A 42,384-nucleotide genomic window follows, 5' to 3' on the forward strand; every position below is an offset into this window, starting at 1 on the left:
AATATATTGACTATTATAACAATAAAAGAATAAAAATCAAGTTAAATGGTATGAGTCCAGTACAATACAGAATGACTCAATTAAATACGTAAATGTTTAACCCGTCCAACTTCTTGGGGTCACTTCATTAGCATCTCTGGATGCAGAGATACACTAATTTTGCAAGAGATACAAGAAGATAGTCCAAAAAACATGTCATAGGCATCGTCCTCAGCTGGCATCAAAGTCTATCAGCTCCTTGCATGGAATGAGAAATGGATATGAATAGGTTTTGAATGGTATTTCTTTGGATATTCCCGAAAAAACAATTACCTTTGCAAGGATTTTTTAATTCTCATCCATTACATTTTTATATGGGACAAGACATCAGTAATCTCTATCAACTCGACGGACGTGTTCCCGTCGGCAAGGCCGTACCCTTCGGTCTGCAACATGTACTGGCCATGTTTGTCAGCAACATCACCCCTATCATGATTCTGGCAGGTGCTATCGGTATCGATAGTGTCACCAGCAGTATGCTCATTCAAAACTGTATGATTATTGCCGGTATCGGCACGTTGGTACAGCTCTATCCGATATGGCGCATCGGTTCACGGTTGCCTGTCGTCATGGGTATTTCATTCACCTTCTTGTCGCTGGCCATCAGCATCGCTGCCACACAAGGCATGGGTACACTGATGGGGGCCGTAATTATCGGTGGATTGGTAGAAGGCACACTCGGCCTGTTTGCACGCTACTGGATTAAACTGATTCCACCTGTGGTGGCAGCAACGGTAGTAACTGCTATTGGATTCTCGTTGCTTCCCATTGGTGCCAACTCGTTTGCCGGAGGACAAGGAGCTGCCGACTTTGGCAGTATCAACAACTGGATTGTGGGCAGCATCACCCTACTCACATGTCTGCTCTGTCAGGTGTTTGCAAAAGGTTTTCTTCGCTCACTATCTGTTTTGGTAGGTCTTGTGGCAGGTTACATCCTTGCCTTGTGCATGGGCATGGTCGATTTCAGTGGCATCGGTAGTCGTCCTATCCTGTCATTGCCCCATCTGTTGCCTTTCACCCCAACCTTCAATATCGGAGCCATTCTGTCTATCGTTGCCGTCTATCTGGTATCTGCCACCGAGACTATTGGTGACACGAGTGCGCTCTGCAATAGTGCTTTGAAACGCGACCCCAACGAGCGTGAGATGGGAGCCGCTGTCAGTTGCGACGGTTTCGTCAGTTCGGTATCGGGACTGTTTGGCTGTAGCCCTATCACCTCTTTCTCACAGAATGTAGGATTGGTTGCCATGTCGGGCATTGTCAACCGTTTTACCATCGCCACGGGTGCCCTCATCATGATTCTGGGTGGAATATTCCCCATGATAGGTTATGCACTAACCACGATTCCACAATGTGTTTTGGGCGGTTGCACGCTGATGATGTTTGGCAGCATCCTCTATGCTGGCTTCGGCATGATGGGCCGTTGCGGTTCATCTCATCGCAACATGGTCATTGTCAGTCTGTCGCTGAGCGTCGGACTTGGCTTCACCCAAGCCACAGAGATGTTCAACATCTTCCCTGAGATTGTCCGCACCGTATTCGCCAACAACTGTGTGGCAGTGGTGTTCCTATTGGCAGTCATCCTCAATCTCGTATTGCCTAAAGACAAAGCCGAGGCTTAAACACCCTATATTCTATGCGATTTTCCCCATCCACATGACCGCTTATTGATCATGATGGATGGGGATTTTTTCTCGAATCGGGTGTTAGGATTTAGGAGGAACCTGAGTGTTCTGTTCAGGAAGATGAGCTGTTTGATGTCAAGCGCGCACCACATCTACCACATGACTGCCTGCACCGATGAGATCTGCACGCTCGGAAATACTCTTCTGATAGGCTATGAAATGGGCAAAGGTCTCATCACTCATACGATTGAGTCGTGTACGCATATAATCAGAGGCACCATCAGGCGAGAATATCGTCACTCGTTCCAATCCTGCATTTTCGTCCAATCGATTAATATCCTCCAAACGCACATAGTCATACAGTTCGTCTGCCTGTGCTTGAATGTGGAAATTCTGATCCACTACTCCCCTATCCAATAAGCCTCCTATTCTGTCTTCGTCAAAACAATACGACAGAATGCTATATTCGTTCATCAGATAGGCAACAAAGATCAGACCTCCTGGCTTGGTCACGCGCTTGGCTTCTTTTAATGCTTTCAATTTCTCATCATCACCAATAAGATGATAGAGCGGACCAAGCAGAAGCGTGACATCTGCCGATGCTGTAGGCACAAACGGCATGTGGCGTGCATCGCCCTGCACAACATCAGCTGTTGGTTCCCGTTTCAAAAACACATCAATATTGCGACGCACCAATTCCACAGCTTTCACCTCATAGCCTTCTGCCATGAGTGCCGAGGTGTAGCGCCCTGTACCTGCACCAATATCAAGCAAACGATAACCGGGTTTCAGAAATCTGCGCAGATGGTACATGGTGGTTTCAAACTCAACAATACCGTGTCTGCGCAGTAAGCGCAAGTCTTCGGGATGTTTGTTATAATGTTTCTCTATATTGGATAATGCCATAATGCTGTTCTATTACGCTTGTCGAATGAAAGCGCAAAATTATGGGATTATTTTGAGACAGCCAACTATTTACGTGTATTTCTTTCCCTGTACTTGCAATTTCTATAACATGACGAGAAAGATCAAGCCAAGACGTCCCATCTGCAATATTCCATTTATAGAATCGACAGATGGGACTATCTTGAACCAGAATCGGTCAGAAAGCTATGGTAAGTAGCGCATGTCAGCTCACCCGTTTCTTGCGTTCGCAATAGCGTTCACACTGTGCACAGATGTCGTAGCCTAACATGGCTCCTAAGATAAAATCCTCTTCTGGAGAAAGATGACACAACGGTTTTGTGACCATCATACGGATAGCATCCAGACATTCACGTTTGCCAAAGAAGAGATTGAGGCGGTCGTTGCCGATGGGCTGGATGATATAATCAATATCCTCGCGCTTCAGCTTCGACACGGCAAAAGTTTCATACTTTTTGTTGAAGGTGAACAACACCATACGGCGCACACCTTTTTTATACTCATAAATATGGTTCATCAGAACCTTCAGATCTATTGGCATGGTGACTGACTGCATTGTGACTGGAGTTTTGGCCAAATCGCTTATAGGATTTGGAGATTGTTATTGACTATAAAAATGGTTTAATGGCTTCGAGCCATGTATCGATGCGAGTGTCTGTTTTGTCGCTTTCGTTAATATCGTCAAGGGCAAGTCCTAAGAACTTTCCATTCTCTACCGCTTCGCTATCGGAGAAAGAATAATCATCGGTTGGAACTCCTTCGAGCAACGTTGCACCTGCAGCTTTCACTACGTCGGCAATTTCTTTCATACCGCTACAGAACGTATCTGAATAAGAATCGCTGTCTCCACAACCAAACAGGGCAACGGTTTTTCCGGTTAAGTCGGCGCTCTTGAGCGTTTCTACACCAGAATACCAGTCATCCTGCATTTCGCCCACTCCCCATGTGGAAGTACCGAGAATGAGGTTATCGTTGGCTACTACGATATCTGAACTGATATTGGCAACATCTAATGCACCCACGCCGAGCTTGGCGGCTATGGTTTCGGCAATTCCCTGGCATGTACCTGTGGAAGAACCATAAATAACAATTGTCGGTTTCATCTTTTCTGATTTACTATTGCTTGTTGTTGAATCTTGATTGATGCTGCGGGGATCAATCTTCATGAGACAGACACACCCGCAAGAAACGTTTCTTGTTTGCGGTTGCAAAGTTAGAGGTTTTGCGCTTATAGTGCAATACCTAAAAATTGTGGTTCTATTTATTTGGCTTAACGAAAGCGTGAGATTTCTGCTATCAATCATCATAATACACGCCACAACGAACTTATACAACAGACAATATCACTTCATTTCCTGGATGAGGAAAAAATCTGCTTTTCTTCGTATTTCGCTCGCTTAATCGTACCTCTGCATCACGGATGCGAAGGTACTCACGATCGGAAAAACTCAAATATAATTTGGTTTTTCGCTCGCTTAATCGTACCTCTGCATCACGGATGCGAAGGTATTCACGCTCGGAAAAACTCAAATATAATTTGGTTTTTCGCTCGCTTAATCGTACCTTTGTATTTTGACAAAGACAAAAACGACAAAATGCCAGAAAATACCCGACATAAGATATGAACGTATTTACAAAAATCATAGCCAACGCCCTTGCTTTGCCTGAGCGAGGCGTGGACAATACTATACAACTGCTTGAAGAAAACTGTACCGTTCCTTTCATCAGCCGATACAGAAAGGAACGTACTGGCAACATGGATGAAGTGCAGGTGGCAGATATTGCACTCATGCGCGAAAAACTACAAGATGTGGCTAAACGCAAAGAAACGATCGTGACGACAATAGAGGAGCAAGGAAAAATGACTGATGCGCTACGAAAACGTATTGAGGATTGTTGGAACATGTCGGAACTGGAGGACATTTATCTGCCCTACAAGCCTAAACGTCGCACAAAAGCTGACATCGCACGTGCACAAGGATTAGAACCGCTCGCCAATACCATCATGCTACAACGGGATCCTAACCCGCAGATGACAGCACAGAAATACGTCAAGGGTGATGTGCAGTCTGCCGACGAGGCATTAGAAGGCGCCAAATTTATTATTGCCGAAACGATAAACGAAAACGAGAAGGTGCGCAAAGAGATACGCAACGTATTTCGCCATAACGCAGTCATCACATCGAAGGTTGTGAAGACCAAAGCAGAAGACGAAGGTGCACAGAAATACAGCGACTACTTCGATTTCTCTGAACCTCTGAAGCGTTGTTCCTCACACCGACTTCTCGCCATGCGTCGCGGAGAGAAGGAGGGATTTCTGCGTATCAGTATTTCCGCCGATGACGATGAATGTAAGAACAGAATCCGCAGAATATATGTACAAGGACGAGGCGATTGCAGTCATTTGGTCGGCGAAGCGGCTGACGATGCCTTCAAACGCCTGCTAAAACCATCAATAGAGACAGAATATGCCCTATCAAGCAAACAAGCTGCCGACAACGAAGCTATCAAAGTTTTTGCCGAAAATCTGCGTCAACTTCTCTTGGCTGCACCATTAGGACAAAAACGCGTGATGGGCGTAGATCCCGGATTCCGTACCGGATGCAAAGTTGTCTGCCTCGATGCCCAAGGCACATTACTCCACTTTGAAGCCATCTATCCCCATGCTCCTAAAAACGACCGTCAAGGGGCTGCTCGTCAAGTACTTGACATGGTGAAGAAATACAAGATAGAGGCTATTGCCGTGGGCAACGGTACTGCAAGTCGTGAGACTTCCACATTCTTGAAAGAGATTGGACTTGATACAGATACCAATATCTTTGTAGTGAGTGAAGATGGAGCATCGGTCTATTCGGCATCAGAAGCGGCACGCGAGGAATTCCCCAACGAGGACGTTACCGTGCGCGGAGCCGTATCGATAGGCCGACGACTGATGGATCCGCTTGCCGAACTTGTGAAGATTGACCCCAAAAGTATTGGCGTGGGACAATATCAGCACGATGTGGATCAAGGAGAACTGAAAAAGAGTCTTGATATGGTGGTGGAATCATGCGTTAATACCGTTGGAGTAAACCTCAACACGGCAAGTCGTCACCTCTTAATGTATGTCAGCGGTCTCAATGCCACAACCGCCAAAAATATCGTGGAATATCGTGAAAAGAACGGGGCCTTCAAATCGCGTGCAGAACTCAAGAAAGTTCCACGCCTCGGTCCTGTAGCCTTCGTGCAATGTGCTGGTTTCCTACGCATCCCTGGAGCCAAGAATCCACTCGACAATAGCGCCGTTCATCCCGAAAGCTACGATATTGTGAAAGCAATGGCAAAGGACAAGGGATGTACTGTGGAACAACTTATTGACAACAAAGAACTACAAAAATCAGTTGACCTCAAGAACTACGTTTCCGACACGACCGGTATGCCCACCCTTACCGACATCATGGCAGAACTTCAACGGCCTGGTCGCGACCCACGTGCAGCCGTAGAAGTATTCGAATTTGACTCACGCGTACATGAGATTAATGACCTGCAAGTGGGAATGCTCTTGCCAGGAATAGTGACCAATATCACCAATTTCGGAGCATTTGTAGATATTGGTGTTCATCATGACGGACTGGTACACATCTCACAACTGGCAGACAGATTTGTGAAAGACCCGAATGATGTGGTGAAATTACACCAACATGTAACAGTAAGAGTGACTGAGGTTGATATAAAACGCCAACGCATATCGTTGTCGATGAGAGGTTTATAAACATTTAAAACAACTATGAAAATTACAGTATTCTGCTCTGCCAACGAGCATATAGACCCCGATTTCTTCAGTATGACAGAAGAGTTGGGAAAATGGATGGTAGCCAACCATCACGACCTCATCTTTGGAGGCACCAACCAAGGACTGATGAACTGCATCGCTAAAGCCGTACACGATGGAGGTGGACGGGTCATCGGCGTTGTACCATCACTTGTAGAAAAAGGTGGACGAACATCCGACTATATCGATGTACATATCCCCACAGATAACCTTGCCGACCGCAAGAGTCTGATGATTGACCAATGTGACGTGGTGGTTGCTCTTCCTGGAGGTGTTGGCTCGCTTGACGAAATCTTCTGTGTAGCAGCTTCAAAATGTATCGGATACCATGCTAAGAAAGTCATCCTTTATAATATGAAAGGATTTTGGAACGCACTCATCGCACTCATGGATGACCTCGACCAAAAAGGAATGATTCGCGGAAACTGGCACAATATGATTGAAGTGGCAGACAATTTCGAACAACTCAAACAATTGCTGAACGCAATAAACGACTGATAACACATGAAATCAATAGGTAGCATCATCAAAGGAAAACCTACCATGACGGAAAGAACAGTCTATTCCATGCTGATGATATGTGGCATTTCCCACTTTCTCAACGATATGATCCAGTCAATCATCCCGTCCATCTATCCTATCATCAAAGACAAATTTGACTTCTCCTTCGCACAGATAGGCATCATCACCTTGGTATTCCAAATGACTTCGTCCATCCTACAACCTTTTACTGGCTATTATGCCGACAAGCACCCACGCCCCTACGCCCTGTCGATTGGCATGTGCTTCACATTAACAGGGTTGCTGTTGCTGGCATTTGCAGAAAACTATCTTTTAATCCTTCTGGCAGTAAGCGTGGTAGGCTTTGGCTCATCCATATTCCACCCTACTGCATCACGCGTGGCACAGATGGCTTCAGGCGGCAAGAAAAGTTTGGCACAAGCCATCTTTCAGGTAGGAGGAAACGGCGGTTCTGCCATGGGGCCACTCTTAGCCGCCATCATCATCCTGCCTTTTGGTCAACATGCGATTGCCTATTTTGCTATTGCAGCACTACTTGCCGCTATCATCATGATAAGGCTTGGAACATGGTTTAAAGCGCGACTAGTCTATGCTGTGAAGCATCCGCAAAAGGATACGGGACTGAATACCGACATCTCCAAACGGGCGAAATACGGAGCACTAACCATCTTGATTCTGCTCGTATTCTCAAAATATTTCTATACTTCCTGTATCACAAGTTACTTCACGTTTTTCCTGATCCACAAGTTCGGCGTCAGCGTACAAACATCACAAATCTGCCTATTCGTTTTCCTGACCGCTTTTGCCATTGGCACATTGGCAGGAGGAATGTTTGGAGACAGATTCGGAAGAAAATACGTGATATGGTTCTCCATCCTCGGTGCAGCACCATTCGCATTAGCCATGCCATTCGCCAATTTCACTTGGACGATAATCTGCGCTTTCCTTTCTGGATTAGTTATTGCATCGGCATTCTCCTCGATTGTGGTTTACGCCACAGATCTGATGCCCGACAAGGTGGGATTGATTGCCGGCATCTTCTTCGGACTGATGTTTGGATTGGGTGGTCTCGGATCTGCCTTCTTTGGATGGTTGGCAGACAAAACAAGCATCGAATTCATTTTCCAGGCAAGTGCCTTCCTACCATTATTGGGCATTATCGCAGGTTTTCTGCCAAACACCCAAAAGAAGGGAGGGCATTAGGCCGAAACACGAGAACCACGACTCACCACATGACGACTATCAACAAACTGTCGATTGGTAGTTTATCTGTTCCCGAAGCCATCCCGAACTCATCCCGAACCTTTTTCGATTGGATCCCAGTTGAAAAAGGTTCGTTCTCGTCAACTTCCCAATAACTTCTCGATAGAGGTTCATTCGGCCTTTACTAGTGATGCGATAAATTTCGCTTAACTATATTTATATACTTAATATTTAATCACTTACAAGTGTTCTTTTATTTTTTGATTTGAATTTGATAGAGTAATTTTGCAGCTAAAACTGCAGAATTATGAATATCGGCAAATATATCTTCGCTCAGGTCATTGACTTCATACCTCGCTATCAGTTCGACAAACTGGTAAAGAAGTACAAAGGTGACTGGCATGCAAAGGATCTGATATGCTATAATCAGTTGCTTCATCTCCTGTTTGGACAGATTACAGGATGTGATTCCATTCGTGATATTTGCTTGTGTCTTGAAGCTCACGGCAGCAGCATTTATCATCTAGGAATACGCAAGACTGTTAATCAATCCAATCTGTGCCGTGCTAACGAGAAAAGAGATTACCGCATCTACGAAGGACTTGGAATGTATCTCATCGGCATAGTCCGACCTATGTACTCCAATACAAAGGTGGCAGAGATAACGATAGATAATGTTCTCTATGCCCTTGACTCTACGACTATCTCAACAAGCATTGTCCTAGCAGCATGGGCTTTGGACAAGTACAGTAAAGGTGCAGTCAAGATGCATACTCAGTTAGATCTTCGTGGAAGCATTCCTGCCAACATCCATATTACAGATGGTAAATGGCATGACAGTAACGAGCTGGATGAGATTGTGCCTGAGCCACTTGCGTTCTACATGATGGATAAGGCATACGTCGATTTCCTTGCCTTGTATCGCTTTCATAAAGCTGGCGCTTATTGGATTAGCCGCCCCAAAGACAATATGAGGTACGAGGTCACAGACCATCGCCATGACTTTGAGGCAAGCACAGGAATCTGCGGTGACTTTACCATAAAGCTGACTACCCACAAGTCGAAAAGTCCATATTCAATCACTGAAGTAGCTACGTTGATAAGAATCTCAGCTCTCGAAAGAATTGATTTGAGAGACCTCATCACTAAGCCAAAGGACTCAATCATTCAAAACCAAAATGTCAAAGAACTCACTTTATTTGATGAATTTTAATAGCAGTGCGAATTAATCGCATCAGTACTAATTAAGAATTAAGAATGATAAAAGTGACTTTTCACGGCTGAAAAGTCACTTTTTTCCATTTTGAACGGTGTTTTTCCGTTTTGTCTTTTCTGTTTCCCCTTTTTTCATTAATTTTGCAGCAGATTTTTGTAAATAACTGAAAAAAAATAAATTAGGAATGAAGAAAATGGTTCTTTCTGTGATATGGCTTGCGATAGCGGGAGTATTCACAACCATGACAATGTCGGCTTGCTCCGACGACGACGAGAACAACAGCACTAATGGTGGTGGCATTACCATCGAAGGTGTTGACCAGGCGGAGTATTTCCGCAAGAACCTTGGAATCTTTGCCGAAAACGACAGCATCCTCCTTCCAACGCGAATGACTGTCTTGGACGCGCTCACTCCTACCGTCTATAGCTTCTTTGTAGAAGATATGGAGGAGGCAGAGAGGTTGTTCCTTGCTTGGATTCCCGACAAGGCTCTCGATGGCGTGAGCCGCAACGGCAGCACCATAGTCTATGCTCCCCGCGACGCACAGGGAGCGTCACAGGGTACCATCACTTTCCGCGCTGCCCTGCCAACGGAAACGGCTACGCTTGCCGTGGTTGAGTTCAACGGAGTGAACAAGATGAAAGGCATCGACAAGATAAAGTTCCAGCCTGAGTCGGCGATGCCAGACAATTATGACATTTATCCCAGGCCTCTGACTTTAACTGATATAGAAAATGGCAATTGGTTTTATCGAAAAGTGCCAAAAGAAGAGATTTTTACATGGCATGATGATAAGGAAAAATTGACTATTTACTATACTTACCCCTTAAAAGTACGCTTAAATAAAGTATATAATTATAAAGAAGTTTGGTATTCTCCGTTTTGTTATGTTTGTTTTAGAATTGCAATGGATAATGACCCAAAGTTTAAAGCAGAAGTAATAAAAAGGCTTAGTAAACCTCGAATTGAAGTATTCGTGGGAGGGGGGCCTATATCGTACCCCGGAGGCATACGTACCACTTTCTACTCTTATCTCTGCGGGAGAGATGAATTGGTTTGGGGCAGATTGATTAATAATTTACCTCCATCTGGTGACTATTGGCTTATTCGTTGCTATGCTGTTAAGGATGGTGAAACAGTTAGTATTCCACTGATGAATTAACGTGAACTTGATGAAATATATCTTACCAGGGTCATAGGGACAGTACGTAGGTTCGTTATTTGTCGCGAATCAGTGGTACCTGTCCCTATGACCCTAGGCACTATTTTATAGACAACTTGAAATAATGACATTTTAGTATAATCACAAATGAATGGTATCATAACGAGGAATGTTATCCGTGTAGTTTTTATAGTAGCCATCCTTTTTTCTATTGTAGGGTGTTCGGATAACGATGAAAACAACACTACACCCTCATTGACTTCCACTAATGTGGTGGAGGTCGTTTTCTCGCCATCCGGCTTCGGTGACTTGGGCTATAACGACATCATACTCACGGGACTTGAGGAGTCGCGCAAGCGGCTGGGCTTCGACGTCATGATGCATGTGCCCGCATCGGTGGAGGACGGTATCGCCATCTACAACAAATGGGCGCAGAAGACCGCCAAGGACGAGAGACGGCTGTTCATCTTCGCCAGCAACCAGTATGAGAGTGCCTTGCGTAACTCCTCGGTGCGCCCTTCGGACGCCAACAGCTCAGTGCTGCTCTACGAGACCCACGAACCCATCGACGGTGTATATACCTTCCGCATAGGCATGTATGGCGCGGCATATCTCATCGGTGCATACACAGCCCTAACCAATAAGGATGAATCTGACTACAAGGCAGCCGTGCTTGCCGCCAATCCCTTCGACCGTAATGTTGACGGAGCCGCACAGGGATTCCGCGACGGGTTCATTGAGGCAGGAGGTGCGGATGCCACCATATCTTATATCTCCGACAGGGACGGCGACGGCTACAACATGCCCAATGAAGCATACGCCCTCTGCAACCGCCTATACGAATCAGGCCACACCTTCTTCTTCCCCGTGGCAGGCGGCAGCAACAAGGCTGTATATCAGTTCTCGCGCAACCAAGGTGTCTATACTGCGGGTATCGACGGTGACATGTCTGCCTATTCGGGCCTGATGAACTGTTCGCTCGTCAAGAACATCGGCAGTGCCACCAACGACTTCATCGCCCTGTGGCTTGATAAGAAGGAAATACCCCAACACCAGGATTTCCTCTGGGATTCGGGTTATGTCAACGTCATCTATTGTCACGACTGGAAGGAAACTGACGCACAAGGCATAGAAACATTCAAGAACAATATCTTAGGAAAGGAGACAAAGTATGAAAAGAGCAAGTAACTTCTTTAACTCCCAATTAATAATAATCTTCCTCCTCCTCTCCTCCTGCTCCGACGACAACAACATCGCCACCGACAGTCCTGAGGTCATCTCTAACCGCGAGGTGAAAATAGCCGTGGTGCTCAAGAAGGGCGACCGCCAGGAGCGCGTGCAGCGCATACTCGACATGGCACGCGAGAACATCACAATGGCAAGGGGTGGGGTAGTGCCATCCTACGAATACTACGACGAGGACACCACTGCCCTCGCTTCCTTGGCCGTGGAACTCGCTTCGCGCCAGGATATAGCAGCCGTGGTGGGTTGCTATGACGACCAGCACACCAAGACGCTCGCCTACGAGTGCGCCAAGACCGACAAGACCATGTTCACCTTCAACACCTCGCAGGAGTTAGCGCGCATCTTCGGTCAACACGGCAACTACTGGGGACTCTCCGAGAGTGACATCACGCAGTGCGAGATACTGCTCTCGCTCATGGCTGATGGAGGGGTTCAATTTGATGTAGCCCTGCTTGCCTGCGACAACGACTACGGACAGACCTTCGTGGATTGGTTTGCCTTCCAGGCAGCCGAGATGGGACTTAATCCCGTGGGCCTTGCCACATATAAGGACAAGTCGGAAATCCCCGATGCCTATCTCAAGGCGTGCGCCAATAATCCTACCTTGACATTATGCGTGCCAAACAATGCCGAGGAGGCTTCCATCATGTACGAATGTACCAAGATGGACAACTTCTCCCATTTCTCTGTACCTTTCTTCACCGACCGTGCCTACGAACCCGCCATGCTGAAGAACGAGGGACTTGTGGGACTCAACCTTGTGGCTGACCCCGCTTCGGGCTTTGGCGTGGTGTATAAATCTCGCTTCGGCGAGGCTCCCATCCATGGCGATGCCGAGCTGTATGATGCCATCATGCTCACCTGTCTTGCAAGCCGTTATGACGAAGTGCATAATCTCGACAACCTCAACTATGCCGTCGGCACCCTGCTCTACTACCACTCCGACAGTCAGGGCGGATGGATGTCGGGCAACATGAAGCAGGCTTTCGAGACGATTGCCGAGGGCGGTGTACCCGAGGTGAGCGGTGCCGTGGGCAAGCTCGATTTCGATCCCAAGAACTACACGCTCATCACCCATTCCACCTACGACTTCTGGATGGTGTATGAGGGACAGTTCCTCTCGCTCAACTATATGAAGCGTTCCGAGGGCGAGCACTCCTCGTCTCCCATAGTCAGCTGGGAATGGAACAAGACCTACCAGCAGCAGTTCGACGAGCACATGTCCGACATTGGCTATCCTGCCCTCACGGGCAACAAGGCGGTCATCATTGCCGGTTCGGGCGGTTGGGAGAACTACCGTTTCCAGGCCGATGCGCTCGAATACTACCAGATGCTCCGCAATTCGGGCTATAGCGACGACGACATCATACTCATCATGGCTGACGACCTCGCGCAGAACGCCAACAATCCCGAGAAGGGAGTGGTGCGCCGCTCGGTGGATGGAGACAACCTGTATAAGAACGTTGTCGTTGACTACCGCCTTGAGGACATCACCTACAACGACCTTGCCGTCATCTTCTCGGGCAAGCCCGACGTTGCCCATCCCGAAGTGCTCGACAGTGGCGCAGGCGACAACGTGCTCTTCTTCTGGAGTAGTCACGGCATGCCGGCAGGACTTGCCCTTGGCGACATCGACCTAGTGTCGGGTAAGCAGATGGCGCGCATACTACAGAAGATGAGCGACGAGCAGCGGTTCCGCAAGATGATGTGGATAGTTGAGGCATGCTTTTCAGGCGGAGTGGCAAAGGAGTGCGAGGGCATTCCCGGACTGCTCGTGATGACGGCAGCCAATGCCAACGAGTCGTCGAAGGCCGACCTGTGGTATGCCCCCTATAATGTCTATCTTACCAACCGCTTCACATCGTCCATCATCTCCCGTCTGTATTCCGACCCTGCGACATCTCTCCGCGACCTCTACAACGTGGCGTTCACAGGAACTCTCGGTTCGCACGTCACGATATACAATGCCGACAACTACGGAAACCTCTATCAGAACACAATGAGGGAATTCTTGGGGAAGTAGGAATTAGGGATTAGGTCACTTTTAACTTTATTGACCAACGACTTTCAATGGTATTTCGGCGGCAAAGTTACGAAAAAACATTGAAAGTCGTTGGTCAATAAAGCATCACTTCCGATAGTACTAATAACTCATTCCACTTTTATAATCTACTATATAGCCTTGGCACACCCAATACTGTTCTGACTCATCAAGAGATTCAAAAGCTTCATCTACAGGAGGATCACATTCAGAAATCATTATATCTTTATAAGTTTTATTAATGTAGATTTCGGCTGTTTGAATCATGATTTCGTCTCCCCCAAAGTACTTGCCAGCTTCGATAATAATCTTATGGTCACCCGGGTTGAAATTATCACATACATGATCATTAAATTTTGTACTGAGACTCGTCATGATACAGAAACTCTCGAAAGCATAGTTCGTATAGAAGGTTTTATCACCCATTTTCTCAATAAGTTCCTTTCCTGTAATTAACTTTGGAAGGGCAGCGCTATAATATAGTCTTGTTCCATAAGGATAATCAAAAAAGTCACCTTTCTGTACTTTACCCCAAAACCAATTACCAGATTTAACTTCTTCAAGGGTTAAGTGGTGCGGCACGCCATCGAACACCCCAATATTGTCTGGGTTTGCCGACTCGGGCTGGAACTTTATTTTGTCTATGCCCTTAATCTTGCTTACGTCCTTGAACTCCACTACGGCAAACGTAGCAGTCTCAGATGGCAAGGCTGCACGGAATGTGATAGTGCCTTGCTTTGCACCTTGGGCATCGCGCGGAGTATAGACAATGGTGTTACCGTTGCGGACAACAGCCTTGCGAGCCTCTTGTGGAATCCAAGTGAGGAACAATGTCTCAGCTTCCTTCTCGTCTTCCACAAAATAGCTATACACCGTGGGGGTAAGCTTGTCAATGGCTTTCATTCTGAATGGGCTGCCAAGGATGTCATTCTTGGTAAACGCACCAAGAAACTGACGGAAATACTCAACCTGGTCAACACCGTTAATTGTAATACCGTCACCATTATCTTTCTTGTTGTCATCATCGTCAGAACATGCCGACAATGTCGTAATGGTGCATACGCCTACTATCGCAAGCATAATAACTGAAAAAATAGTCTTCTTCATACTCAAAATTATTAATTAATTCAATATTTCGGCTGTAAAGTTACGAAAAAACATTGGAAGTCGTAGGTCAATAAAGCAAAAATTTTGGTCAATAAAGATAAAAGTGACTTTTTCGCAGCACTTTTAACTTTATTGACCGATGATTTTCTTTATTGACCGATGGTTTTCTTTATTGATTAGGTGGTTTGCCCGATGTTTTGTAACTTTGCAGAGATATTTTGAATAATTCACTGAACTTTCGCTTTAATTATTAATTATTTTAATTCCATTCTTAATGACAAGCCCTTTCTCTCTATTCTGCTCTACACCTCTAAGGTCATAGATGCGCTCACTGTCTTTTGTATCTACTATAGCAGATTTCAGAGATGTCGGGGTGGCGATGTTCTTGAATTCCTTCCACACCTCGGCATTGCGGTAGGCCTGCTCCGAGCCTTCGGGCACGATGAGCGTTGCCTGCTCTGTGACAGGCGACTGGAATGCCTCCCAAATGATGTTTCGCAGCGATGTGTGCGAGAGGTCGGCTTTCTTCAGGCTTGTGCCGCGGAACACCCAGTTGCCAATGCACTCCAAAGTCTCGGGGAAATCAATCTCCTCCAAGGCAGAGCAGCCGTTGAAGATTTCGTTTTCTAAGGCAATTAGGTTCTTGGGGAGCTCGACGCTCTTGAGACTTGTGCAACCAGTGAACAGTCGCGGATGGATTATCTGCAAGTCCTCGGGGAATGTCGCCTTCTCCAAGGCAGAGCAAAAATGGAACGTGTAGCTACTTATATTTGCGGAACGTGGTATGCTCACCTCCCTCAGTGATAATGTAAAGTTGTAGGACGCGTAATACGATGTCGATGTAAACATATTATTCTTATATTTGTTAAAATGATGGGGATGGGGGCTTTTGGGTGATGGTTTCATTTTATAGCGCTTTTCTTGCCAAATCAGAGCTCAAGTGCACTTAACTCTGCTCTCTGGCTTTACGAAAACGTGGTGTTAGGCCTACTATTGAGGCCGTGAAGGGTTGTGTTTAGGTGCTTGTAAGTGGATGTTTAGGACGAGTAGAGTGTGTCTTTGGCGGTTGTTGGGCAGTATGGTAGTGAGGTGTTTTTAGAGCCTGTGAGGGGCTTTTGATGTGGGAGGGTGGAATGTGCAGAATGGGTGGAAAAGGCTTGATTCGCCGTGAGAATGCCTGGGTGGGACCGAAAGTGCTGCTATCTGCCTCGGCAGGAGCATGGCGAATGGCAGTATGCTGGTTTGTGGTTGCAGAAGGGTGTTCTGCCAGCCATGACGGAGGCAAATCGTCGAGTTGCCGATAGTTTCTCGTCGGCATCTCGATCGACGTTCGTTGCTCTTTCGTTCGTTTTTCGCTTGTTCCTCGTTCGGTCCTCGATAGGTCTTCGATAGACTAACGAATAACCAACGAGAGACGAACGAGAGACGAACGAGGACCTAACGAGAAGTTAACGGGAACCGAACGAGAAGCGATCGGGAAACCGTGGTCTCTCTGTCGGGACCGAATGGTGTGTTGAATTACTTGTTTTGTAAACATAAGTGGCTTTTTAGTTGTAAATTATTTGTTTAACTTTTGATTTGAAGGTTTCTTTCTTGTTTTGGAAATCATCCTCGGCTTGAAATACAAATATACAACATGGCACCCACGGAATGCAAGAGTTTTGGCACGTCACGCATAGAAATTTAATTATATTTAACTATAGTATAGATAAATTTACTTAAAATTATTAAACGCGCACACGGATAGCACGGATGACACGGATTTTTTGGCATTGGTGCTTCCTAGGCAGTGGTGAAATGTCACACAGAAATCAATCATCGGAATTTAGAGGGAATTTAGACGGATGTTTTGGGGTTGCCTATGGCAAGATGTTTTGGAGTAGCGAAGACAGAGTGAGAGCGCGCTTTCACTATGCTGAGTCACGACAAAACAAACCATAGGTAAATCTTTGGAGGAAATCTTTTTGAAGAAGTTGCTTCGCAAGAATTTTTTTTTGCAATGATATATATGTTGGCACAAATAATCACGAAAAAAACGAGCAACTATTGTAGGTTGCTCATTTTGCGATACTTATTGCAGATGGAGGTATATTCCCCATTGTATATACTGCATCTTCACTTCTTGGGTCAAATGAAAATTTTGCATGATCTATTAGTTTGGTTGTATCAATCTTTAGTAGGGATTTTCCCCGATGGTTTAGGGAAAAACCTTTGCGAAACATCGGGAAAATGTTTTCCTTTGCATCGAGAACAAGATAAAACCCTTGCAAAAGGTCTGGTGAAAACCAAAGAGTAATAACAATTAAAATATAGGAGATAAAGGTATGAAGAAGATGATGATAGCCCTGATGAGTCTGCTGACATTCGCAGCTACAGGCAACGCTATGAGTTATGAGCAAGCCCGTAACGAGGCTTTGTTCCTGACCGACAAAATGGCTTACGAACTCAATCTCACAGAAGACCAGTATGAGGCCGTCTATGAAATCAACCTTGACTATCTGATGGGCGTTACAAGTTACGATGATGTTTATGCGCTGGGATGGGAGCGCCGCAATAGCGACTTGGCTTTCGTTCTGTTCGACTGGCAACTGACCGCCTACCGAACTGCTTCATATTTCTATCGTCCACTCTACTGGCATGGAGGATATTGGCACTTCGGCATTTATGCCCGCTATCCACGTCGCGACTTCTTCTATTTCGGGCGTCCAGTATTCTACGCTTCCTATCGAGGCGGGCACTCTTGGCGAATGAACGGAAACCGCAGTTGGTATCAGCCACGCCGCCATGTCTATGCACCCAAACATCATCGCAACCACTTCGGTATGAAGGATGGTTGGGATCGAGGTGACTTCCGTAATAATCACCATAGCATGCGCAATAGTTCTACACGTACCACAGTAAACCGCGACTGGCGACAGAATAACTCACACCATCGCTATATTGACAGGAGAAACGACAACGACCGTAATTGGAACAGCAATCGCGACAACAATAGAAACAACGACCGCGGCTGGAGCAGCAATCGCGACAACAACAGAAACGGACAATCGTTGGGAGGATACCGCAGTCGTGAAAATGACAGAAAAAGCACATTAGGCGGTAGCAACAACAGCCGTCCTACCACCAGTAGCAACCATTCTTTTGGTAGCGGAAACCGTTCATTCGGCAGCGGCGCCACCCGCTCTGTCGGCAACAGCAGTAGCAATAACGGCGGAGGCCGCAGCACGGGCGGAGGCCACAGTTACGGCGGACGTCGATAACATACGCACTTCAGCATTCATCACCCGTTGCACTTCGCGCATCGGACAATGGGCATAGACAGCAAGGATAGCTTTGTTGATAATGCCATGACCCACAGCCACCACCCGTTGATCGGGATAGGTGGCTGTTATATATTCTAAGAAATCGACAGCACGCATCATCATAGTTTCCTCACTTTCCACATCATCAGGCCATACCAATCCTTTTAGATCAGGTATGAAACGTCCAGTAAAAGCTCCCCAGTCGCGCTCACGAAGCAGAGGTGTAGTAACAACTGGCAAGTGATGCGGCCGTGCTATGATTTCAGCAGTTTCCACCGCCCGATGTAAATCGCTTGCCACAACAGCATCGATGGGTTCCTCTGCCAACCGCTTGCTGACGGTTTCTGCCTGTTGGATGCCATGATCATTAAGTTTACCTTGGGTCTGCCCTTGCATGATCTGCCGGGCATTATCAACGGTCTCGCCGTGACGGATGAGATAGATGGTAGTCATTCTGCTAATATTCCTACATGAAGAGGTACTACATCTGTACCCATATCAGCCAATGCCTGCGACATGTGGCGCAGTTTCTGAGATATTTTTCCGTATTCCATGGCGTTTTGCTCGAAGGCAGATACTCATAGTCATTATGTCCGACATCATGGCAGGTGTCGAAAAGATTTTCAAGATTGTAAAAACCAATGGCATGTACTGCCGTCTTCTTATTTTGTGCACCAACAATATTAATTCCTGCCAACAGCAGGAACACCAAGGCCACCCATAACTTTCTCATTGTGATTGCAAGTTTTAAATTATGGTGCGAAGTTATATAAAAAGAACGAGATTAGCGAGAGATTTTTTCTCTTTCGGTATATTTTAACACAAATAATGGATAAAATTTGGTTGATTGGCAAAAAGTTTGTACCTTTGCAACCTCAAAGCGAGAATTTGTATTTACAACATTAAATAAGTAACAATAAAAATGAAAAAAGGTCTTCATCCAGAAAACTATCGCCCCGTCGTGTTCAAGGACATGTCCAACGGCGATATGTTCCTTTCGCGTTCTACCGCAAAGACTAACGACACAGTAGAATTCGAAGGCGAAACTTACCCAGTGGTTAAAATCGAAATCTCGAGCACCTCTCACCCCTTCTATACCGGTAAGAGCAAGCTTGTGGATACTGCAGGACGCGTAGATAAGTTCATGAGCCGCTACGGTAAGGCTGCAAAGAAATAATTTCCACAGAAAAAACGAATTAAAGGCGCGCCCACAGTAGTTGCATATGCTGATGGTCACGCCTTTTTTGTTTCTAACAATAAACATAACTAAACTGTATTCTATGAAAAAGTTTTTCGTTGGTACTCGGCCTGCTGAGTATGGGTATTTTCATTTCATGTGGCGATGACGATGATTCCAGTAACGGTCCCGTCATTCCAGCCAATGTCAACAACAACCGTAATACCAGCGGACCTGCCGAGGCACAGACTCGACTGGAATTTCCTAAATTGAACAGCAACGGTAACAGTTCTGTTATTGTTCATAACAGCGAGCTCAACTACAAGACAGGTGAGACCGGCGTCAACTACTGCACAGAATGGGATAACGGCATCCGTGCACAGCGCTGGAGTTGCTATCAGCTCTATGCCAGCATCAACTACAACCAGAACGAGAACGTGAAACGTTACGACACAGGCGTTTCCACACCAGAGATTCCTTCTCCTACAGGTCAGTATCCCAACGACCCCGACTGCACAATATTCCAGTTCAGCAAAGGCCCATATAAAAACAATGGTTTCGACCATGCGTTTTTATATCCATTCACCTACTCTATTAAGCCCCATTTCAGTCATTATAAATATAAAAACATTTTCGACTGGTCTAACGAATACCGAAAACATTATTGACTGATCCAACAACCGATTTAAGTTAAGACGACATAAAACGCCATACTCATATAAAGCAATAGTACCATACACACTTTATTCCATTACACAAGTAAACAAATTTCATTATCAGACAAAAAAAACGCTAATACCACCGTTTTCGTTAAGCCAGATGAGCAGAGTTATGTTTACATGAACTCTGCCATGGCGAGAAAACGTGCCATATAATGGAACATAATGATTAACCCATGATTTCACCATCAGCAAACAGACAAAAAGCATTCTGCATTTCTCCACAATAACACCCATTCCACTAAAAAACGCTAAATAGTTTGGTTGTCACGCAGAACATTCGTAACTTTGCGATTAGTAAACCAAACACTTTTCAAACAAGATTAAACAATTAATAAAATAAAGATGAAAACGATTTATGATTTCTCTGTAAAAGACAGAAAAGGAAAAGAAGTATCACTAAAAGAGTATGCCAACGAAGTATTACTCATCGTCAATACCGCTACCAAATGTGGATTTACACCACAGTATGAAGAATTGGAAAAACTCTACGAGAAATACCATAGCCAGGGATTTGAAATCCTCGACTTCCCCTGCAACCAGTTCGGACAACAGGCTCCTGGTACCGATGAATCCATTCATGAGTTCTGCAAACTCACCTATGGAACAGAATTTCCGCGCTTTAAGAAAATCAAGGTCAACGGAAACGATGCAGAACCACTCTACCAGTTTCTAAAAGAACAGAAGGGATTTGCCGGTTGGGATATGTCACACCCTATAGCACATGTGCTCGACGATATGCTGAGTAAAGAAGACCCAGACTATCGCGAAAAAGCAGATATCAAATGGAACTTCACCAAATTTCTGATTAACAAGAAGGGACAGGTAATAGCCCGTTTCGAACCAACAGAAAAGATAGAACATATCGCTCAACAGATTGAAACATTGCTGTAAGCGACACCTATTATTAAATATAGCATTCCAACAATAACAAACGAATTGCAAGTAATGGAACATACCAAATGTCTGATTATCGGTAGCGGACCTGCCGGATATACTGCTGCCATCTATGCGTCGCGTGCAAATCTTGCACCCATAGAATACTGCGGATTGCAACCCGGCGGACAACTCACTCAAACTACTGAGGTAGAAAACTTCCCAGGATACCCACAAGGTGTGGATGGCAACCAGATGATGATGGATCTAAGAGAACAGGCAGAACGCTTCGGTACAGAACTTCGCGACGGGTCCATCACCAAGGTTGATTTCTCTAAAACTCCCTATCGCTTATGGGATGAAGAAGGACGCGAGATAGAAGCCGACACCGTGATTATTGCCACTGGTGCCTCAGCCAAATATTTAGGTCTTGACGACGAACGTAAATACAATGGACAAGGAGTATCTGCGTGTGCCACCTGCGATGGATTCTTCTATCGAAAGAAGACCGTTGCCGTGGTAGGAGGCGGTGATACAGCATGCGAAGATGCACTCTATCTGAGCCAGTTGGCAAAAAAAGTATATCTCATCGTACGCAAACCATATCTCCGTGCTTCAAAAGTGATGCAAGAACGAGTGATGAATACCGACAATATCGAAATCCTGTTTGAGCACAATACCCTTGGACTTTTCGGAGAAAACGGTGTAGAAGGCGCACACCTCGTCAAGCGCAAGGGAGAAAATGATGAACAAACAGTTGATATTGCCATAGACGGTTTCTTCCTCGCCATTGGCCACAAGCCTAACACAGAACTCTTCGCCCCATGGCTTGATACAGACGAAGTGGGCTATCTGAAGAAAACCGATGGTACTCCACGTACCAAGCTCCCAGGAATCTTCGTTGCCGGTGACTGTGCAGACCCCACCTACCGACAGGCTATAACAGCCGCAGGAACCGGTTGTCAAGCAGCCATAGAGGCCGAACGCTACCTGTTAGCCAAAGAAGGTTAAGCCCAGAGCCAGCATTTAACAAATAAATAGTATGAATAAGAAAAGGCTCGCTTCACAGCGAGCCTTTTCACGTTTAAAACTAAATTAATCAACCATAAACCTTAACCATTAAAAATCATATTGGGTTTTGCATTAGAAACCTCTTGTTCCTATATAATGCAAAATTAACTCACAACTAGTTTTGTTTTCTGATGCAAATGTATTACAATTATTTCATACTCGCGTTCATATTTTATTATTTATAGTTTAAAATGCGTGATTTTAACGTTTAATACACCAAATTTATCGCAAATCAAACTAAAATACGCATTTTTGACGATTTTTATGGTAAAATATGAATGTATTTCAAACTTATTTTCGTATCTTCGCAACCGAAAATACAGTTATAGACATGACAAACTTGACCATCATTCTGTTGATTATAGCCACAGGATTGTTGATAGGAGGCCATTTTTGGTTATCAAGAAGGCTTTCTCTCCATCTAAGAAGCAAAAATAAGATGCTGTTGGAGTGTACCATCTCCAACCTAACTAATAATCTGTCAACCCCAATGACCATTATCAGTAGCACTATCGAACAGCTACGAGGCAATCATCCTGAACTGCAAGACGAGTTAAACATGATCGACCTTAACATCCAACGATCATTGCGTCTTCTGCAACAAATGGACGAGGCCACACTAATCTATACGGGTAAGATGAATCTACATGTACAGCAATGCGATGTAATGCGATCCATCAGAGATACCGCACTATGCATAGCGCCGTTAATGAACAAGAAAGGCCTCAACCTTGACATCAGTTGTAAACCAGACACGATGGTTGGTTGGGCAGATACTGACAAAATAGATAAAATCATCTTTAATCTGTTGCAGAACACCACAAAATATACAGGTACCGACGGTACCGTAACTTTAGATGTGAGTACAAATTCTGACTACGACCACCTATATATACGTATTAGCGACAATGGCGTAAGCATCATCCCCGAAGAAGTAGAGAAAATATTCAATGCTCCATCTATCTCCAGTTTTCAGGAGTCCATGATTACCGGAACCTACCCCAACCTATCACTCGTCAACGATATGGTGAGACTACATGGTGGCAACATCCACTACAAAACTCTTCAAGGTCAGGGAACTACCGTCACCATCGAGTTGCCCATAGGAAAAGAGGCCTTCACCGACGCACAAACCAATCATCAACAAAAGTCATCAGAGAGTTTTATCCGTACCTATGCCAACAATCTGCTGCCTTTGCTGACCCCGATAAAAAAATCCGAGAAATCAGCAGATGGCAGCAAAAGCATCAACATCATCCTTGCAGACGATAATCCTGAGATGCTTAATCTGATGGCACATGCCTTAAGTCCATACTACAACATACTCACAGCGAGCAATGGTGCCGATGCGCTCCGACTGGTAAAAGAAGGAAATATCCAACTTGTAGTGGCAGAAACCAATCTGCCTAAAATTGATGGTATTAGTCTGACAACTGTTTTTCGCCAAAATTATTCCAAGAATCAATTGCCAATTATTACGCTGACGGGCAATGCCGACACCAATGACAGCGAACTATCCCTGCAAGAAGGCGCAGACATCTGTTTGCAGAAACCATTCCGCATGACCGATCTGCTGCTTCATATCAATAACACGCTATTAAGCCGTCAATACCAGCAAAAGATAAATATTGATGCCACCCATCAAGACGAACATATTGAGGAAATCACTTCATCAGACAGCCCAATAGACAATGAGTTTGTAAACCGTGTCACCGAACTTGTCAAAGCCAACTTATCTGATTCTGACTACGATCGCGACAGGCTTGCTTCTGACATTGGAGCCAGCAGTTCCACCTTATATAATAAGTTGCGAGCAGCCACAGGAAAGAATGTTTCGACCTTTATCCGTGACATGCGCATCAAGACAGCCTGCAAGATAGCGCAGTCAGACCCAGACTTGCGTGTCAGCGATATTGCCTATCAAGTGGGATTCAAAGATCCGAAATACTTCGCCACCACCTTTAAGCGGGTAATGGGCATGCAACCATCGGAGTATTTTGAGAAACTAAGAAATCAATAATGCAAACTCTCATGTGAGAACCGGTCATCATATTTAATTTCGGTTTATTCAGACCGAAGGATGATTCAATATTTGTATTGCATCATCGATTCACTTACTCGTCGGCCGAAGAGCCAGCAGACCGACAAAGGTGAATAAACCATTAAGCATCAGCAGTTCATAACCGAATCGATAGCCCGTATAATATCCCACAATAGCGTCAAGTCCCCAACAGAACAAAGGAGAAGCCAAGCATACATAGGGTACCCATCGGTCATTGGTCTGCCTATGGGTCAACAGCCCGAACGCAAAGAGTCCAAGCAACGGCCCGTAGGTATAACCACAGAGCACATAGATGGCATCAATGACGCTGGTGGAATTCACCAAACGAAAAAGCAAAACAAAGACCACAAAAATCACAGCAATAATCAAATGTGATCTTTTGCGTAGGTTTTCATCGTATGGTTTCCCACAGATATCAACACAGAAACTTGTTGTCATAGCTGTCAAAGCCGAATCGGCACTTGAAAATGAGGCAGCCAAGATACCTAAAATAAAGAGCACAACCACCGCAGGTCCCAACAGCCCAGATGCAGCAAAAGTTGGTAACAGTTGGTCACCCATCTCTGGAATTGCAATACCACGTTGATGAGCAAGCATAACGAGCAAAGCACCAAGCGAAAGGAACAACAGGTTGGCAGGTAGAAAAGCCACACCATACGTCGTCATATCTTTCTGTGCATCACGCAATGAACTACAAGTAAGATTTTTCTGCATCATATCCTGATCAAGTCCCGTCATGACAATGACGATGAACACACCACTGAAGAATTGTTTCCAGAAATTCTGCTTCGACATCCAGTCATCAAACACAAAGATGCGCGACATTTCGCTATCTGCTATGGCCGATACAGCATCACCAACCCCCATTTCCAATTGTTTGGTAACCATAATAAGCATCAGTATCAACGCTCCAAAGAGACAGGCAGTCTGCAGCGAATCAGTCCATACCAGTGTGCGTATGCCACCTTTTCTGGTGTAGAGCCATATCAGAGCCACCATTACTAACGCCGTAAATGTAAAAAGCCATCCCTCACCTATCTGTCGCATTCCATCAGGCATCTGCATCATGATACATTGCTGCAAAATCCAGCACACCACATAAAAACGCACCGCTGCCCCTGTCATTTTCGACAAGAGGAAAAACGATGCCCCTGTGCGATAAGCCCTTCGTCCAATACGTTGCCCTAAAAACGAATAAATGGTGGTCAGGTTCAACCTATAATATAAAGGTAGGAGAACAAAAGCTACGATAACATAGCCCAAGATAAACCCCATACATGTTTGCAAATAGGTCATATCAATACGTGTCACCATACCCGGCACACTTACAAAGGTCACACCAGATATCGATGCACCTATCATGCCAAAAGCCACCATATACCATGGCGACTGTCTGTTGCCACGGTAGAACGTATCATTGTCTGCATGTCTTCCCGTCCATCTGCTGATGGCAAACAGCAAGCAAAAATAGCCCAAAACTATCGCTAATATCATCATATCGCACACAAAGGTAGCATTTTTTTAGTTTTTATCCTCTTTTTCTCATTATTTTTCATTACTTTTGTCGTACAAAACACTAAACCATAAGACAATGACAAAACAAAAGAAGTATCTCCTACCGGAGAATGAGATTCCAACACAGTGGTATAACATCATGGCAGACATGCCCAACAAGCCACTGCCTCCCATCCATCCCCAGACCCACAAGCCCTTAACATGGCAGGATTTGGCACATATCTTCCCCGAAGAGTGTAGTAAACAGGAACTGGACATGGAGCATGAGTGGATAGACATTCCCGAAGAAGTGCTCGACAAATACCGTTTTTACCGTTCTACCCCATTGGTACGCGCCTATGAGTTGGAAAAAGCCCTCGGCACTCCTGCCCATATCTATTTCAAGAACGAGAGTGTCAACCCCTTGGGTTCTCATAAAATCAATTCCGCCCTTCCCCAATGCTATTATGCCAAACAAGAAGGCACAACCAATGTGACCACCGAGACTGGTGCCGGCCAGTGGGGTATGGCTCTGAGCTATGCTGCCAAGATATTCGGTCTTGAATGTGCGGTTTATCAGGTAAAGATTACCATGCAGCAGAAGCCCTATCGTTCATCTGTTATGCGTACTTTCGGTGCTGCCGTTACCGGTTCTCCATCCATGTCAACACGTGCGGGTAAGGATATCATCACCAAAGATCCGTTGCATCCCGGTTCACTTGGTACAGCCATTTCAGAAGCAGTAGAGTTGGCAACCACCACTCCCCATTGTAAATATGTATTAGGTTCTGTACTCAACCACGTTGGTCTGCACCAGACTATCATCGGTCTGGAGGCTGAAAAGCAGATGCAGATGGCTGGTGAATATCCCGATACTGTTATTGCTTGCTTTGGCGGCGGTAGCAACTTCGGAGGTATAGCATTCCCCTTCATGCGCCATAACATCAGCGGAGAGCGTCATACCGAGTTTATCGCAGCCGAACCCAATAGCTGTCCTAAGCTGACTCGCGGTAAGTTCCAGTATGACTTCGGCGACGAAGCTGGTTACACACCATTATTACCCATGTTTACGCTCGGCCATCAGTTCAAGCCCAGCAATATCCATGCAGGCGGTCTCCGCTACCATGGTGCCGGCATGATTGTGTCACAGCTCATCAAGGACAAGATGATGCATGGTGTGGATATTCCCCAATTGGAATCATTCGAATCCGGAATGCTCTTCGCCCGCACCGAGGGCATCATCCCTGCCCCTGAGAGTTGCCATGCCATCGCAGCCACTATTCGCGAAGCCAAGAAGTGCAAGGAAACCGGTGAGCAAAAAGTCATCCTGTTCTGCCTCTCTGGCCACGGTCTCATCGACATGCCAAGCTATGAGCAGTTTATCAGCGGCGATCTGCAGAACTACACCGTTTCTGACGAAGAAATCGAAAGAAACGTCAGCGAGCTGGAGCCCATCATCAAGGAATAACAATCAGTCCCTCCATTCCTCCATGCCAAGTATGGAGGAATGGAGATACATTTCGGAGAGCAACGCCCAAGAAAATCCATGCCGACTCTCCAACATAGCTAATAACAAAGAAGCCGGTTCGATGAGGAACCGGCTTCTTGGTATATATAATATAGGTATTATCCTATACCAATCAGTTTTTTCAGTTCACCCTCTTTATAGAGGATATAGGCTGTTGTTCCGATAAACACGAGGAAGAGGAACATCAGTACCATTTTGGAACGAACAGGACCAGCCTTCTTCACAGGAACCGTAGCACTCTGCAGGGTTGTAAAGGCAGGAGTATCCTCTTGCACTTTGGCCTCAGCCATCTGCATCTGTTGAGCCAGTGTGTTATATGCATTAAACTGCAGTTGCATCTCGTTTTCAAGATCGGTCTGTTTGCTACGTACACTCTCAAGAATCAAATCCTGGTTGGCATCCGAGAACGAAGCATAGTTCTGTCGTGCGCGAGTATAGCGTTCCTTAGCCTCTTTATAGAGTTTTTGTGTATAAGCCAAATCATGACGCGCTTTCTTGGTACGATACTCTGTGATAAAGTCTTGCAGACGCACTTTCACCGAATCAGCCATGGTGGCAGCAATAAGCGGATCCTGGTCAGTTACATTGATAGTGATGACCATTGTTTTCTTATCTACATCACACACAACCTTCTTATCTATCACCTGCGCAATTGCAGTCTGTGTCTTGGTCAGGCGGAACGGATCCACCTTAAGATTCTTCTCTTTATCTTTACTGCCGAAGATACTCATCAGCCCCTTGACAGCTCCCGACCACCATGGTGTTTTCTGTTCGTTGAGCAGATAGTCGTAGTAGGTCATCACCTTCTTATCTTCTTCACGCTTCACCTTTACAGGAAAGAGGCTGGTTTTGAAATCAACCGAGTTCATCAAGTCAGGATAGAGCGTAGGAAAGAGTGCCTCTGTAGCTGCACGACCTCCGAGATTGACGCCAAACTGACTTGCCAGAGCGCTAAGCGAACTGGTACTACTCTTCGACGACAGTTCTGGTGACAGTTTCACCTGTACATTATAATAGTTGGGCAGTCCCAAGGCATAGATACAAGCCAGAACGAAAGCCACAGGCAGCACAACGACATAGAGATGTTTGCGACGCTTGACAGCAGCCCACAAGGCAGCATAGTCGATGGAGCTTTCTTCCTCCACCTGATTCATCTTGTTATTCTCATCCATAGTCATACCTTTCATTATTTAGTGATAGAGACGATAGAGGCAATCACAGCTGCCAAACTTGCTAAGCTGGTTCCTGCAGAAAGCATTTGTGCGAAGTTCAATCCTTCACGCTTACGTTTGCTTGGCACTACGATTTCACAGCCTGGCTCTATTTTTGCACCATGTCCAACCTGTGCCACAGTTCCGTTGGTATAAACGACAAAGGTCTTATGCTTCTTGGCACGCAGTCCGAAGCCACCTGCCTTGTTAACATACCACTTATAACCTTTGTCACCCACAAATGAAACAGTATTGGGGAACATCACGTCACCCGACACTTTGACCGTAGCATTATACTCTGGTACTGTGATCACGTCGCCTTCACGCAAAATGATGTCGTATTCACCACCTTTATCAGCCATGGCCTTATCGAGTTCAATACCCACTACGTAGGTATTCTCCAAATCCAAGTTTTCCATAGCAACTGAGTCGCGCTCACTCATATTTCTTTTGAGTGCAGTCAACACATCTTTAGTGCGTTCCTTTTCCTCTTGCGTTTTCACACGTACCAGTCGTGCACCACGCATATAGGCATTCTCGGTCACACCTCCAGCCATTGCCAGGACATCACTCAGTCGCATGTTTTTCATGTTCATCGTCTGCACGCCAGGGAAGTTCACCTCGCCCTTGATAGTAACGTTCTGTGGTGTCACATAACCAGGACTACGGCGCACGTGTACCACATCATAGGGTTGCAATACAAATCCCTTATTACCATCGACCACGAATCCGTCTTTCAGGGCAAACGAGAATGTCTGTGCAATCTCTCGTGTGGTTGTGGTGGCCTTGGGGTCACGAATACGACGCGACACATCAACCTTTGCAGTACTTGCAGCGTCTGTCAGACCACCTGCTTGCATGATGAGGTCCTCTACCGAGGTATTGTCGGCATATTCGTAAGTTCCTGGTGACATCACCTCACCAGTAATCGTATAAGTACGCTCTGAACGCAGTTCTGCCTGTGTTGGAATAAAGAGCACGTCTTCATTCTTCAATGGAATATCGGGCACGGTACCAGCCAGGATACCTTGTACATCAACCGAGACCACTTCAAGACTGCGGTCAGCCTTCATGCGATGCAATACAGCGTGAGCAGTAAAGGCATCTTCGGTAACACCTTCTGCACGCTCTATCAGTCCTCTCACAGAAGTAACCTCACCACCCAACCGATACTGTCCGGGGCGGAATATGGCACCTTTCACCTCAACCATATTCTCATAGCGGTTGAGCATACCATCTACGGTTACTGCATCGCCGTCATCAACTTTGAATGATGACATATCAAACTCATCGACATTAAATACCGAATAGCGTTCACCGGTCTGACGCACCAGTCTGACAGCCTTCTTATAGGCATCTCCGGTAAATCCTCCAGCATATTTCAACAAAGTTGCCACGCTCTCGTTCTTACGCATTTCGTAGAACATCGGGCGCTTCACATTACCCGTGACACCAACCAAACAATCGTAAGGTCCTACCTGTACCACATCACCGTCCTGCAGACGAACATTACCCGCCAATCTGCCGTTGAGAATATATTCATAGATATCCACCACGGTAATCAGTTTTCCATTACGATAGACCTTCACATTACGTAGTGTACCGATATCGTTGATACCGCCAGCTCTGTAGAGGGCATGGAAAACAGTAGAGAAAGCGCTGAGGGTATAGGTACCCGGTGTCCTCACCTCACCCATCACATTGATCATGATGGTGCGTGTTTGTCCCACAGAGAGCTTCACCTTACTGCTGGCATAGCGTGATCCGAGTGTAGAACGTATTTTTCCGTTGGCAGCAGCCACCGTCATTCCGCTCACATAAATCGGTCCGTATCCAGGAACCGTCACCGTACCCTCTGGCGATATGGTCAGTTGGTGTGTATTCTGCGAAGCGCCATAAACATCGATGACCACTTGGTCACCAGGACCGAGCACATAGGTCTGCGGTGTGGCGATATTCATATTGGGTTCGAATGAAAGGGCGCGTTGGTTGAAGATGTCACGTCCAAACACTTTCTTGCCATTAGTCTCGGCAGAATGTCCTTGGGTAGCCATTACTTCCTGCTCTGCCAACTGATGGTCTTCACTGGCATCGTTAGCATTCTCAGAAGCTGTATTAACCTTGCCGTTCTCCAGTTCCTGCTGTTGCGATGCACTATGCCGCATGCGGTTGCTTGCATCACCGACAGCAGCATCAGCCGCAGCACTCATATTGTGGCTTCTGATCTGTTTATCATACTGGTTGCGCACACGTCTGATCTGATCGATCTTCACTCCACGTTGCATCAACTTGGTGACAATCTGCGACTGTGATGTTCCGGCTTTCGCCTCCCTTGCCACAAACTGCATCACTTGCGTGTCGGTCATTCCGCTCTGTGCGGCAACCGTCAACGAAGACAGCATCATGAGCGCAACCACCATATTGCGCTTCAAGCCTGCCATTGTTTTCATGATCGTTACTTGAAAATTCATATTTATCTGATTACTTTTTATTCCTCTTGTTTGAGTCAGCGCAACTATGCTTTTTCCTAAAGGAAAAGCAAAATGCGATGCAAAATTAGCAAAAAAGACTTAAACTACAAAGCGAAACGCACTTTATTTTCATTTACATTGCAGGTTACTTCTCCAGTTGCCTTTTTTTTATTACTTTTGCATTGTTTTCGGCTTCACGAAGCCTACAATCCCTGAAAGTAATGACAACACTGAAGATAGAAGACCTCATCGAACTCCTTTCCGTTGCTCCACAAGTGGGGGCTACGGCAAAAAGTCTGTCTGACAAGAAAATCAAAACCTTGTTTTTAGAAGGACTGACTGGCTCTGCCGCACCAGTACTGTTTGCCACTATGGCGCAGAAGAATCTGTTGCCCAATGCGCTATTTATACTCAACGACGAGGAAGAGGCAGGCTATTTCTATCACGACTTGACACAGATGTTGGGCAACGAACAGGTATTGTTTTTCCCTTCCTCATATCGCCGTGCCATCAAATACGCACAGCGAGACGCTGCCAACGAGATTCTCCGCACCGAGGTATTGAGCCGTTGCATGATGAAAGACGGGCGTTACCTCATCGTCAGCTATCCTGAGGCATTGGCAGAACTGGTCATTTCACGTCGTCAGATGGACGAGCGAACCTTATCCTTAGATCATGGACAGAATATTGACACTTCCATCATCGTAACACAACTGCGTGAGTTTGGGTTTCATGAGGTAGATTATGTCTATGAGCCAGGCCAGTTTGCCCTACGCGGTTCTATCCTCGATGTCTATAGCTTCAGTTGCGAATATCCATTCCGCATCGACTTTTTCGGTGACGACATCGACTCTATCCGCACTTTCGATGTGACCGATCAGTTGTCGCGCGACCGTCGTGACCGCATACAGATTGTTCCCGAACTATCTGTTACATCAGAGGAACGCGTACCTTTCTTTTCGTTTCTGTCAAAAGAGACTTTGCTCGTGACAAAAGACTTACTCTTTGTTCACGATTCCATCGACCGCACATACCGTGAAGGATTCTCGTCGCAAGCTCTTACCGAGCGTATGGAAGGACAGACCGAAATGGAGCAACAAGAGACGATGCAGCAGATGAGAAAGGAGACTCAGCTCATCAGCGGCTCTCAATTCACCGAAGCCATCAGCGGTTTGCGTCGCATAGAAATCGGTGCACATGCCACAGGTGTGCCTCAGGCGACCCTGCGTTTCAACACACTCCAGCAACCGCTGTTTCATAAGAATTTCGATCTGCTGCGTCAAAGTTTCACCGATTATCTGTCAAAAGGTTATCGCATCTATGTTCTGGCAGACAGCGTGAAGCAGTTGCAACGACTGAAAGACATTTTTTCTGCCGATGAGGCAAAACAGGCCCTACACTTCACCCCTGTAGAAAAAACCATCCACGAGGGATTTATCGACCACGACCTGCGACTCTGCATCTTCACCGACCACCAGATATTCGACCGTTTCCATAAATACAGTCTGCGTTCCGACAAGGCCCGCAGCGGCAAAGTCTCGCTCACGTTGAAAGAGATTCAACAGTTTGAAGTAGGCGATTTCGTGGTCCATGTAGATCATGGCATCGGCAAATTCGGTGGTTTGGTACGCATGCCACAAGGCAACGGCTACCAAGAGATGATTAAGATAATCTACAACGGCGGCGGGGCTATCTATGTCTCCATCCACTCACTCTATAAGGTCAGCAAATACAAAGCACAGGACAACGGTGAACCGCCACGCCTCTCGCAATTAGGCACAGGACAGTGGGAACGACTGAAAGAGCGCACCAAAAATAAGTTGAAGGATATTGCCCGCGACCTCATCCGTCTCTATGCCCGCCGACGACGCGAGCAGGGATTTGCCTTCAGCGCCGACTGTTTCATGCAACACGAACTCGAAGCGTCGTTTCTCTACGAAGATACGCCCGACCAGTTGAAAGCCACCAACGACATCAAGGCCGATATGGAAAAAGCACGTCCTATGGACCGTTTGGTATGTGGCGACGTGGGATTCGGTAAGACCGAGGTGGCGGTGCGTGCTGCATTCAAGGCAGCCTGCGACTCCAAGCAGGTGGCTGTACTCGTGCCTACCACCGTACTGGCTTACCAACATTTCCAGACCTTCCAAGGCCGTCTGAAGGATCTGCCAGTCCGTGTGGATTATCTGTCGCGTGCCCGTTCCGCCAAACAGACCAAGGCAATACTGAAAGATTTGGAGGAAGGCAAGATAGACATTATCATCGGCACCCACAAACTCATCGGCAAGACGGTGAAGTTTCATGACCTTGGACTCCTTATTATTGATGAAGAACAGAAATTCGGAGTATCCACCAAGGAGAAATTGCGCCAGTTGAAAACCAATATCGACACGTTGACCATGACAGCAACACCCATTCCGCGCACACTGCAGTTCTCCCTTTTGGGTGCCCGCGACCTGAGCATCATCCAGACCCCGCCACCCAATCGCTATCCCATCCATACCGAGATACATACCTTCGGACCGGAAATCATTGCCGATGCCATCAATTTCGAGATGTCGCGCAACGGTCAGGTGTATTTTGTCAATCCGCGCATCAACGACCTACAGCGCATTGCCGACCTCATCCACACCTATATTCCTGATGCACGTGTGGTGATTGGTCACGGCAGGATGAAGCCCGACGAACTGGAACAAGCCATCTTCGATTTTGCCAACTACGACTACGATGTGCTCCTCTCAACCACCATTGTTGAAAACGGCATCGATATTCCCAATGCCAATACCATCATCGTCAATGGTGCCAACCACTTCGGCTTGTCAGACCTCCATCAGATGCGAGGCCGTGTAGGACGCGGCAATCGCAAGGCGTTCTGCTATCTGCTTGCACCTCCCCTTGCCGACCTTCCTCAGGAGAGTCGCCGCCGATTAGAGGCATTGGAGAATTTCAGCGACCTTGGCAGCGGCATACAGATTGCCATGCAAGACCTTGACATCCGAGGTGCCGGCAACCTGCTGGGCGCCGAACAAAGCGGATTCATTGCCGATCTGGGTTATGAGACCTATCAGAAGATTCTGACCCAAGCCATGACAGAACTGAAAAACGAGGAGCCCACCTTTGCCGAAGTCGCAGACGCAGAAGCCTCTACACCCATCAATACCGACGGACCGTACGTTTCCGACTGCACCCTGGAGAGCGACCTCGAACTCTATTTCCCCGACCAGTATGTGCCATCCGACAGCGAGCGCATGCTGCTCTATCGCGAACTGGACAATCTCCAGACCGACGAGCAACTCGAAGCCTACCGTCGTCGAATGGAAGATCGCTTTGGTCCTGTACCGCCTGCTGCTCAGGAACTGATGCATGTGGTGACTTTGCGTCGTTACGCCTGCCTGTTGGGTTGCGAGAAAATCATTCTCAAGCAAGGACGTATGTCTATGTATCTCGTCTCCAAAGCCGACAGTCCCTACTATCAAAGCGAAGCGTTCGGGCGTGTTATAGACTTTGCGGTGGGCAATCCACGTCGCTGCCAACTGCGCGATGTCAACGGCAAGCGTTCATTGCTGATATCCAATGTTCCCTCTGTAGCAGAAGCGATTCAGCTACTTAGGCCTCTGACTCAACAGTAGCCGCCTGTTTTACTCCAATCGGGCATTGGCATTTACTCCCTCCTTCGTAAGGCATAGCGCGCTGTCGTACGCAACGTTGCAAGTTTCGAATCATACTATTGCTTCCCTGTGTGTTCGGGTTGTCAACGGGATTTGTTCGGGTTTTGCTGTTTCATGATGTGATATTTTTTCGGTTACATTTCATGGCACCTTTTCTAGCCATGGCAGAGTTTAAGTGAACTTAACTTCGTTGACTTTCCTCACGTTCGGAAAACTTCAAGCGAGCTTGATTTTTCGCTCACTTAAACGGAAAGTTAACTCTGCTCATCTGGCTTATCGAAAACGTTCTACACATTCCCACATCGTGGTATTCTCCTGTTCTGTTCCTTGTTTCTCCCAACTTTGTCCCATCATTGTCCGCTAAATATTGGGACTTAGTGTGGAGTCACTTGTGACTTACTGAGGAGTTGACCATGTCTGTGCGCGGACGGAATGTTTTGTGCGAAAGTGATTCTCTCTTGAACCACGGTGCAAAGATACAACATTCGGTTTTGCCCATCATACGTTTCTATACGTTTCCTGCGATTCGAGGACATTTTTATTATGAAATGTTTGCATGCCCATGAATAACCTTGCTTCACAAGGCAGAAACCAGTTTATATGGCCTTGACACCAAGGAGATGGAAATCCGTAGATTATGCATTCTCTCCAAAATCCTAATGAGCGATTGGGTGTAATAGGCGTTTGAAAGTCGTAGTAGATGGTTTCAGTTGTAGTTGAAAAAACGCCATTTTTTGCAGTCTGGCAGGGTCGTAAAAAAGTGTCCAGTATGTCCCAAAATCCATTTCAAGGGCATCCAGAACGCATGAATGAGTGCGTTTTCTGTGTTTTGCATGGAAGGTGGAAATCATCGGAACAAGGGGGACGAACTCGATTTTTGATGCTTTCAAGAGCGAAAACGCCCAAAAAGTCTGGCTTCTATCAAGGGTTTGCGGCTCTGGAATGTTTGTTTTCCTGATGTTACATGAATTTCATATGCTGGACAGAAGTGTGCAAGTTGTTGAGAATAAGCCTTTTAGCTGAATGCCCTTTATGAACAAGCGTTTCAGTTTCAGTTGTTTCAGTTGTTTTTTGAGGGGTACCTATTTCACTCCCTATATATATATTATTGATTATTAGTTAGTTATAAGTCTTAAAAAGGGGGTTTGAAATTTAACTGACCCTCTGAAACACAACTGAAACTGAAACAACTGAAACGCTTGGCTAAAATTCACGCTTCTTTTCCGAGGCTTTTGAATGCTTTTCGTTCCCACCAATAAAAGGTCACACGGATCCACGGAACACACCGAGTTTACAGTACAAAGTTACGTAGTATAACTCCCTCATACAAGCAGAGACGGGCTGAAAGCCCAATGGTTTCCTTAGCCCAGGGTAACACCCTGCGGACACGGTTACAAACAAAACAGTACGTCCTGAAAGGACAAAAGTAAAACCATCATACAAAGATTCCATAAGAAAGTTGGTCGTTAACTTCCACTCTACATACCATTAGTCTGATGTTCATCCCCAGTTTTATGTGAAAAACACCCTTCAATTTACTTGTTTACCTTCCAAATACACTCGCGATATCACTATTTCGCATCATTTCCTCGTTCGCCAAGGAAAGGGAAATTCATCGAAACAAGGGAGTCGAGCTCGATTTCTGAGGATTTCATGAATAAAATAGCCCAAAAATGGTGGTTTTTAACAGGATTTTGCAGCTTTGAATACTCTATTGACTTGATGTTATGCACATTAATATTCAACAACTCTTCATGATCTGTTTCGCGAAAATCGTCCACATAACATTCCACATGAGGCAGATACTCTTTTCCATCTTCATCTCTTGCTACAAATATGCCCAACTGCGCCACCAAGGTTTTAACCAATGTGACCCATTCCAAGCGAGGATCACCTTCTGCTATTCCGCGCGGAGCTTCTTTCCGCATAAAATTATGTGTTTCTTTTTGTATTCTGCTCGCTTAATCGTACCTTTGACCTGTCGGCCCAAGGTACTTTCACTCGGAAGTGCAAAGAAAAACAAGTTTTTCTTTTGCATTTCGCTCGCTTAATCGTACCTTTGACCTGTCGCTCCAAGGTACTTTCACTCGGGAGTGCAAAAGAAAAAACGATTTTTCTTTTGTACTTCGCTCGCTTAATCGTACCTTTGTAGCATAAAACATAAAAGTATGAATCAAAGCGACAGTATAGTAATTATTCCTACTTACAACGAGAAGGAGAATATCGAGAAGATTATCCGTGCGGTCTTTGCACTGGAGAAGTGTTTCCATATCCTAATCATCGATGACGGTTCGCCTGATGGTACTGCTGCCATCGTCCACCATCTGATGGATACAGAGTTTGCCGACAGACTATTTATTGTTGAGCGCAGTGGCAAACTGGGATTGGGAACTGCCTATATCACCGGTTTCAAATGGGCATTGGAACGTGCCTATGAATATGTGTTTGAAATGGATGCTGACTTCAGTCACGATCCTAACGACCTGCCTCGCCTCTATGCAGCATGTGCCGATGAAGGATACGATGTGGCTATCGGCAGTCGTTACGTCAGCGGTGTCAACGTGGTCAACTGGCCCATCGGTCGTGTGCTGATGAGTTATTTCGCATCGAAATATGTAAGAATAGTAACAGGATTCAGCGTTCACGACACCACAGCAGGTTTCAAATGCTACAAGCGCCGTGTGCTACAGACTATCGAACTGGACAAAATCCGCTTCAAGGGGTATGGTTTCCAGATAGAAATGAAGTTTACCGCCTATAAGATAGGATTCAAAATCAAAGAAGTTCCCGTTATCTTTGTCAACCGTCGTGAAGGTACTTCAAAGATGTCGGGTGGCATCTTCGGCGAGGCTTTCTTCGGTGTGATGCGCCTTCGTTGGGATGGTTGGACACGCAAATATCCTAAGATGCCTCAATAATTCGGAGTAATTCCCAATAATCAATCCTCTATCTGTGGATAACTGCAATAGAGAGGATAGTAAAGGAAATGGTCGGAAACCGCTATTCAAAGGTTTCCGACCATTTCTTGAATTTCTCTACACCTTTCGAACCAAACTTCATGAGCGATGCGATGACGTCATCTACGGTCGATACCCGGTCGGGGTGCGACTTGGAGTAGAACTTGTCTGCATAGCAGATAATCTGTTCTTCGATGGTCTCTGGCACATAATCGGCAGGAGGCAACGGCAGGTGCTGCTCGTTGATTTCCTCAATAGTGAGTCCCGTGCCGGTATGTCGCTCGCAAACTCGCGCATGGTCTGGGTATCCTTCTTCGCGCAACAATTGTCCGCCGATAAGTCCGTGGCGCAGATAAGGTTCAGTACCTTCACAATAGATGGATGGTGCATGACAGCGGAACACCCCTATATCGTGAAGCATAGCTCCCTCCTCCAAAAAGCGCCGGTCAGCACCCAGTTCAGGATGCCGCTGCGCTATCTGCAAAGCGCGTTGCGCCACCTGCCTGCTATGCTTAAGCAACAGACGGCGCAACGCATTGTCTTGCGGATAATACTTATCTATTATCGTCTGATAGTCTATCATTGGTCTCGTTCTATCCAACCGAGGTTGTCGCCACGGCGCACCTTGGCACCCTGTTTGGCAGCCACCTCTACCAGTTTACCGCCAAGGGCAGCAGGAATAGGAACGATTTCGCCCCATGGCGCTTGTATATAACAATAGGTATCACCCTCCTTGTAGCGCTGTCCGACAAACGGTTCGAGACAAGGTTCGCAAGCTCCTTCGCCTGAGAATTCGTAATATACCTGACCTGCCACAGGAGCTGTCAGCGCATCCGCCTTGGCATGTTTGAAAGCAGCCAGTTCTTCTACAGAGAGCTTCGTGCCGAGTTTGGCATCCTTTGCTTTCTGCAAATCGGCAAGGAAATTCTTCTTTGCCATACCGCTCTTATAGATACGATACTGTTCGGGATGCATAGCCAATTCAAAGAGTTCCTCATCGTCCTGACCGCACTCCCAACCATTGTCTTTCATCTCCTTGCGGAATCCATCAAGTGCATTGTCAAGCAATGTATGTGGATCGACATCGGTAAATTCGCGTTTCTGCTTGACAGCGAGTTCTTTCAGTTCGGGTGCGATCTCTCCAGGAATCTTTCCGCTCTTGCCGAGTATCATGCCCCACATGGCATCGTCCATCATCACATAGCGTCCCTTGCCCTGCTCTATCGTCAACAGGTTCATCAAGGCAATATTCTTGGTGTATTGTGAGAATGGTGTCACCAATGGAGGATAACCTACACGTGGCCATACATACTCCACTTCGTTGAAGAGTTTCACCAACATATCGTCCATCGACAGTTCTGCCTCGCCCTTCTTGACACGCAGCTTGTTGATGGCATTGTAGATGCCGCCCAGATCTGCCATCATAGAACCCATCATACCGCCAGGAAGTCCGCAACCGAGCAATAATGACGACATGAGTTTGTTGGCAGGATTGATGAAATATCCCAACCAGTCGTCGATAAACTCCTGAGTGAGCGCACGTGCCTGCATGTAGGCATTCATATTGATTTCGGGCACATCGAAGCCTTCATTCTTCAGCATCGACTGTACCGAGATGATATCGGGATGCACTTTACCCCACGATAGCGGTTCGATGGCCGTATCGATAATATCGGCACCGTTGTTGCACACTTCCAATACAGAAGCCATTGACAGTCCGGGACCGGAATGACCATGATACTGGATGATAATATCGGGGTGGTTGGTCTTGATGAGCTTGGTCAGTTTACCCAACAGGGCAGGCTGTCCTATACCAGCCATATCCTTCAGACAGATTTCCTCGGCACCGGCAGCTATCAGCTCATCGGCAATGGCAGAGTAGTATTCTGCAGTATGAATAGGCGATGTGGTGATGCAGAGTGTTGCCTGCGGTATCATGCCTGCTTCTTTTGCCCACTTAATAGAAGGTATGATGTTTCGGGTATCGTTGAGTCCACAGAAGATGCGGGTAATATCTGTACCTTGTGCCTTCTTCACTTTATACATCAGTTGGCGCACATCATCAGGTACAGGATACATGCGCAACGCATTAAGACCACGGTCGAGCATGTGAGTCTGTATGCCCACTTCGTTGAAAGGTTTACAGAAAGCACGTACGGCCTCGTTAGGGTTTTCGCCAGCCAACAGGTTCACCTGCTCGAAAGCACCGCCGTTGGTTTCCACACGAGCAAAACATCCCATGTCGATGATTACCGGAGCAATACGTGCCAACTGATCTTTGCGGGGTTGAAACTTGCCAGACGACTGCCACATGTCGCGATAGACAAGACTGAATCTGATTTTCTTCTTCATAAGGCTAATAATCTCGTTAGTTATAGTTATTTCGTTGCAAATGTACAAATAAAAACCAATACTTACACCAAAAATCGGAGATATTTTGTACTTTTGCATCGAAAACTAAAAAATACCGATTATGACGAAGACAATACTGACTATCGCCTCAGCCTTACTTCTATTGGCTGCGTGTGGCAAAAAGGAGGCTCCGCAAGCCGAAAAAGCCACTGACAACTATCTGAAACGGCAACCTGGCGACTCAACCCTATATGGTCTGGCATGCGACGGTACTACCGATTCGCTCTTGGTGCTTCTCCCCTACACCGGTGCCGATCCTGACACCTTCGACATCATCAATGCCAGTCAGCAGAAACAGATATTCGGCAAACCGTTTATCGGTGACGAACTGGCTGTGATTCTCAATCCTGAAGACAAGGCAGAGGCGCTGACAGTCATCAACCTCGACGACCTCAAAGGACAATGGGCTTTCATGGTCAAGCCCAAACTGCGCGACTATGACAAGATGTCGCGTCGTCTTCGTCGGCGCATGATGGCAGAGATGCCCGATTCTGTCAAAGAATCATTGCTCGTACCGCGTGAGTATGTGTTGCAGTTTAAGCGTGGATACAGTATGACTACCAGAGGCATGAAACACCAACAGACAACCGACGAGATGAGTGCTGTGGTGTATCCAGAAATCAAGCGATACACGGAGTGGAGACTTTTCAACGGTAAGTTGATTATGGCTTCTGGGACGATGGAAATGCCATCGGGCACTAAAGGTACAAAGCAGAAGATTGACCGTGACACCTGTCGCATCGTAGAACTCACCAAAGACACACTTGTGTTGCGCTTCAGCGATGGCGACTGGAGTTTCTATCGCAAGAAAAACAACTAAGTGTTAGCCGTACTATAACATATAAGGTGGAAGAGTACTCTTCCACCTTATTTTTTCTACTGGACCTTTATCCGGTCTTGTCTGCATCACAGTCCGTGCTGCATCATACGGTGCTCTGCCATTTGCTCATATTTTGTGCCAGGCAGTCCGTAATTGGCATAAGGATAGATGCTGATACCTCCACGCGGAGTGAAAATGCCAGTCACCTCGATATACTTCGGCTCCATCAGTTTGATGAGATCCTTCATGATGATATTCACACAGTCTTCATGAAAATCGCCGTGGTTGCGAAAAGAAAAGAGATAGAGTTTCAGACTCTTGCTCTCCACCATCTTTTCTGCTGGAATATACATGATTTTAATCTCTGCGAAGTCAGGCTGTCCTGTGATAGGACAGAGTGAAGTGAACTCAGGACAGTTGAACTGCACCCAATAGTCATTACCCGGATGCTTGTTGACAAAGGTCTCCAGCACCTCTGGCGCATAATCCATGCGATAGTCGGTTTTGCGACCCAAGGCCTGCAAATGGTCTTCTTGTCTTGTTTCCATCAGAATGAAAAGATTTTAAAGATGTTGTAATTGATGTCTTCGTCATAGACATCCTCCTGGTCGTGACGCTTGGTAAATGCCACTACGCGGATGGTTACAGGCAGAACGATAATCTCGTAGAGTGTCTTGATGCACACCTGTGAAATGATGAGCGACGGCATCTCCTCCCAGGGAATCACACCACCAAGAGCGAGCGGGAAGAAGATAATCGAGTCGGCAGACTCGCCAAACACAGTACTGGCAATGGCGCGAAACGAGAATCCCTTACCTTCAGTCATCATTTTCATGCGGCTCATCACATAGGCATTGATAAACGAACCGGCGAGAAATGCCACGAATGATGCGGCAACGATACGCGGGGCCAGTCCGAAGATCTGATGGAATCCCTCGTCGCCATTCCAATAATCGGCACCGGGAATCCAGTCGGCTATTGCTCCAAACATCACAAAGAGGAAGTTCATGGCAAAGCCCAGCCAGATGAGCATACGTGTGCGACGGTATCCCCACACCTCGCATACCACATCGTTGATGATGTAGCTCACGGGGAATACGATAAGACCTGCCGTCACATTGACGAAACCAAATGAGATTTGCTTTGTTTCCAATACGTTTGCCGTAATGAGGCAGACGCAGAACAGTATGCCGAAAAGCATAAACAGCACACTGACTTTTTGATTGTCGTGTTTCATATTCTTGTTTTGTTAAAGGGGGTTGAGCAAGTACCCCTACGTTTTGCGCCTGCAAAGGTACGAATAAGTGAGTGAAAAGCAAAAGAAATCCAAAAATTTCTTTTGGTTTTCCGAACGTGAGTACCTAAGGTTCGTAGAACCAAAGGTACGAATAAGTGAGTGAAAAGCAAAAGAAATCCAAAAATTTCTTTTGGTTTTCCGAACGTGAGTACCTAAGGTTCGTAGGACCAAAGGTACGAATAAGTGAGTGAAAAGCAAAAGGAATCCAAAAAATTCTTTTGGTTTTCCGAACGCAAGTAGATTCATCAATCTGCCCGATTCTACAAAAATCATCAGAATATGTTTGGATGTTTTTATACAATAGTTCGTTAAAATTTGAGATAAAGGCTAAGCAGTTTTACGCTGCCAGCCAAAGAGTTCTTTGATAGTATGACTAATTAACTTTCGGTTCGGTATTCTCCGACACTTGTCAAAAATTAATTTA

The 42,384-nt window shown here is 46.1% G+C and carries 34 protein-coding genes and 1 pseudogene; 19 read left to right on the plus strand and 16 right to left on the minus strand.

Annotated features, from left to right (window positions below; all coding sequences use genetic code 11):
- Together CIK96_RS11345 and CIK96_RS11350 are read left to right on the plus strand one after the other, a co-directional pair.
- The coding region (locus CIK96_RS11345) for an IS3 family transposase (RefSeq protein WP_144007349.1) at positions 1-92 on the plus strand (92 nt) is incomplete at its 5' end.
- A 261-nt stretch (positions 93-353) separates the two neighbouring features.
- Positions 354-1,661 carry a nucleobase:cation symporter-2 family protein gene (locus CIK96_RS11350; RefSeq protein ID WP_094440638.1) on the plus strand — a complete coding sequence of 436 codons (1,308 nt, stop codon included), beginning with the start codon at positions 354-356 and terminating at the stop codon, positions 1,659-1,661.
- 138 nt (positions 1,662-1,799) lie between these two features.
- Here CIK96_RS11350 and CIK96_RS11355 read toward each other — a convergent pair whose 3' ends face one another.
- From CIK96_RS11355 to fldA, 3 genes are all read right to left on the minus strand, one after another.
- On the minus strand, positions 1,800-2,570 hold the full coding sequence (locus tag CIK96_RS11355; RefSeq protein WP_094390375.1) for a bifunctional 2-polyprenyl-6-hydroxyphenol methylase/3-demethylubiquinol 3-O-methyltransferase UbiG: 771 nt from the start codon (positions 2,568-2,570) through the stop codon (positions 1,800-1,802).
- Positions 2,571-2,793: 223 nt separating this feature from the next.
- Positions 2,794-3,144, minus strand: coding sequence for a DUF2023 family protein (locus tag CIK96_RS11360; protein WP_094440639.1), 351 nt, complete (start codon positions 3,142-3,144; stop codon positions 2,794-2,796).
- 52 nt (positions 3,145-3,196) lie between these two features.
- Complete coding sequence (gene fldA / locus CIK96_RS11365) at positions 3,197-3,691, minus strand: flavodoxin FldA (protein ID WP_094440654.1); 495 nt, start codon at positions 3,689-3,691, stop codon at positions 3,197-3,199.
- 518 nt (positions 3,692-4,209) lie between these two features.
- Here fldA and CIK96_RS11375 point away from each other — a divergent pair.
- The 7 genes from CIK96_RS11375 (at position 4,210) to CIK96_RS11405 (ending at position 13,770) form a co-directional block, all read left to right on the plus strand.
- Positions 4,210-6,339, plus strand: coding sequence for a Tex family protein (locus CIK96_RS11375; protein ID WP_094440641.1), 2,130 nt, complete (start codon positions 4,210-4,212; stop codon positions 6,337-6,339).
- A gap of 15 nt (positions 6,340-6,354) precedes the next feature.
- Positions 6,355-6,897 carry a TIGR00730 family Rossman fold protein gene (locus CIK96_RS11380; RefSeq protein WP_094434067.1) on the plus strand — a complete coding sequence of 181 codons (543 nt, stop codon included), beginning with the start codon at positions 6,355-6,357 and terminating at the stop codon, positions 6,895-6,897.
- Between the two features lie 6 nt (positions 6,898-6,903).
- Positions 6,904-8,124: an MFS transporter gene (locus CIK96_RS11385; protein ID WP_094440642.1), complete on the plus strand. Its 1,221-nt coding sequence runs from the start codon at positions 6,904-6,906 to the stop codon at positions 8,122-8,124.
- Positions 8,125-8,431: 307 nt separating this feature from the next.
- Positions 8,432-9,337: an IS4 family transposase gene (locus tag CIK96_RS11390; RefSeq protein ID WP_094440643.1), complete on the plus strand. Its 906-nt coding sequence runs from the start codon at positions 8,432-8,434 to the stop codon at positions 9,335-9,337.
- 244 nt (positions 9,338-9,581) lie between these two features.
- The gene (locus CIK96_RS11395; RefSeq protein ID WP_144007524.1) at positions 9,582-10,502 is read left to right on the plus strand and encodes a hypothetical protein; all 921 of its coding nucleotides are present in this window, start codon (positions 9,582-9,584) and stop codon (positions 10,500-10,502) included.
- Between the two features lie 147 nt (positions 10,503-10,649).
- Positions 10,650-11,690, plus strand: coding sequence for a BMP family ABC transporter substrate-binding protein (locus tag CIK96_RS11400; protein WP_094390382.1), 1,041 nt, complete (start codon positions 10,650-10,652; stop codon positions 11,688-11,690).
- Entirely contained in the window at positions 11,674-13,770 is a 2,097-nt protein-coding gene (locus CIK96_RS11405) for a C13 family peptidase (RefSeq protein WP_094390383.1), read from the plus strand. The genes CIK96_RS11400 and CIK96_RS11405 overlap by 17 nt, the downstream gene beginning before the upstream one ends.
- A 120-nt stretch (positions 13,771-13,890) precedes the next feature.
- Here CIK96_RS11405 and CIK96_RS11410 read toward each other — a convergent pair whose 3' ends face one another.
- The 3 genes from CIK96_RS11410 to CIK96_RS13090 form a co-directional block, all read right to left on the minus strand.
- Positions 13,891-14,895: a hypothetical protein gene (locus tag CIK96_RS11410; RefSeq protein ID WP_094434063.1), complete on the minus strand. Its 1,005-nt coding sequence runs from the start codon at positions 14,893-14,895 to the stop codon at positions 13,891-13,893.
- A gap of 243 nt (positions 14,896-15,138) precedes the next feature.
- A complete protein-coding gene (locus CIK96_RS11415) occupies positions 15,139-15,801 on the minus strand; it encodes a leucine-rich repeat domain-containing protein (protein ID WP_094440645.1) in 663 nt (220 codons plus the stop codon).
- Between the two features lie 109 nt (positions 15,802-15,910).
- Positions 15,911-16,213 (minus strand): hypothetical protein, encoded by a 303-nt coding sequence (locus CIK96_RS13090; RefSeq protein ID WP_144007525.1) that lies wholly within the window; start codon positions 16,211-16,213, stop codon positions 15,911-15,913.
- A gap of 1,006 nt (positions 16,214-17,219) precedes the next feature.
- Between CIK96_RS13090 and CIK96_RS11430 the strand changes: the two genes are divergently transcribed.
- Entirely contained in the window at positions 17,220-18,155 is a 936-nt protein-coding gene (locus CIK96_RS11430) for a hypothetical protein (RefSeq protein WP_094440648.1), read from the plus strand.
- Here CIK96_RS11430 and CIK96_RS11435 read toward each other — a convergent pair.
- Positions 18,153-18,650, minus strand: a pseudogene (locus CIK96_RS11435) (histidine phosphatase family protein); the annotation flags it as partial. The gene CIK96_RS11430 and the pseudogene CIK96_RS11435 overlap by 3 nt on opposite strands.
- Before the next feature lie 28 nt (positions 18,651-18,678).
- On the minus strand, positions 18,679-18,930 hold the full coding sequence (locus tag CIK96_RS11440) for a hypothetical protein (RefSeq protein ID WP_094440649.1): 252 nt from the start codon (positions 18,928-18,930) through the stop codon (positions 18,679-18,681).
- Positions 18,931-19,119: 189 nt separating this feature from the next.
- Between CIK96_RS11440 and CIK96_RS11445 the strand changes: the two genes are divergently transcribed.
- The 5 genes from CIK96_RS11445 to CIK96_RS11465 all read left to right on the plus strand — a co-directional run bounded on the left by CIK96_RS11445 (position 19,120) and on the right by CIK96_RS11465 (position 24,060).
- Complete coding sequence (locus CIK96_RS11445) at positions 19,120-19,374, plus strand: type B 50S ribosomal protein L31 (protein ID WP_094390737.1); 255 nt, start codon at positions 19,120-19,122, stop codon at positions 19,372-19,374.
- A gap of 140 nt (positions 19,375-19,514) precedes the next feature.
- Positions 19,515-20,042, plus strand: a complete 528-nt coding sequence (locus CIK96_RS11450) for a hypothetical protein (RefSeq protein ID WP_094440650.1) — start codon at positions 19,515-19,517, stop codon at positions 20,040-20,042.
- A gap of 396 nt (positions 20,043-20,438) precedes the next feature.
- The gene (locus CIK96_RS11455; protein WP_094390736.1) at positions 20,439-20,987 is read left to right on the plus strand and encodes a glutathione peroxidase; all 549 of its coding nucleotides are present in this window, start codon (positions 20,439-20,441) and stop codon (positions 20,985-20,987) included.
- Between the two features lie 54 nt (positions 20,988-21,041).
- A complete protein-coding gene (gene trxB, locus CIK96_RS11460) occupies positions 21,042-21,980 on the plus strand; it encodes a thioredoxin-disulfide reductase (RefSeq protein ID WP_371327174.1) in 939 nt (312 codons plus the stop codon).
- Positions 21,981-22,371: 391 nt separating this feature from the next.
- Positions 22,372-24,060, plus strand: a complete 1,689-nt coding sequence (locus CIK96_RS11465; protein ID WP_158214864.1) for a response regulator — start codon at positions 22,372-22,374, stop codon at positions 24,058-24,060.
- 90 nt (positions 24,061-24,150) lie between these two features.
- Here the strand turns inward: CIK96_RS11465 and CIK96_RS11470 are convergent, their stop codons facing one another.
- Positions 24,151-25,599, minus strand: a complete 1,449-nt coding sequence (locus CIK96_RS11470; protein WP_094434060.1) for a sodium:solute symporter — start codon at positions 25,597-25,599, stop codon at positions 24,151-24,153.
- Between the two features lie 94 nt (positions 25,600-25,693).
- Between CIK96_RS11470 and CIK96_RS11475 the strand changes: the two genes are divergently transcribed.
- Positions 25,694-27,064 carry a TrpB-like pyridoxal phosphate-dependent enzyme gene (locus CIK96_RS11475; RefSeq protein ID WP_094390895.1) on the plus strand — a complete coding sequence of 457 codons (1,371 nt, stop codon included), beginning with the start codon at positions 25,694-25,696 and terminating at the stop codon, positions 27,062-27,064.
- Positions 27,065-27,222: 158 nt separating this feature from the next.
- On the opposite strand, the gene CIK96_RS11480 is transcribed toward CIK96_RS11475, so the two are convergent.
- Both CIK96_RS11480 and CIK96_RS11485 read right to left on the minus strand, forming a co-directional pair.
- Entirely contained in the window at positions 27,223-28,296 is a 1,074-nt protein-coding gene (locus CIK96_RS11480) for a chain-length determining protein (RefSeq protein ID WP_094440655.1), read from the minus strand.
- Positions 28,297-28,310: 14 nt separating this feature from the next.
- The gene (locus tag CIK96_RS11485) at positions 28,311-30,755 is read right to left on the minus strand and encodes an SLBB domain-containing protein (protein ID WP_371592680.1); all 2,445 of its coding nucleotides are present in this window, start codon (positions 30,753-30,755) and stop codon (positions 28,311-28,313) included.
- Between the two features lie 281 nt (positions 30,756-31,036).
- Between CIK96_RS11485 and mfd the strand changes: the two genes are divergently transcribed.
- Complete coding sequence (gene mfd, locus CIK96_RS11490; RefSeq protein WP_371592681.1) at positions 31,037-34,435, plus strand: transcription-repair coupling factor; 3,399 nt, start codon at positions 31,037-31,039, stop codon at positions 34,433-34,435.
- A 1,610-nt stretch (positions 34,436-36,045) separates the two neighbouring features.
- Here the strand turns inward: mfd and CIK96_RS11500 are convergent.
- Positions 36,046-36,402 (minus strand): hypothetical protein, encoded by a 357-nt coding sequence (locus CIK96_RS11500; protein WP_094434058.1) that lies wholly within the window; start codon positions 36,400-36,402, stop codon positions 36,046-36,048.
- Between the two features lie 240 nt (positions 36,403-36,642).
- Here CIK96_RS11500 and CIK96_RS11505 point away from each other — a divergent pair, with 240 nt between their 5' ends.
- Positions 36,643-37,392, plus strand: coding sequence for a polyprenol monophosphomannose synthase (locus CIK96_RS11505; protein WP_094390892.1), 750 nt, complete (start codon positions 36,643-36,645; stop codon positions 37,390-37,392).
- An 82-nt stretch (positions 37,393-37,474) separates the two neighbouring features.
- On the opposite strand, the gene CIK96_RS11510 is transcribed toward CIK96_RS11505, so the two are convergent.
- Entirely contained in the window at positions 37,475-38,011 is a 537-nt protein-coding gene (locus CIK96_RS11510) for an HD domain-containing protein (RefSeq protein ID WP_094390902.1), read from the minus strand.
- Complete coding sequence (locus CIK96_RS11515) at positions 38,011-39,783, minus strand: oxaloacetate decarboxylase (RefSeq protein WP_094390891.1); 1,773 nt, start codon at positions 39,781-39,783, stop codon at positions 38,011-38,013. Before CIK96_RS11515 ends, CIK96_RS11510 begins: the two co-directional genes overlap by 1 nt.
- Positions 39,784-39,904: 121 nt before the next feature.
- Between CIK96_RS11515 and CIK96_RS11520 the strand changes: the two genes are divergently transcribed.
- Positions 39,905-40,663: a hypothetical protein gene (locus CIK96_RS11520; RefSeq protein ID WP_094390890.1), complete on the plus strand. Its 759-nt coding sequence runs from the start codon at positions 39,905-39,907 to the stop codon at positions 40,661-40,663.
- Between the two features lie 86 nt (positions 40,664-40,749).
- Here CIK96_RS11520 and queF read toward each other — a convergent pair whose 3' ends face one another.
- Both queF and CIK96_RS11530 read right to left on the minus strand, forming a co-directional pair.
- Positions 40,750-41,211, minus strand: coding sequence for a preQ(1) synthase (gene queF, locus CIK96_RS11525; protein WP_094390889.1), 462 nt, complete (start codon positions 41,209-41,211; stop codon positions 40,750-40,752).
- Positions 41,211-41,900 carry a queuosine precursor transporter gene (locus CIK96_RS11530; RefSeq protein ID WP_094390888.1) on the minus strand — a complete coding sequence of 230 codons (690 nt, stop codon included), beginning with the start codon at positions 41,898-41,900 and terminating at the stop codon, positions 41,211-41,213. The genes queF and CIK96_RS11530 overlap by 1 nt, the downstream gene beginning before the upstream one ends.
- Between the last annotated feature and the right edge of the window lie 484 nt (positions 41,901-42,384).

The organism is Prevotella sp. P4-98 (assembly GCF_002251405.1).
Lineage (GTDB): Bacteria > Bacteroidota > Bacteroidia > Bacteroidales > Bacteroidaceae > Prevotella.

Coding starts and splice junctions, on each gene's coding strand:
- CIK96_RS11450 (WP_094440650.1), top strand. CDS start 19,515: ATGGGTATTTTCATTTCATGTGGCGATGACGATGATTCCAGTAACGGT.
- queF (WP_094390889.1), bottom strand. CDS start 41,211: ATGGAAACAAGACAAGAAGACCATTTGCAGGCCTTGGGTCGCAAAACC.
- trxB (WP_371327174.1), top strand. CDS start 21,042: ATGGAACATACCAAATGTCTGATTATCGGTAGCGGACCTGCCGGATAT.
- CIK96_RS11455 (WP_094390736.1), top strand. CDS start 20,439: ATGAAAACGATTTATGATTTCTCTGTAAAAGACAGAAAAGGAAAAGAA.
- CIK96_RS11500 (WP_094434058.1), bottom strand. CDS start 36,402: ATGCGGAAAGAAGCTCCGCGCGGAATAGCAGAAGGTGATCCTCGCTTG.
- CIK96_RS11360 (WP_094440639.1), bottom strand. CDS start 3,144: ATGCAGTCAGTCACCATGCCAATAGATCTGAAGGTTCTGATGAACCAT.
- CIK96_RS11445 (WP_094390737.1), top strand. CDS start 19,120: ATGAAAAAAGGTCTTCATCCAGAAAACTATCGCCCCGTCGTGTTCAAG.
- CIK96_RS11385 (WP_094440642.1), top strand. CDS start 6,904: ATGAAATCAATAGGTAGCATCATCAAAGGAAAACCTACCATGACGGAA.
- CIK96_RS11530 (WP_094390888.1), bottom strand. CDS start 41,900: ATGAAACACGACAATCAAAAAGTCAGTGTGCTGTTTATGCTTTTCGGC.
- CIK96_RS11400 (WP_094390382.1), top strand. CDS start 10,650: ATGAATGGTATCATAACGAGGAATGTTATCCGTGTAGTTTTTATAGTA.
- CIK96_RS11475 (WP_094390895.1), top strand. CDS start 25,694: ATGACAAAACAAAAGAAGTATCTCCTACCGGAGAATGAGATTCCAACA.
- fldA (WP_094440654.1), bottom strand. CDS start 3,691: ATGAAACCGACAATTGTTATTTATGGTTCTTCCACAGGTACATGCCAG.
- CIK96_RS11505 (WP_094390892.1), top strand. CDS start 36,643: ATGAATCAAAGCGACAGTATAGTAATTATTCCTACTTACAACGAGAAG.
- CIK96_RS11410 (WP_094434063.1), bottom strand. CDS start 14,895: ATGAAGAAGACTATTTTTTCAGTTATTATGCTTGCGATAGTAGGCGTA.
- CIK96_RS11415 (WP_094440645.1), bottom strand. CDS start 15,801: ATGAAACCATCACCCAAAAGCCCCCATCCCCATCATTTTAACAAATAT.
- CIK96_RS11465 (WP_158214864.1), top strand. CDS start 22,372: ATGACAAACTTGACCATCATTCTGTTGATTATAGCCACAGGATTGTTG.
- CIK96_RS11515 (WP_094390891.1), bottom strand. CDS start 39,783: ATGAAGAAGAAAATCAGATTCAGTCTTGTCTATCGCGACATGTGGCAG.
- CIK96_RS13090 (WP_144007525.1), bottom strand. CDS start 16,213: ATGCCGACGAGAAACTATCGGCAACTCGACGATTTGCCTCCGTCATGG.
- CIK96_RS11375 (WP_094440641.1), top strand. CDS start 4,210: ATGAACGTATTTACAAAAATCATAGCCAACGCCCTTGCTTTGCCTGAG.
- CIK96_RS11480 (WP_094440655.1), bottom strand. CDS start 28,296: ATGGATGAGAATAACAAGATGAATCAGGTGGAGGAAGAAAGCTCCATC.
- CIK96_RS11485 (WP_371592680.1), bottom strand. CDS start 30,755: ATGGTGGTTGCGCTCATGATGCTGTCTTCGTTGACGGTTGCCGCACAG.
- CIK96_RS11520 (WP_094390890.1), top strand. CDS start 39,905: ATGACGAAGACAATACTGACTATCGCCTCAGCCTTACTTCTATTGGCT.
- CIK96_RS11355 (WP_094390375.1), bottom strand. CDS start 2,570: ATGGCATTATCCAATATAGAGAAACATTATAACAAACATCCCGAAGAC.
- CIK96_RS11405 (WP_094390383.1), top strand. CDS start 11,674: ATGAAAAGAGCAAGTAACTTCTTTAACTCCCAATTAATAATAATCTTC.
- CIK96_RS11430 (WP_094440648.1), top strand. CDS start 17,220: ATGAAGAAGATGATGATAGCCCTGATGAGTCTGCTGACATTCGCAGCT.
- CIK96_RS11380 (WP_094434067.1), top strand. CDS start 6,355: ATGAAAATTACAGTATTCTGCTCTGCCAACGAGCATATAGACCCCGAT.
- CIK96_RS11470 (WP_094434060.1), bottom strand. CDS start 25,599: ATGATGATATTAGCGATAGTTTTGGGCTATTTTTGCTTGCTGTTTGCC.
- CIK96_RS11395 (WP_144007524.1), top strand. CDS start 9,582: ATGACAATGTCGGCTTGCTCCGACGACGACGAGAACAACAGCACTAAT.
- CIK96_RS11390 (WP_094440643.1), top strand. CDS start 8,432: ATGAATATCGGCAAATATATCTTCGCTCAGGTCATTGACTTCATACCT.
- CIK96_RS11440 (WP_094440649.1), bottom strand. CDS start 18,930: ATGAGAAAGTTATGGGTGGCCTTGGTGTTCCTGCTGTTGGCAGGAATT.
- CIK96_RS11350 (WP_094440638.1), top strand. CDS start 354: ATGGGACAAGACATCAGTAATCTCTATCAACTCGACGGACGTGTTCCC.